Annotated in this window: 72 protein-coding genes (1 of these 72 running past the window's edge); 17 read left to right on the forward strand and 55 right to left on the reverse strand. The window is 36.8% G+C overall.

The window, feature by feature from the left end:
- Together BMW36_RS10520 and BMW36_RS10525 are read right to left on the reverse strand one after the other, a co-directional pair.
- Positions 1–212 (reverse strand): transposase family protein (locus BMW36_RS10520; protein WP_139180310.1); only part of this gene is annotated, 212 nt, incomplete at its 3' end.
- 145 nt (positions 213–357) lie between these two features.
- Complete coding sequence (locus tag BMW36_RS10525; RefSeq protein ID WP_089740849.1) at positions 358–1,704, reverse strand: glucose-6-phosphate isomerase; 1,347 nt, start codon at positions 1,702–1,704, stop codon at positions 358–360.
- A gap of 195 nt (positions 1,705–1,899) precedes the next feature.
- Between BMW36_RS10525 and BMW36_RS10530 the strand changes: the two genes are divergently transcribed.
- On the forward strand, positions 1,900–2,097 hold the full coding sequence (locus BMW36_RS10530; RefSeq protein WP_089740850.1) for a DUF378 domain-containing protein: 198 nt from the start codon (positions 1,900–1,902) through the stop codon (positions 2,095–2,097).
- A gap of 15 nt (positions 2,098–2,112) precedes the next feature.
- Here the strand turns inward: BMW36_RS10530 and yugI are convergent, their stop codons facing one another.
- Positions 2,113–2,469 (reverse strand): S1 domain-containing post-transcriptional regulator GSP13, encoded by a 357-nt coding sequence (gene yugI / locus BMW36_RS10535; protein ID WP_089740852.1) that lies wholly within the window; start codon positions 2,467–2,469, stop codon positions 2,113–2,115.
- A 298-nt stretch (positions 2,470–2,767) separates the two neighbouring features.
- On the opposite strand from yugI, the gene BMW36_RS10540 reads away from it, so the two are divergent.
- Together BMW36_RS10540 and BMW36_RS10545 are read left to right on the forward strand one after the other, a co-directional pair.
- Positions 2,768–3,586 (forward strand): alpha/beta fold hydrolase, encoded by an 819-nt coding sequence (locus BMW36_RS10540; RefSeq protein WP_089740854.1) that lies wholly within the window; start codon positions 2,768–2,770, stop codon positions 3,584–3,586.
- A gap of 71 nt (positions 3,587–3,657) precedes the next feature.
- Positions 3,658–4,842 carry a MalY/PatB family protein gene (locus BMW36_RS10545; RefSeq protein WP_089740856.1) on the forward strand — a complete coding sequence of 395 codons (1,185 nt, stop codon included), beginning with the start codon at positions 3,658–3,660 and terminating at the stop codon, positions 4,840–4,842.
- 1 nt (position 4,843) lies between these two features.
- Here BMW36_RS10545 and BMW36_RS10550 read toward each other — a convergent pair whose 3' ends face one another.
- The 3 genes from BMW36_RS10550 to BMW36_RS10555 all read right to left on the reverse strand — a co-directional run bounded on the left by BMW36_RS10550 (position 4,844) and on the right by BMW36_RS10555 (position 6,077).
- Positions 4,844–5,431, reverse strand: coding sequence for a superoxide dismutase family protein (locus BMW36_RS10550; RefSeq protein WP_089740858.1), 588 nt, complete (start codon positions 5,429–5,431; stop codon positions 4,844–4,846).
- A gap of 79 nt (positions 5,432–5,510) precedes the next feature.
- Positions 5,511–5,666 carry a hypothetical protein gene (locus tag BMW36_RS20375; RefSeq protein WP_175480423.1) on the reverse strand — a complete coding sequence of 52 codons (156 nt, stop codon included), beginning with the start codon at positions 5,664–5,666 and terminating at the stop codon, positions 5,511–5,513.
- Between the two features lie 147 nt (positions 5,667–5,813).
- Positions 5,814–6,077: a phosphocarrier protein HPr gene (locus BMW36_RS10555; RefSeq protein ID WP_089740860.1), complete on the reverse strand. Its 264-nt coding sequence runs from the start codon at positions 6,075–6,077 to the stop codon at positions 5,814–5,816.
- Positions 6,078–6,296: 219 nt separating this feature from the next.
- Between BMW36_RS10555 and deoD the strand changes: the two genes are divergently transcribed.
- A complete protein-coding gene (gene deoD, locus BMW36_RS10560) occupies positions 6,297–7,007 on the forward strand; it encodes a purine-nucleoside phosphorylase (RefSeq protein ID WP_089740862.1) in 711 nt (236 codons plus the stop codon).
- Positions 7,008–7,206: 199 nt separating this feature from the next.
- On the forward strand, positions 7,207–7,680 hold the full coding sequence (locus BMW36_RS10565; protein ID WP_089740864.1) for a divergent PAP2 family protein: 474 nt from the start codon (positions 7,207–7,209) through the stop codon (positions 7,678–7,680).
- Positions 7,681–7,761: 81 nt separating this feature from the next.
- Here BMW36_RS10565 and BMW36_RS10570 read toward each other — a convergent pair whose 3' ends face one another.
- From BMW36_RS10570 to BMW36_RS10580, 3 genes are all read right to left on the reverse strand, one after another.
- A complete protein-coding gene (locus BMW36_RS10570; protein WP_089740866.1) occupies positions 7,762–8,445 on the reverse strand; it encodes a 3D domain-containing protein in 684 nt (227 codons plus the stop codon).
- Between the two features lie 59 nt (positions 8,446–8,504).
- Positions 8,505–8,816, reverse strand: a complete 312-nt coding sequence (locus BMW36_RS10575; RefSeq protein ID WP_089740868.1) for a YuiB family protein — start codon at positions 8,814–8,816, stop codon at positions 8,505–8,507.
- Positions 8,817–8,953: 137 nt separating this feature from the next.
- Positions 8,954–10,171, reverse strand: a complete 1,218-nt coding sequence (locus BMW36_RS10580) for an NAD(P)/FAD-dependent oxidoreductase (protein WP_175480424.1) — start codon at positions 10,169–10,171, stop codon at positions 8,954–8,956.
- Between the two features lie 265 nt (positions 10,172–10,436).
- Between BMW36_RS10580 and BMW36_RS10585 the strand changes: the two genes are divergently transcribed.
- Entirely contained in the window at positions 10,437–11,420 is a 984-nt protein-coding gene (locus BMW36_RS10585) for an NAD(P)/FAD-dependent oxidoreductase (protein ID WP_089740872.1), read from the forward strand.
- 31 nt (positions 11,421–11,451) lie between these two features.
- Here the strand turns inward: BMW36_RS10585 and BMW36_RS10590 are convergent, their stop codons facing one another.
- The 5 genes from BMW36_RS10590 to BMW36_RS10610 form a co-directional block, all read right to left on the reverse strand.
- On the reverse strand, positions 11,452–12,618 hold the full coding sequence (locus BMW36_RS10590; RefSeq protein WP_089740875.1) for an MFS transporter: 1,167 nt from the start codon (positions 12,616–12,618) through the stop codon (positions 11,452–11,454).
- Positions 12,619–12,620: 2 nt separating this feature from the next.
- The gene (locus tag BMW36_RS10595) at positions 12,621–13,037 is read right to left on the reverse strand and encodes a MarR family winged helix-turn-helix transcriptional regulator (protein ID WP_089740877.1); all 417 of its coding nucleotides are present in this window, start codon (positions 13,035–13,037) and stop codon (positions 12,621–12,623) included.
- 131 nt (positions 13,038–13,168) lie between these two features.
- Complete coding sequence (locus BMW36_RS10600; protein ID WP_089740879.1) at positions 13,169–13,528, reverse strand: HesB/IscA family protein; 360 nt, start codon at positions 13,526–13,528, stop codon at positions 13,169–13,171.
- Positions 13,529–13,599: 71 nt separating this feature from the next.
- On the reverse strand, positions 13,600–14,463 hold the full coding sequence (gene dapF / locus BMW36_RS10605) for a diaminopimelate epimerase (RefSeq protein ID WP_089740881.1): 864 nt from the start codon (positions 14,461–14,463) through the stop codon (positions 13,600–13,602).
- Between the two features lie 12 nt (positions 14,464–14,475).
- A complete protein-coding gene (locus BMW36_RS10610) occupies positions 14,476–14,721 on the reverse strand; it encodes a YuzB family protein (protein ID WP_089740882.1) in 246 nt (81 codons plus the stop codon).
- A 236-nt stretch (positions 14,722–14,957) separates the two neighbouring features.
- On the opposite strand from BMW36_RS10610, the gene BMW36_RS10615 reads away from it, so the two are divergent.
- Positions 14,958–15,188, forward strand: a complete 231-nt coding sequence (locus BMW36_RS10615) for a NifU family protein (RefSeq protein ID WP_089740884.1) — start codon at positions 14,958–14,960, stop codon at positions 15,186–15,188.
- 58 nt (positions 15,189–15,246) lie between these two features.
- Here the strand turns inward: BMW36_RS10615 and thrB are convergent, their stop codons facing one another.
- The 4 genes from thrB to BMW36_RS10635 form a co-directional block, all read right to left on the reverse strand.
- Positions 15,247–16,158: a homoserine kinase gene (thrB, locus tag BMW36_RS10620; RefSeq protein WP_089740886.1), complete on the reverse strand. Its 912-nt coding sequence runs from the start codon at positions 16,156–16,158 to the stop codon at positions 15,247–15,249.
- Complete coding sequence (thrC, locus tag BMW36_RS10625) at positions 16,155–17,216, reverse strand: threonine synthase (RefSeq protein ID WP_089740887.1); 1,062 nt, start codon at positions 17,214–17,216, stop codon at positions 16,155–16,157. The genes thrB and thrC overlap by 4 nt, the downstream gene beginning before the upstream one ends.
- A gap of 3 nt (positions 17,217–17,219) precedes the next feature.
- Positions 17,220–18,512, reverse strand: a complete 1,293-nt coding sequence (locus tag BMW36_RS10630; RefSeq protein ID WP_089740889.1) for a homoserine dehydrogenase — start codon at positions 18,510–18,512, stop codon at positions 17,220–17,222.
- 199 nt (positions 18,513–18,711) lie between these two features.
- Positions 18,712–19,683, reverse strand: coding sequence for a protein kinase family protein (locus tag BMW36_RS10635; protein ID WP_089740892.1), 972 nt, complete (start codon positions 19,681–19,683; stop codon positions 18,712–18,714).
- A gap of 98 nt (positions 19,684–19,781) precedes the next feature.
- On the opposite strand from BMW36_RS10635, the gene BMW36_RS10640 reads away from it, so the two are divergent.
- Positions 19,782–20,285 (forward strand): phosphatidylglycerophosphatase A family protein, encoded by a 504-nt coding sequence (locus tag BMW36_RS10640; protein ID WP_217640956.1) that lies wholly within the window; start codon positions 19,782–19,784, stop codon positions 20,283–20,285.
- Between the two features lie 19 nt (positions 20,286–20,304).
- Here the strand turns inward: BMW36_RS10640 and BMW36_RS10645 are convergent, their stop codons facing one another.
- Together BMW36_RS10645 and BMW36_RS10650 are read right to left on the reverse strand one after the other, a co-directional pair.
- The gene (locus BMW36_RS10645) at positions 20,305–20,631 is read right to left on the reverse strand and encodes a YbaN family protein (RefSeq protein ID WP_245711658.1); all 327 of its coding nucleotides are present in this window, start codon (positions 20,629–20,631) and stop codon (positions 20,305–20,307) included.
- 61 nt (positions 20,632–20,692) lie between these two features.
- Positions 20,693–21,268, reverse strand: a complete 576-nt coding sequence (locus BMW36_RS10650; protein ID WP_089740898.1) for a molybdenum cofactor guanylyltransferase — start codon at positions 21,266–21,268, stop codon at positions 20,693–20,695.
- Positions 21,269–21,427: 159 nt separating this feature from the next.
- Here BMW36_RS10650 and BMW36_RS10655 point away from each other — a divergent pair, with 159 nt between their 5' ends.
- Positions 21,428–22,153 (forward strand): Crp/Fnr family transcriptional regulator, encoded by a 726-nt coding sequence (locus BMW36_RS10655; RefSeq protein WP_089740901.1) that lies wholly within the window; start codon positions 21,428–21,430, stop codon positions 22,151–22,153.
- Here BMW36_RS10655 and mobB read toward each other — a convergent pair.
- The 7 genes from mobB to BMW36_RS10690 form a co-directional block, all read right to left on the reverse strand.
- Entirely contained in the window at positions 22,150–22,653 is a 504-nt protein-coding gene (gene mobB, locus BMW36_RS10660; RefSeq protein ID WP_175480425.1) for a molybdopterin-guanine dinucleotide biosynthesis protein B, read from the reverse strand. The genes BMW36_RS10655 and mobB overlap by 4 nt on opposite strands.
- Positions 22,654–22,699: 46 nt before the next feature.
- Entirely contained in the window at positions 22,700–22,933 is a 234-nt protein-coding gene (gene moaD / locus BMW36_RS10665) for a molybdopterin converting factor subunit 1 (protein WP_089740906.1), read from the reverse strand.
- Between the two features lie 5 nt (positions 22,934–22,938).
- Positions 22,939–23,391 (reverse strand): molybdenum cofactor biosynthesis protein MoaE, encoded by a 453-nt coding sequence (locus BMW36_RS10670; protein WP_425431945.1) that lies wholly within the window; start codon positions 23,389–23,391, stop codon positions 22,939–22,941.
- Positions 23,392–23,420: 29 nt separating this feature from the next.
- Positions 23,421–24,656 carry a molybdopterin molybdotransferase MoeA gene (locus BMW36_RS10675; RefSeq protein ID WP_089740910.1) on the reverse strand — a complete coding sequence of 412 codons (1,236 nt, stop codon included), beginning with the start codon at positions 24,654–24,656 and terminating at the stop codon, positions 23,421–23,423.
- Positions 24,657–24,668: 12 nt separating this feature from the next.
- Positions 24,669–25,682: a ThiF family adenylyltransferase gene (locus BMW36_RS10680; RefSeq protein WP_089740912.1), complete on the reverse strand. Its 1,014-nt coding sequence runs from the start codon at positions 25,680–25,682 to the stop codon at positions 24,669–24,671.
- Positions 25,683–25,710: 28 nt separating this feature from the next.
- On the reverse strand, positions 25,711–26,727 hold the full coding sequence (gene moaA, locus BMW36_RS10685) for a GTP 3',8-cyclase MoaA (RefSeq protein ID WP_217640957.1): 1,017 nt from the start codon (positions 26,725–26,727) through the stop codon (positions 25,711–25,713).
- Positions 26,728–26,818: 91 nt separating this feature from the next.
- A complete protein-coding gene (locus tag BMW36_RS10690; protein ID WP_089740916.1) occupies positions 26,819–27,256 on the reverse strand; it encodes a DUF86 domain-containing protein in 438 nt (145 codons plus the stop codon).
- A gap of 98 nt (positions 27,257–27,354) precedes the next feature.
- Between BMW36_RS10690 and BMW36_RS10695 the strand changes: the two genes are divergently transcribed.
- The gene (locus BMW36_RS10695) at positions 27,355–27,642 is read left to right on the forward strand and encodes an SAV0927 family protein (RefSeq protein ID WP_089740918.1); all 288 of its coding nucleotides are present in this window, start codon (positions 27,355–27,357) and stop codon (positions 27,640–27,642) included.
- 71 nt (positions 27,643–27,713) lie between these two features.
- On the opposite strand, the gene BMW36_RS10700 is transcribed toward BMW36_RS10695, so the two are convergent.
- Positions 27,714–27,989 carry a YutD family protein gene (locus tag BMW36_RS10700; RefSeq protein WP_089740920.1) on the reverse strand — a complete coding sequence of 92 codons (276 nt, stop codon included), beginning with the start codon at positions 27,987–27,989 and terminating at the stop codon, positions 27,714–27,716.
- A gap of 128 nt (positions 27,990–28,117) precedes the next feature.
- Between BMW36_RS10700 and BMW36_RS10705 the strand changes: the two genes are divergently transcribed.
- Positions 28,118–29,068 (forward strand): M23 family metallopeptidase, encoded by a 951-nt coding sequence (locus BMW36_RS10705; RefSeq protein ID WP_089740922.1) that lies wholly within the window; start codon positions 28,118–28,120, stop codon positions 29,066–29,068.
- A 26-nt stretch (positions 29,069–29,094) separates the two neighbouring features.
- On the opposite strand, the gene BMW36_RS10710 is transcribed toward BMW36_RS10705, so the two are convergent.
- The 18 genes from BMW36_RS10710 to BMW36_RS10790 form a co-directional block, all read right to left on the reverse strand.
- Positions 29,095–29,193 (reverse strand): methionine/alanine import family NSS transporter small subunit, encoded by a 99-nt coding sequence (locus BMW36_RS10710; protein WP_089740925.1) that lies wholly within the window; start codon positions 29,191–29,193, stop codon positions 29,095–29,097.
- Between the two features lie 20 nt (positions 29,194–29,213).
- Positions 29,214–30,695 (reverse strand): sodium-dependent transporter, encoded by a 1,482-nt coding sequence (locus tag BMW36_RS10715; RefSeq protein ID WP_089740927.1) that lies wholly within the window; start codon positions 30,693–30,695, stop codon positions 29,214–29,216.
- A gap of 282 nt (positions 30,696–30,977) precedes the next feature.
- Positions 30,978–31,757 carry a sporulation protein YunB gene (yunB, locus tag BMW36_RS10720; protein ID WP_089740929.1) on the reverse strand — a complete coding sequence of 260 codons (780 nt, stop codon included), beginning with the start codon at positions 31,755–31,757 and terminating at the stop codon, positions 30,978–30,980.
- A 103-nt stretch (positions 31,758–31,860) separates the two neighbouring features.
- Positions 31,861–32,946 carry an HD-GYP domain-containing protein gene (locus BMW36_RS10725; protein ID WP_089740931.1) on the reverse strand — a complete coding sequence of 362 codons (1,086 nt, stop codon included), beginning with the start codon at positions 32,944–32,946 and terminating at the stop codon, positions 31,861–31,863.
- A gap of 112 nt (positions 32,947–33,058) precedes the next feature.
- Positions 33,059–33,364, reverse strand: coding sequence for a YunC family protein (locus BMW36_RS10730; RefSeq protein WP_089740933.1), 306 nt, complete (start codon positions 33,362–33,364; stop codon positions 33,059–33,061).
- A gap of 62 nt (positions 33,365–33,426) precedes the next feature.
- Entirely contained in the window at positions 33,427–34,815 is a 1,389-nt protein-coding gene (locus BMW36_RS10735; RefSeq protein WP_089740935.1) for a bifunctional metallophosphatase/5'-nucleotidase, read from the reverse strand.
- A 54-nt stretch (positions 34,816–34,869) separates the two neighbouring features.
- Positions 34,870–35,703, reverse strand: a complete 834-nt coding sequence (locus BMW36_RS10740; RefSeq protein WP_089740937.1) for a sulfite exporter TauE/SafE family protein — start codon at positions 35,701–35,703, stop codon at positions 34,870–34,872.
- A 319-nt stretch (positions 35,704–36,022) separates the two neighbouring features.
- Positions 36,023–37,411, reverse strand: a complete 1,389-nt coding sequence (locus tag BMW36_RS10745) for a VWA domain-containing protein (protein WP_089740939.1) — start codon at positions 37,409–37,411, stop codon at positions 36,023–36,025.
- Positions 37,412–37,615: 204 nt separating this feature from the next.
- Positions 37,616–39,013, reverse strand: coding sequence for a Fe-S cluster assembly protein SufB (gene sufB, locus BMW36_RS10750; RefSeq protein ID WP_089740941.1), 1,398 nt, complete (start codon positions 39,011–39,013; stop codon positions 37,616–37,618).
- 33 nt (positions 39,014–39,046) lie between these two features.
- Positions 39,047–39,490, reverse strand: coding sequence for a Fe-S cluster assembly sulfur transfer protein SufU (gene sufU / locus BMW36_RS10755; RefSeq protein ID WP_089740943.1), 444 nt, complete (start codon positions 39,488–39,490; stop codon positions 39,047–39,049).
- Entirely contained in the window at positions 39,480–40,700 is a 1,221-nt protein-coding gene (locus BMW36_RS10760; RefSeq protein ID WP_089740945.1) for a cysteine desulfurase, read from the reverse strand. Before BMW36_RS10760 ends, sufU begins: the two co-directional genes overlap by 11 nt.
- On the reverse strand, positions 40,700–42,007 hold the full coding sequence (sufD, locus tag BMW36_RS10765) for a Fe-S cluster assembly protein SufD (protein ID WP_089740947.1): 1,308 nt from the start codon (positions 42,005–42,007) through the stop codon (positions 40,700–40,702). The genes BMW36_RS10760 and sufD overlap by 1 nt, the downstream gene beginning before the upstream one ends.
- A 17-nt stretch (positions 42,008–42,024) precedes the next feature.
- Entirely contained in the window at positions 42,025–42,810 is a 786-nt protein-coding gene (sufC, locus tag BMW36_RS10770; RefSeq protein ID WP_089740949.1) for a Fe-S cluster assembly ATPase SufC, read from the reverse strand.
- 285 nt (positions 42,811–43,095) lie between these two features.
- Complete coding sequence (locus tag BMW36_RS20885; protein ID WP_483866643.1) at positions 43,096–43,248, reverse strand: YuzK family famiily protein; 153 nt, start codon at positions 43,246–43,248, stop codon at positions 43,096–43,098.
- Positions 43,249–43,446: 198 nt separating this feature from the next.
- A complete protein-coding gene (locus tag BMW36_RS10775) occupies positions 43,447–43,770 on the reverse strand; it encodes a thioredoxin family protein (RefSeq protein WP_089740951.1) in 324 nt (107 codons plus the stop codon).
- Positions 43,771–43,781: 11 nt separating this feature from the next.
- Positions 43,782–44,132 (reverse strand): ribonuclease M5, encoded by a 351-nt coding sequence (locus BMW36_RS10780; protein ID WP_089740953.1) that lies wholly within the window; start codon positions 44,130–44,132, stop codon positions 43,782–43,784.
- 140 nt (positions 44,133–44,272) lie between these two features.
- Positions 44,273–44,656 carry a glycine cleavage system protein GcvH gene (gcvH, locus tag BMW36_RS10785; protein ID WP_175480426.1) on the reverse strand — a complete coding sequence of 128 codons (384 nt, stop codon included), beginning with the start codon at positions 44,654–44,656 and terminating at the stop codon, positions 44,273–44,275.
- 42 nt (positions 44,657–44,698) lie between these two features.
- Entirely contained in the window at positions 44,699–45,055 is a 357-nt protein-coding gene (locus tag BMW36_RS10790) for an arsenate reductase family protein (RefSeq protein WP_089740956.1), read from the reverse strand.
- A gap of 143 nt (positions 45,056–45,198) precedes the next feature.
- On the opposite strand from BMW36_RS10790, the gene BMW36_RS10795 reads away from it, so the two are divergent.
- The 6 genes from BMW36_RS10795 to BMW36_RS10820 all read left to right on the forward strand — a co-directional run bounded on the left by BMW36_RS10795 (position 45,199) and on the right by BMW36_RS10820 (position 49,258).
- On the forward strand, positions 45,199–45,450 hold the full coding sequence (locus BMW36_RS10795; protein ID WP_089740958.1) for a hypothetical protein: 252 nt from the start codon (positions 45,199–45,201) through the stop codon (positions 45,448–45,450).
- A gap of 12 nt (positions 45,451–45,462) precedes the next feature.
- Positions 45,463–45,786: a spore coat protein gene (locus BMW36_RS10800; RefSeq protein ID WP_089740960.1), complete on the forward strand. Its 324-nt coding sequence runs from the start codon at positions 45,463–45,465 to the stop codon at positions 45,784–45,786.
- A 118-nt stretch (positions 45,787–45,904) separates the two neighbouring features.
- Entirely contained in the window at positions 45,905–46,657 is a 753-nt protein-coding gene (locus BMW36_RS10805; protein ID WP_089740962.1) for a metal ABC transporter ATP-binding protein, read from the forward strand.
- A gap of 15 nt (positions 46,658–46,672) precedes the next feature.
- The gene (locus BMW36_RS10810) at positions 46,673–47,542 is read left to right on the forward strand and encodes a metal ABC transporter permease (RefSeq protein WP_089740963.1); all 870 of its coding nucleotides are present in this window, start codon (positions 46,673–46,675) and stop codon (positions 47,540–47,542) included.
- Positions 47,542–47,949 (forward strand): Fur family transcriptional regulator, encoded by a 408-nt coding sequence (locus tag BMW36_RS10815; RefSeq protein ID WP_089740965.1) that lies wholly within the window; start codon positions 47,542–47,544, stop codon positions 47,947–47,949. Before BMW36_RS10810 ends, BMW36_RS10815 begins: the two co-directional genes overlap by 1 nt.
- 163 nt (positions 47,950–48,112) lie before the next feature.
- Positions 48,113–49,258 (forward strand): glycosyltransferase family 4 protein, encoded by a 1,146-nt coding sequence (locus tag BMW36_RS10820; RefSeq protein WP_089740967.1) that lies wholly within the window; start codon positions 48,113–48,115, stop codon positions 49,256–49,258.
- Here BMW36_RS10820 and BMW36_RS10825 read toward each other — a convergent pair.
- The 9 genes from BMW36_RS10825 to BMW36_RS10865 all read right to left on the reverse strand — a co-directional run.
- The gene (locus BMW36_RS10825; protein ID WP_089740969.1) at positions 49,255–50,157 is read right to left on the reverse strand and encodes a M14 family metallopeptidase; all 903 of its coding nucleotides are present in this window, start codon (positions 50,155–50,157) and stop codon (positions 49,255–49,257) included. The genes BMW36_RS10820 and BMW36_RS10825 overlap by 4 nt on opposite strands.
- 66 nt (positions 50,158–50,223) lie before the next feature.
- Complete coding sequence (locus tag BMW36_RS10830; protein ID WP_089740971.1) at positions 50,224–51,384, reverse strand: acyl-CoA dehydrogenase family protein; 1,161 nt, start codon at positions 51,382–51,384, stop codon at positions 50,224–50,226.
- 184 nt (positions 51,385–51,568) lie between these two features.
- The gene (locus BMW36_RS10835) at positions 51,569–51,925 is read right to left on the reverse strand and encodes a response regulator (RefSeq protein WP_089740972.1); all 357 of its coding nucleotides are present in this window, start codon (positions 51,923–51,925) and stop codon (positions 51,569–51,571) included.
- Positions 51,926–51,940: 15 nt separating this feature from the next.
- Complete coding sequence (locus BMW36_RS10840) at positions 51,941–52,408, reverse strand: chemotaxis protein CheW (protein ID WP_089740974.1); 468 nt, start codon at positions 52,406–52,408, stop codon at positions 51,941–51,943.
- Positions 52,409–52,435: 27 nt separating this feature from the next.
- A complete protein-coding gene (locus BMW36_RS10845; RefSeq protein ID WP_089740976.1) occupies positions 52,436–52,903 on the reverse strand; it encodes a chemotaxis protein CheX in 468 nt (155 codons plus the stop codon).
- 353 nt (positions 52,904–53,256) lie between these two features.
- The gene (locus tag BMW36_RS10850; protein WP_089740979.1) at positions 53,257–54,333 is read right to left on the reverse strand and encodes a siderophore ABC transporter substrate-binding protein; all 1,077 of its coding nucleotides are present in this window, start codon (positions 54,331–54,333) and stop codon (positions 53,257–53,259) included.
- Between the two features lie 352 nt (positions 54,334–54,685).
- Complete coding sequence (locus BMW36_RS10855) at positions 54,686–55,453, reverse strand: iron ABC transporter ATP-binding protein (RefSeq protein WP_089740982.1); 768 nt, start codon at positions 55,451–55,453, stop codon at positions 54,686–54,688.
- Positions 55,450–56,403 (reverse strand): iron chelate uptake ABC transporter family permease subunit, encoded by a 954-nt coding sequence (locus tag BMW36_RS10860; protein WP_089740984.1) that lies wholly within the window; start codon positions 56,401–56,403, stop codon positions 55,450–55,452. Before BMW36_RS10860 ends, BMW36_RS10855 begins: the two co-directional genes overlap by 4 nt.
- Positions 56,393–56,444, reverse strand: partial view of an ABC transporter permease gene (locus BMW36_RS10865; RefSeq protein ID WP_089740987.1) — the end only. Its footprint extends 902 nt past the window's final position; only the last 52 of its 954 coding nucleotides appear in the window; its start codon lies beyond the right edge, outside the window — the gene reads right to left on this strand; the stop codon is at positions 56,393–56,395. Before BMW36_RS10865 ends, BMW36_RS10860 begins: the two co-directional genes overlap by 11 nt.

The following is a 56,444-nucleotide window of genomic DNA, read 5'->3' on the forward strand; positions in this document are numbered from 1 at the left end:
CGATAAAATAACGTGGTTTGTCTACCGAAAATATGGTGATGTTGCACTTTTTGTATTCGATAATCATGCACTTTTTCTGTTACTTGGTTACAACTAGGACAATGATGAGGGACACGCTCCAATTCCACATGAAGTTGGTAATTGCCATCTTGTTCGAATGACTTTGTAACGATAACCCCTTCTAATCCTGGTAAAGAAATGTTAGAATTCAATTACACGCATCTCCTTTTTGTGATTTGTTTATTGGTCTAAACAAAGTGTAACAAAATTAGGAGATTGCGTGTTTTAATTTGTTTGAATTTTCTCTTTACCCCAACATATATTTTAGAGCCCTAATTAAAGTGACACGGGATTTTCTTACAATCTTTTTTCCAATTTTGCTTTTTCTTCTTCGAAACCAGGTTTTCCTAGTAATGCAAACATATTTTTCTTATATGCTTCGACACCAGGCTGGTCAAATGGATTAACTCCTAATAAGTATCCACTGATCGCACATGCTTTTTCAAAGAAATAAACAACATAACCGAAAGTATATGCATCTAGCTTAGGTAAATGAACCAGCAAGTTAGGAACTTGGCCGTCTGTATGTGCTAGAAGTGTTCCCTGGTATGCTTTTTCATTTACAAAATCTAAAGTTTTGCCTGCAAGGTAGTTTAATCCATCTAAATCCTGCGCTTCTTCTTCAATCGTAATATTTGATTTAGGCTCTTCTACATGAAGAACGGTTTCAAAAATATCGCGGCGTCCTTCCTGTACGTATTGACCTAATGAGTGAAGATCTGTCGAGAAATTTGCGGAAGATGGATAAATTCCTTTAAAGTCTTTTCCTTCACTTTCCCCGTACAATTGCTTCCACCACTCAGAGAAATATTGAAGTGCCGGTTCATAGTTGATCAGCATTTCAATGGTTTTACCTTTGTTATACAAGATATTTCTTACTGCTGCATATTGATATGCCGGGTTTTTTGACAAATCTGCTTCTGCAAGTTCCTCTTGTGCTTTTTGTGCACCTTGCATCATTTCATCAATATCAACACCACTTACAGCAATCGGAAGCAAACCTACTGCTGTTAGTACAGAATAACGGCCGCCAACATCATCCGGAATAACAAAACTCTCATAGCCTTCTTCATTTGCTAATGTTTTCAATGCGCCTCTGGCTTTATCTGTTGTAGCATAAATACGGCCTTTCGCTTCTTCTGCTCCGTATTTTTCTTCAAGAAACTTTTTGAAAATCCGGAAAGCAATCGCAGGTTCTGTAGTAGTACCACTTTTGGATATTACATTTACAGACACATCTTTATCTTTTAATACATCGAACAAATCATTAATATAAGGTGCACTAATACTGTTACCAACGAAGAACACTTGTGGAGTATTTCGCTGTCCCTTAGCTAATTCGTTATAGAAAGAGTGATTTAACATTTCTATTGCTGCCCGAGCTCCTAAATAAGAACCACCGATCCCTACCACTAAAAGGACGTCTGAATCTGATTTAATCTTGTCTGCAGCTTTTTTGATACGGGCAAATTCTTCTTTATCATAGTCAGTTGGAAGGTCCACCCATCCTAAAAAGTCATTACCTGCACCTGTTTTGTTATGTACCATTTCATGCGCTAGTTTCACTGGTTCTTTTAAATAATCTAACTCATGCTGACCAAAGAAATCTAGTGCTTTTTCATAATCAAAGCGAACATGTGTCATTTTTTACCCTCCATAAAATTATAATTACTCTATAAATGTACCGGATAATCAGCTTTAAATCAAGCTTCGGCATATGAGTTTTGAAATTTCCTGTCAAAATTTCAAAAAAATTCTGAATATTGTTAGAATACTCTATCCCAATACACGGAATGATATAAAAAGGAGAGAAGTTGTAAAAAGAAAGGAGAGATTACAATGAAAAAATTAGCATTACTCCTCATTATTATAGGCGCTTTAAACTGGGGTTTAATTGGTCTTTTTCAATTTGACCTTGTCGCAACATTATTTGGCGGCGGCAGCCAGGAAGGACTATTTGCAAGAATCATTTATACAATTGTAGGTATAGCAGGCTTAATTAGTATCGCCTTTCTCTTTGATTCAAATAAAGAATAAACCGGAAATTCCGGTTTATTCTGATTGTTTAATCCATTCCTTTAATTTATCTTTCAATGTGTTGAAGCCGTGTTCTCCTTCTTTTTCACTGATATTCCCTTCATCCGTGTGCTTATTTATGCTTTCATTTTCATTCAGTGCTCTGATGGATAATGCGTATTTATTATTATCCTGGTCAATTTCAAGAATTTTAACTTTAACCTTATCCCCTTCTTTAATATGTTCATGAATATCCTTTACATAACCGTTTGTGATTTCCGATATGTGAACCAATCCCTGGATCTCATCCGTAAGTGCAATAAACGCTCCATATGGCTGTACTCCTGTTACTACACCATCAACCGTATCTCCTACATGAAATTCATTTGACATTACTTCATCTCCTTGTACTGTTTTTATACTTATATAAAACGTTTCATAGACAATAAGTAATGTTAGCATAATTCCTTTTATAATAGCAAAAATTTTATAGAAAAACAGGAAAGTAATCATTTTGCTATAGCAGTAATTAACTATTTTAAAAATTTTTAATATTTTTTTGTTTTAGATGTTTATAAAAAATGCAGGTGGGTATAATTAAAACATGTAAGACTTTCTCGTATTCCCCCTGGATAGCAAAGCGATTAAATCGCTTTGCTTATTTTTTTCCTATAGACAAAGGAGTTCCAAAATGACTAATTACATTTGGTACAAAGAACATTCCATTTGTTATGAGATTCATCCCGCAACGAATATCAGTCAGCCAAATTACCTTGTCCTGCTACATGGATTTCTTGCATCAAAGTATTGTTTTCGACACCTGATACCTTCATTGACTGAGAATAACCATATCATATCAATTGATATCCCGCCATTTGGAAAAAGCTCCAAAAACAAAAATAATTTATATACATATGATCATATCGTTAAAGCCATTTTTTTTCTTTTAGATCAATTAAAAATTAATAAGGTTTCCATTATAGGTCATTCTATGGGTGGGCAAATAGCTCTTAGGTGCAGTTATTATTATACAGAGAGAATAAAGAAACTGTTTTTGCTTGCACCGTGCTCTTTTATGCACCCGTCACCTCTGTTTGCCCGATTGATTAGCAGTAACCCTCTTATACCGGTAATTGCTAAAAAGTTTCTGAAAACGAAAGGCGTATTTGAGATATTGCGTCAATGCATGTATAATGATGCGCTCATTACTGAAGAAATGCTTGAGCAATATAAAGAACCTTTTAAGGATGAGGCCATTTACCGTTCAATAATGACATGGCTGAAAGATCATAAAGGAGATTTAGTGGAAGAACAGTTGATCACCATCAAGACCCCATGCAGTATTTTTTGGGGAACAGATGATTTAATCCTTCCGTATGAGTTAGGTTATGATTTACTGAAATGCATACAGAACGCAAAACTTTATTTATTTAGCGAAGTTGGTCACTTTCTTCCTGAAGAAATACCAGCAAGAATTGTTCACATAATTCAAGGAGAGTTGAAGACATGAAACTTTTCAATCAGGTAAGATCATGTTTAAATATAATTACACATGTATAAAAAATCGAGGAGAGTCTGTTTATGAATCAACAATTTGAACAAATTATTGACAGAAAAAATACCCGTGCCGCAAAGTGGGATTTAGTAAAGCAATTATACGGCTCCGAAGACGTCCTGCCAATGTGGGTTGCTGATATGGACTTTCAAGCTCCGGAAGCAGTTACCAGTGCTCTAAGCAAAAGGGCAGAACATGGAATCTTCGGTTATACAATGACGGATAAGGAAATAAATAAGGCAGTAACAGATTGGTTAAGTTATAAACATGAATGGGAGATTCATAATAGCTGGCTTTTATACAGCCCGGGAGTGATCACAACATTACATATGGCAATTCAGACCCTGACAGAAAAAGGGGATAAAGTGATGATACAAACTCCTGTATACCCCCCTTTTTATCAGATAGTTAACATCCATGAACGGCAGTTAGTAAAAAATCAACTGCAACTTGTTGACGGAAAGTATGAAATTGATTTTGAAGATATGGAGAATCAATTTAAAAAAGGAGTAAAAGCTTTTATTTTATGTAATCCTCATAATCCTGTCGGCAGAGTGTGGACCAGAACAGAACTGGAAAAAATGATTTCGTTATGCTTGAAATACAATGTATACATTCTTGCAGATGAGATTCATGCAGACCTTGTCTATGAGCCAAATAAACATATACCCATTGCTTCTCTTAATGATGCCGTTTTGCAGCAATCAGTTACTTGCATGTCGCCAACAAAGACTTTTAATTTAGCCGGTTTACAGGTTTCCTATGCGGTTATTCCCAATAAAGAGATTCGCAAATCAATGGAAGAAAGATTTCATATGCAAGGAATTCATGGATTGAATACAATGGGAATAGTTGCTCTGGAAGCAGCTTATAATGAAGGAAAACAATGGCTGACAAATTTATCAGAGCAATTAAAAGTAAATTTAGATTATGTGACAAGTTCATTAGAACAAAGAGATGATATAAGTGTGATTAAGCCTGAAGGAACCTATCTTGTATGGTTAGATTTCCGTGCACTAAACCTTTCTCAGGATGAATTACGAAAATTTCTTCAGGAGAAAGCAAAAATTGGATTAAATGATGGTATTACTTTTGGTGATGAAGGAACAGGGTTTATGCGGATCAATATAGCAACCCCACTGGAATTGGTTAAGGAAGGAATACAAAGACTTATTGCAGCTTTAGACGAACGTAAAAAGGAAGAAGAGTAATCTACTCTTCTTCCTTCTTCGTTTTTGTGTCCGTTTCTGTAGGATCTGTTGGTTCCTGCACATTCTCAGCTTCATCAAGAGAAATAATACCGCAAACCACCCTTGCTCCTGAATTGCCTCCAGGCTGGCTGATCCCGTCATCCTGACTCTGGTGGATAACTATAGACGTTCCATCTTCTTTAAGAAGCGAATTCTTTCCATCCATTAAGGTAGCTCCTGGCAATTCGAATTCTACATCAGCCGTACCATCCGCTTCTACCTCCAGATTAGGCATATCACCTAAATGGGAACCATCAGGGTGCATTAAACCATGTTCATTTCCCTCAGGATTTAAATGATTTCCGGCAGTTTGAAAATCCGGCCCCTCACACTTAGGGTATTCGTGAATATGAACACCGTGAAAACCCTGATCTAATCCTTCCACTTTAATCTGTACGGTCACCATGTCCTGCTGTTCCTTAAAAGTCGCTGTTCCGACTGCATCTTTGTCTGCATTATACAAGCGGACTTCAAGCGGGGATCTCGTGTCCTCCTGGCATGCCGCTAACAATCCTGCTGTTAAAATAAGAATAATAATTACCCTGTTCATCCCATCACCTCTCCGTATTTATCCATCTACTAGTATGGACAAATTTAAGAGAATTAATCACCATGATGGGCTGTACAGACTATTTGTACTTATCCTCCCATTTCTTTTCTTCTTTTTTTGAATGCTTTACTAGAAAATACATGGCAGTTACAGCTGCGGTAACAAAGAAAAACAGACTAATAATTGCAGGTATATAAGCTGATTTATCATCAGGGAAATACAGAAATTCCATCATATTTATCACTTCCTTACTAAATCTCTTGCTAAATAACAAGTACAGAAGATAAAAGAAAAAAAGCTAGTAAGAGCAACTAGCTTTCATTCATAGATAATAGTGCATAGTAGTAAACATAATTCTCTTTTAGTGTAAACACTGTTTTTATTATTTACCTAAATGTTCCTGAATAGTTTCAGCAATTCCTTCTAATGCTTGATCTTCATCATTTCCATCAACTGAAATACGGATTTCCGCGCCTTTTGGTACACCTAATGACATAACACCCATTATTGATTTTAAGTTTACTGTTTTTCCATTATAATGTAATTCGACATGTGATTCATACTGACCAGCTTTATTTACGAGTAAAGTCGCCGGGCGTGCATGAATACCAGTATCGCTCTGGATTGTAAATGTTTGTTCCTTCATTCTAATTCCTCCCCTTTAATCAGTGCTATTTTTTCATAATGTATCCATTTTCATTGTAGTGAATTTACTAATTCTTATTATATACGATATCGGAAAATTTAGAAACTAAAATCATAAGAAATTTTTCGATTGTTTTCTACAGGTATAATTTGTATTAGTAAAATGAATATGATATTTTCATACTAGTAATGAAGTTTACAGAACATAGGAGGATGTATAATGAGTGTACATATAGGGGCAAAAAAAGGTGACATTGCTGAAACAATTCTATTGCCAGGTGACCCACTGCGCGCTAAATATATCGCTGATAATTTTTTAGAGGATATTGTTTGTTACAATGAAGTACGGGGAATGTATGGCTTCACAGGGACTTATAAAGGAAACCGTATTTCAGTACAAGGTACCGGTATGGGCGTCCCATCTATTTCTATCTATGTTAATGAGTTGATTCAAAGCTATGATGTGCAAAATTTGATTAGAGTAGGAACATGCGGGGCAATCCAGAAAGACGTAAAAGTACGTGATGTCATTCTTGCAAGCACATCCTCTACAGATTCACAAATGAATCGGATGATTTTCGGCGGAATTGACTATGCCCCTACTGCAGACTTTTCTCTGCTAAAAAATGCATATGATACCGGAGTAAACAAAGGATTATCACTAAGAGTTGGAAATGTCTTTACAAGTGACAGTTTCTATAGGGATAATATGAAGGAATTACTGGCATTGCTTGATCAATACAATGTATTAGCAATTGAAATGGAAACGACCGCACTGTATACTCTAGCAGCTAAATTTAACCGTAAAGCCCTCTCAGTCTTGACTGTTTCTGACCATATCATAACAGGGGAAGAAACGACTGCCGAGGAACGCCAGACAACATTTAATGAAATGATTGAAGTAGCACTGGATGCCGCTGTAACGAATTGATTTCCATCTTTTTAAAAGGGGATTGGTAAGCTGCCTTCTCCTTTTTTCAAATTAATTTAAATTCCTTTGCTAATTTTAAATTGTTGTAAAATCTCTTAATTTGTTATCACGTCAAAAACAGCTATGCTATAATAGTGAATAATCATCACACAGAACACTGCTTACTTCACTTCAAAGAATAAGAAAGGATGTCAGCAATTTGGAGCTTTTTGCAAATTTTCCGTTATGGGCTGCTTTAATTGCAATCTTCACAGCACAAGCAATTAAAGTACCTTTGCATTTAATTGCAACAAAAGAATTTAAACTTGGACTAGCTTTTAGTACAGGAGGAATGCCAAGCAGCCATTCTGCTGCTGTTACAGCGGTTTCTACAGGCATCGGTATTGAGCATGGTGTATCTTCAGGACTATTTGCAGTATCCTGTGTCTTTGCCATTATTATTATGTTTGATGCAACTGGAATCAGGAGGCAAGCTGGAGAACAGGCAATCCTTTTGAATATGCTGGTGAAAGACTTTCATCGGTTTGTTTCAGAAGCAAAGGACTGGTCTCAAAAAGGTGAATATGAGAAACAGAAAGAACTAAAAGAGCTCTTAGGCCATCAGCCGATTGAAGTTTTCTTCGGGGGACTTTCAGGTATTATTATCGCTTTTCTATTACACCCGCTTTTTTAAACTGACTTTCTAAAATTCTAATTTTATGTATAGCAAAAACAGTTCCATGTATTTCTACCGGAACTGTTTTTATATAGTTTATCATTCTGACTGGTATTGGGACCTGAAAACTTGGAGTGCTTCCGTATTATTTAATGCAGTAAGAACATCTTCAGATAAATCTCCGTTACCTCGTTCAACCACATACACATCAACTTCTCTTTTCCCCCACTTTTCAAATACTTCTTTAACTGTAGGATAATATAAGTCAATTTTGTTGCCTTTGATTGCACTTCCTGTATCTGCTACTACCCCATAACCATAGCCTGGGATGAACAGTATAGTACCGATAGGAAAAACAGAGATGTCAGCAGCAATCGTTGAATAGAGATCTCGCTTTACTTTCACCCCAGAGTACGTTATCCCGTATGCAGGATGGTCAGGAGATTTCCCTGTTGATTCTACTCCTGCCGTATAACCTGTTGCAACTACCTTCTTTTTCTCAAACTGGGTTAAATCAATTGTTTCTTCTAATGTCGCCGGTGCAGTTACCTGCTCACTGGAAATATACTTAGTTACATTAGACTGTTTCCTGACATATTTCTTTTTACCAATCATCTCTTTTGCGGGCGCTCTATTAAATTCTATCTTTCTAATATCATTTGCATCCAGACTTGCAAAAACATCGACTGATGAAACATTGGCAATAAGTGAATAACTCGACAGCAGAGCTAAGATGAATAACAGAACGAATAGACTTTTCCTTAAAATTTTGTAAATTACCATAAAAAAAGATCACACCTTTCCTAGGTGTCATCTTTTCCAATTTTATTCGTTTTATACATCTAAAACATTTGATAACCATTTTTTCTAAGGAACCTAATTACAAAACCAGCTGCCAATGTGCCGATAAAGCCTGATGATAGTATAATTACATCCTGTATGCCAAGTGAAGTGAATTCATGGGCTAACGATGAAAAGGCAGCCTCAGGTTCAGTAAAATAGGCAGAAAAGGAGACTGTGTCTACAATAAATATGACAATGACCGGAAATACAACAGCCATTAGCCAGGTTTGTTTTAAGATCATATTTAAAATAAAACTAATCCCGAAAAATAAAACAAAAAACAGTAATACTGAAATAAACAATTGAATCATTGTGTTTCTCCCTTACTATGTATCTATCCTAATATTTTATTATTTGTCATGATGAAACGCAAGTACAAGCAGATAAAGGCTTATAAGACTGACTGTTATATGGAAAAAGCAGAGGGAAATTCCTCTGCTTTTAATAATTATCCAAAAATGTTAAACTTACCTTTTTTCAACACTAAACCTACACCGCCGATTTTGAATAATGCGCGGTTATCTATCACTTTTTTCATCACTGATGCAGACCAGCCAAATAATTTCTTCCCACCAAAGATAGATCCCATTGCATCTTTTTCACCTAATGAACAAACTGTTCCACGGTTAATAAATTCAAATTCCTCTAATTCTCCACCTTTAATAAGAGCAATTAAGTTATGCGCACAGATCTCTGCTTCCTGCATCGCAATTTGCGCTGTTGGCGGGTATGGACGGTCAATTTCTTTGTTCCAGATCAATGCACAATCCCCTACAACAAACACATCCTTATGTGATGGTGCACGCAGATTTGCATCTACCTCTACTTTACCCCTGTTATCTTCTAAGCTTGACTCTTCTACTAAATGGTTGGCACGCACACCCGCAGCCCATACAGTAGTTAGTGTAGGAATATCTTCTCTCACACCATTCTGTTCAATCGTAATACCATCTGGACGACATTCTTTCAAAAATGCACCTAGTTTAAATTCAACACCACGTGCTTCCAAAGAGTTCATGGCATATTCAATCAACTCCGGATCGAATCCAGGCATAATGGTATCCATTGCTTCCACATTGATTAATCGTACTTTGCTTCGATCAATATCATACTCTTCACAAAGCTCAGGTACACGGTTCGCAAGTTCCCCAAGGAATTCAATACCTGTAAAACCGCCGCCCCCTACAACGATGTTCAGTCTTTCCTGCTTCTGAACTGACTCATTGTTATACTTTGCAAATTGGTATTCAATATGCTGACGGATCAGTCTTGACTGGTTAATACTTCCGATTGTAAATGCATTTTCAAGCAATCCCGGAATTCCGAATGTAGCTGCTTCAAATCCTAATGCAACAACTAAGTAATCATACTCCAATACTCCGTTTGTCAATTCTACTTTTTTCTCATCAGGTTTTATAGCTGTCACGGTATCCTGAACAAAATTAACTTTCGCCGAATTAATTAAATCAGTGATTTTCATTCGGCCGCGGTCATGGTGAAGAGTTCCTGCAGCAACTTCATGTAACCATGTAGATTCATAATGATAGTCATGCTTATTCACTAAAGTAATATGTGCATCGTTCACACCCAGTTTCTTTTGAAGCTTAGCTACAGTAGTTAAACCACCATAACCTGCCCCCAATACAACAATTTTAGGTTGGCTCATCTTTCTCACATCCATTTAAGATTTTTGTTTTTCGAATACGTGATATTTTTCACGTACTACCACATACTCGTACAAATATATTAATTAGTCCATAATATATGTTAGTCCTTTTTACGACATTTTTCAACCCTTGATTTTATTTTTCCCAATAATTATTTAAGTATCACTGCTCAATGGGAGGAAGGAAGTAGCTTTCTTCTGTTCATTTATATTAAAATTATGTTAAAATAATAGCCATTGATGTATCTTATAGGGGGAATCTATTGTGTCTGAACAAGTTTATGATATAACAATAGTGGGTGCCGGTCCTGTTGGATTATTCACGGCATTTTACGGAGGTTTAAGACAATCGTCGGTTAAAATTATCGAAAGCCTGCCGCAAATCGGCGGACAGCTTAGCGCATTATACCCAGAGAAATATATATATGATGTTGCCGGTTTTCCGAAAGTGCGTGCTCAGGAACTTGTTGATAATTTAAAAGAGCAGACAGATTTATTTAAACCTGAGATCGTATTAAATCAGTCGGTTGAGACGGTTGAAAAACTTGAAGACGAAACGTTTAAAATTACAACAAATGAAGAAGTCCATTATTCCAAAGTGATTATTATTACAGGGGGAAATGGCGCATTTCAGCCACGAAAATTAGCACTGCCGAATGCAGAGCAGTTTGAAACAAGTAATTTGCATTACTTTGTTGATAACATGGAGAAATTCCGTGACCAGAAAGTCGTCCTGTTTGGTGGAGGGGATTCTGCTGTTGACTGGGCATTAATGTTAGAGCCAATCGCAAAGGAAGTAAGCCTTGTCCACCGTCGTGCTGAGTTTAGAGCACATGAAAGCAGTGTTGAGGCACTTATGAATTCTAATGTAAATATTCTTACACCATATGTACCAGAAGAATTAAAAGGCGATGAGAAAATCGACCAGGTTCTTTTAAAAGAAGTTAAAGGAGAAAAAGAAATCAGATTAGACATTGATCATGTTCTCGTTAATTATGGATTTATTTCTTCATTGGGCCCTATTAAAAACTGGGGTCTGGAAATTGATAAGAACAGCATTGTAGTTAACTCGAGGATGGAGACAAATATACCTGGCATATACGCTGCTGGCGATATTTGCACATACCCTGGAAAAGTTAATCTGATTGCAGCAGGTTTCGGTGAAGGACCTACCGCTGTCAATAATGCGAAAGCGTATATGGATCCAAAAGCCAGAATTCAACCAAAACACTCAACAAGTATGTTTTAAGAATAGTGAAGAAGTGAATGCTGATCAGCATTCACTTCTTTTTTGCAAGCAGCAAAACAAATAATATGAGGATAATTACCACAAAGCCTGCTAAGCTGAAAAATAGGTTGGCAAACCCTGTATACACTACAATAATACCTAGCAGAAAAGACCCTAAGGCGATGCCAGTATCGTACATTGTGTAAAAGGTAGCATTTGCATGGCCACTTCTAGAAATAGATGATCGTTCAATAACTAAAGACAATAAAAATGGCAACAGGGAACCATATCCGATCCCGATAATTGCTGAAGCAAGTAAAAATGTAACAACTGAACTGCTGAAACCGAGAACAATGAATCCGGTCGAAAACAGTAACATACATGGGATGATTACAATTCTGGGTCCATGTAAATCAAATTGACGGCCTAAGTATGGTCGGGACAGAAGCATTGCAATCGCAAATACTAAAAAGAAATAACTGGACACATGACTTAAACCTCTACCATCTGCATAAACGGAAATAAATGAAATAATACTCGAGTAGGCAAAAGCAACGAATAAACCAATCAATGAAACAGAAACAGCTTTTTGTTCAAATAAGTTTCGAATCGACCAGTTAATTGTGCTTTTTTCATCTGCTTTTTCATTAATAGTTCCACTGTGACGGGCTATGAAGGCCATGAACACACTAACTATAGTAAATATATTTAATACAACCAGGAGAATATGATAAGTAAATGACTGGGAAATAGTAAGTCCTATAAATGGACCAATTACGATAGCAACATTCATGGACATGGTAAAATAGCCAAGTCCTTCTCCTCTTCTTTCTTTCGGCACAATATCTGTAGCGATAGAAGACGTGGCAGTTGTTAATATTCCAAAAGATACACCATGAACAAAACGGAGAATCAGTAAGCTGCTGTAGTTATTGATAAATAGATAGCCTACTGTAGTAATAGCAAAAATAATCACACTAATTACGAGCATATTATTCTTTCCATATTGAAGTAAAATATTCCCTGAAAATGGACGAACGAGTATCGCAGCTAATAACATTACTGTGACGACTAAACCTGCCTGTCCTTCTGAAACACTCCACTCATCCATTACAAACAAAGGTAATGTAGTTAGTAATGAATAGAATGTGATAAATACAAATAGGTTAACTAAACCTATACTGATAAAACTTTTCGTCCATATTTTTTGCCTTGACACTGTTAACCATCTCTTTCTATTGTTAATTTATCTAGTAATTCCTTAAAAAGGGAAAGTTCCTCCTCCGAAAGATTTTCCAAAAATTTCGATTCACCTTTTTTTATTTGCCTGAAAATTTCCGGGAATTTGTCGATCGCCATTTCTGTTAACTGTACGACTCTCTCCCGCTTATCTGTTCCAACTTGGCGGGTAACCCAGCCACTTTTCTCCATCCTTACCAATGTCCTCGTGATGGTCGGTGCTTCTACTTTTAAATTTTGCCATATCTCTGTCTGAGTCATTCTCCCATTTTGATGCAGTGTGTATAATATCGTCCATTGGGATGAATAAAGATCAAATGGCTTTAACCATTCATTTATTTCTCTCATTAGAATCCTTTGTTTCTGATTAAACAAATGTAGCAGATTACTTGTATCCAAAAGGAACACCTCCAAAGTTTATTTACCCAGGTAAATAAATAACTTTACAAGTTTACCGTACAAATTATTAAATGTAAAGAAGTTTTTTAATCAAAAAAACTAGCGGCAATAATTAGCCACTAGTTTAAAATTTAGCAATTTTCAGGTGTTCCTTCTCTTTCTTTCGCTTTGAAAGAGGATCCACAACCACAAGAAACGATTGCATTCGGATTATCAATGGTGAAGCCTCCACCCATCATGTTTTGTTTGAAGTCAATCGTAGTTCCTTTTATTACATCAATATCGAACTTCTTAATTGTTAGCGGAATGCCATTAGTTACTTCAGTATGGTCAAGTTCTTCATTGACATCATAATCGAATCCCAATGAATAAGATAAACCACTGCAGCCCCCGCCTTTTACACCAAACCGCAATCGGACGGTTTCCTCATCTTCTTCCTTCATCATTTCCATTATTTGATATTTCGCATTATCTGTTATATTTAATATCATTAGAAAAAACTCCTTTTTCTAAGCAGATTTATAATTAGTACTATTAAGTATACAAAGGATTCTCTATTTGTTCAATCATTACGCTCCCAGTAAAATGTGCCAGAGACAGTGGTTTCAGCCTTACCTCTCATCCAGACTATATCATCAGTATCCCAAATGATATATAAGTCTCCACCAGCTAAATGGACGGTAATCTCTTTGTTTTTTTCCAGTTTTCCGTTGAGTATTGACGCAACAACTGAAGCACAAGCACCCGTTCCACACGCCTGTGTAATTCCAGAGCCTCTTTCCCAAACTCTAAAATGTATTTCTTGATCATTTACTTTTTCGATAAATTCTACATTTACCCCTTCCGGGAAGCGGGAGTCTTTTTCAATTACCGGTCCTAATGTCGTTAGTGGGGCTTCTTCAATATGATCCACAAAAAATACTGCATGAGGGTTACCCATTGAAACGGCAGTTAGGTCTAAATGGTAATTCTCCACCTGAAACGGCTCTGCGACCACTTGTAATGCTGACTCACCTGTCATAGGTATTTGTTCCCGCTCCAGTATCGGTTTCCCCATGTTTACCGTAACCTCTTCTATACGAGAACGATTGCCATGGACTTCTGCAATGACATTTCCCGCTTTCGTCGCAATGGTAAATTGCTTGTCATGAACAAGCTCATTTTCATAGGCAAACTTCGCCACACATCTAAGGCCATTTCCACAGTTTTTGCCTTCCGATCCGTCATTATTAAAGATTCGCATGCCAACATCTGCGTCACCGGTTGGGTGGATTAGTATCAAGCCATCAGATCCGATTCCTGTATCTTTATTGGCAACTGCTATCGCTAATTCACTAAGATAATCTTCTTCCACTGGAAAATCAAACACATTAATAAATATATAACTGTTTCCTAGCCCATGCATTTTTGTAAAAGGTACGTTCATTGTTCATTCTCCTTATATTCCATCAAATAATTCTTCATCAACATAATTATATATATTATCTAGCAATTCATCCGGTGAGTCTGCCTTGACTGGCTTACCATTTACTATTGCTACGTAATAATTTCTGCACAGCCCGCAAAAACTTGTACATCCATATTCCGCTACATTAAAATCCGGGTCTGTAATTAACTTTTTTCTTACCTTTTCACTGCCTTTTGCTAAATTTTTGACGCAAAAAGCGATATTTACAGTTATCAATATTTTATCACACCTTTTAAAAAGAAACTTTCCCATCATCATAAGTTTAACATAATTCTGTTATTATATCTGATAATTTCTTGGATTTACTAAAGCAAAAACTCTTTTATTTACAAATTCTTTTATTCAAGCTAAAATATAAATGAGATCGTTTATCAAACTTGTGATATAACGCATAGTAAATTTAACGTTATGCTTTTATAATAGAAGGAAGATTGGAAAGGAGAATACGAGTCATGGAACAACAAACAGAACAAGTGCAGGAAGTGCTGAATAAATTACGTCCGTTCTTATTACGTGATGGCGGAGATGTGGAACTAGTTGAAGTAGATGAAGGAATTGTAAGATTACGGTTAATGGGGGCTTGTGGTAATTGCCCTAGTTCAACTATTACATTAAAAGCAGGGATCGAACGTGCTTTAATGGCTGAAGTTCCCGGTGTAAGAGAAATTGAACAAGTATTTTAAAATATAGTGATATGAAAAAAGAGAAACGATTTCTTCAATCGCTTCTCTTTTTTTCTTCTTATTCCTGTGGCTGTATTTCCTGCTGCTCTTCGATATATACACCTGTATTTTCTACCTGCAGTGAAAGCCACTGATAATCCGGATATTCATATTTCCATTGTTTCACAATATTGAACACATTTTTATCATCAACAACAGCAATCATTGTTGGACCGGCGCCACTTAAAAACACCCCATAAGAGTTCCTAGTCAAATATTCATGTAACTCATCATAATGTGAGATTAATGATTTGCGATATGGCTGATGGAAATAATCTTTATTCATCATTTCCCCTAGGAGTTTCCAGTTCCCCTGGCATATCGCAGCAACACTAACATTGGCTACACTGCTTGCCTGGACACTTTCTTTATAGCTAAACTCCTTCGGCAAAACAGCCCGGGCATCTTTTGTCTTTAATTCAAAATTAGGAATTACTGCAACAAAAGTTACTCCTTTTACCGGAATTTGTGTATAACTTACTTTTCCATCATAATGCCCGATAACACATCCTCCCAGTAATGACGGTGCCACATTATCAGGGTGTCCTTCAATTTCTGTAGCTATTTGCAGTTTTTCGTCCTCACTTAAGTCGAGATCCAACAAAGCGTCTGCAAGTTCAATTCCGGCAATTATTGCTGTAGCACTGCTTCCCAGTCCTCTTGCCAGTGGGATATCACTTTTCATTACTACCTGGCATGGGGGAAGTTCACGTTCTCCCCCATACTGATTTGCTACTTTTTCAGCGATTTCATATACTAAGTTGTCTTTCCCTTTTGGGATACTTTCCAAACAATCAGAAGCTGGAATGAATTCCCACTCATCTGCCCTTGTTACTTGTAATTCTAAATAAAGATTTAAAGCTAAACCAATCGAATCAAATCCTGCACCTAAATTAGAAGTACTTGAAGGTACTTTGATCAACCAGCTCATGCCTTGACACTACCTAAGATTTCGCTCATTACTACTTCTTCCTCATTTGGAAGAACTGTTGGTTTTACTTCACTATAGTCAATCGCTGTATTAGGATCCTTTAATCCGTTGCCAGTAAGTACAGTGACAACAGTAGAACCTTTTTCAACCTTGCCTTCTTCCAGTTTCTTTATCAAACCGGCAATGGATGCACAAGAAGCTGGTTCTGCAAATACCCCTTCATTTTGAGCTACCCATTTGTATGCAGCAATCATTTCTTCATCTGTAATCTCATCGATCTCTCCGTTAGATTCATCGCGGGCATTTACTGCACCTTGCCAGCTTGCAGGGTTACCAATTCTTATCGCAGTTCCAACAGTTTCAGGATTTTCAAAAACGCGATCATGAACAATGGCTGCAGCACCGCTCGCTTCAAATCCCATCATCTTTGGTAAACCAGATTGCTTGCTGTCATTATATTCTTTGAAACCTTTCCAGTATGCCGTAATATTTCCTGCATTTCCAACCGGAATAAATAAGTATTCCGGAGCTTTTCCAAGTGCATCAACCACTTCAAATGCAGCTGTTTTTTGGCCTTCAATTCTGTAAGGATTTACAGAGTTAACCAATGCAACTTTTCCTGTTTCCCCGAGTTTACGAACAATTTTTAAAGCATCGTCAAAATTTCCCTGAATGGAATAAATTTCTGCACCATACATAACTGCCTGAGCCAGTTTCCCCTGGGCAATTTTACCTTCCGGAATAACTACTATACAGCGCAATCCAGCACGTGCTGCAAATGCTGCCGCTGAAGCAGAAGTATTACCCGTTGATGCACAAATAACTGCTTTGGCACCGTCTTCTACAGCTTTTGCCATTGCCATAACCATTCCACGGTCTTTAAATGAACCAGTTGGATTCAGCCCTTCGTATTTTGCATATGCATTAATGCCATACTTTTCAGATAATTTCTCCAGTTTAATTAAAGGTGTATTACCTTCATGTAAACTGATCATTGGTGTGTTTTCTTCAATTGGTAAGTACTGTTTGTATTCTTGTAATAATCCTTGCCAAGCCATTAATTAATCCTCCCCATCGACACGATAGTAACTGATAATACGATTTACTACGTCTAATCCTTTTAAATTTTCCCGACTATTTAATAATTGCTGTTTACTGATTTTATGGGTTACCATAACGATTTCTGCCATTTTCTCTTTTTCTGATGGTAATTGTAAGATTTTCGCAAAACTTACATTTTCATTTGTAAATACATTCGTGATTTTCTGGAATGTTCCGGCAGTATCATCCACTTCCATCCGGATGAAATATTGCATATACTTCTCGTCATCCTGTTTTAATTGTTTTTCATACTGTGGTGTAATATATTCGTTTCCCGTAATTCCAAGTCTCACATTTTTGACAACTTCCATCAGATCGGAGACTACTGCAGTTGCAGTTGGCAAACTTCCTGCCCCGGGTCCATAGAACATTGTTTCTCCTACAGCTTCACCATATACATACACTGCATTGAATTCATTTTTTACTAATGCGAGCGGATGGTCTTTAGGCAGCAATGTCGGTTCAACACTTACTTCTACTTTTCCCTTATGGATAGAGGCAATCCCTATCAACTTAATAGTATACCCTAAACTTGTAGCAAAAGTAATATCTTCTTGCGAAATTGTTCGAATTCCGGCAATTTCTACATCCTCTAATCCGATTTCCATTTTAAATGCTAAATTCGCCAGCAATGTCATTTTTCTCGCTGCATCTAAACCATCTACATCTGAAGTTGGATCAGCTTCTGCAAAGCCCAATGCCTGTGCTTCCTTTAGAACAGGGTCAAAAGCTAAATCTTCATCTGTCATTTTTGTGAGAATATAGTTAGTAGTACCATTAACAATCCCCATAATTTTCTGAATTTTATCAGATGCCAATCCTTCTGTTAACGAACGGATAATCGGTATACCGCCAGCTACACTTGCATCATAGAAAATATCACATTTATTTTCTTTCGCTAAACGTAAAAGTTTTTGTCCATGAACGGCCATTAAATCCTTATTGGCTGTTACAATATGTTTCTTATTGCGAATAGCCTGCTCTAACAGAATATTCGTATCTTCAATTCCGCCCATTACTTCAATAATTATATCAATTTCCGGGTTATTAACTAATTCATCTGGATTAGTTGTCAGCCATTCCTGCTTAATTGAAACATCACGTTTTTTATGAATATCATTAACAAGAATTTTCTTTATATCAATTTCACTTCCAACTTTATACTTTATTTCTTCTGCATGGTCTTTAAGAATCTTTACAACACCAGTTCCTACTGTGCCTAGACCGCACAAACCAACATTCACCTGACTCATGAAATTGCCCTCCCTGATTGTATGTTTTACGGATACATTTGTATGTGTATAGTGGACATTATACATGTCTCTAACTAGTTAATCAAGATACAATTGCCCTCAATTTGAGAAAACAATACTTCTTTATGGAAACGACTTTATCTTTCATTTCTAAAGAAAAAATGCATCTCCTCTTAACAGGATGATGCATCCCAGACTTTTACCTCATTAACCAATCTAATTGTATACTAAACTCTTCTCTCTGTTCAATCCCTATATCAAAAAAAAAGTTCCGTAAGTTTTTTTCGTAATTGCTTTGCTGCTCAACAACATCCAACAGTATTTGTTCCCCTCCATCCTCCCGGATACATTGATCAATTTTATCATAGATGTGAATCGGAAAAATGAGTCTTGCATAACATAATTTCCAGCCAAAAGGTGATAGTGAAGATGAGGATAAATAATCAGTGAGGAACCCCTGGACAGCCGGTTCCTTTAAACCACCCTCTTTCAGCATGTATGGTCTTAAGAATTCTGCTAAATCCCTCGCTGCATGGTCATATATTAAATCATGTATCCAAATAAATTTATTCTCTAATTGGTTATGTAACCTGCCAAAAGCAAATACCGCCTGATCATATTGATTAAAATACTGATCTTTCTCCACAATATTTAAATATTGGACAGCATTTTCTGATAATCCAATAATATATGGGAATATATCAGCAAGTGTACGCATAAATGGTGGCACAGGACGTTGCTGATAATAAGACTGGAACAACCCCTCATACTGCTCTATTTTACTTATCCATAACTCTTTCCACCTCCCGTAATTATTTGTCATTTGAGGCTGATAAGGAAATTGATAACCGAAATGATGAAAAAATGCTAAATACTGTCCCTTAGACATTCTTTCAACAGATTGAATTTTTGCATAACATACCATGTACTTTTCTTTCCCCAGGGAAGTGATAAATTGATTATGTACATTTAATAGCGGACATACGACGTGTCGCATTCCTTGTTCATGAAAATAACTTGCTATTACATATTTCTCCCACGCATCTTCTTCACTCAATGTGACCGGTACGACAAAGTAATAAAATTGATCATCAGTGTATGTGGAAAAGGGCTTTTCATCCACTTGTTTACCAGGGGTGTTTATAGGGTAATGCAAAAATATCGGATGCATACTTATTTCCTCCCTTAAGGTATGATTCATATCTTTCTGGTATAATAATATATGTAAATATGTTGATAAAAATGAAGTGTATAGGATGTGATGGAAGAATGGAAAAATCAGAACTGGAATTGAAAGCACGTCAATTGCTAAAAGAGCGTGGCGTTGAAATTGAAGACATCGCAGAGTTAGTGTATTACCTTCAAAACAAATATCAAGAGAATCTAACTATGGAAGATTGTTATGAGAATGTTGATCGCGTGTTAATGAAGCGGGAAGTGCAGAACGCTATCTTAACAGGGATTGAATTAGATCTGTTGGCAGAACAAAAAAAGTTAGCTTCACCATTACAGGAAATTATCGCAACAGATGAAAGCCTATATGGGATTGATGAAGTTATTGCCTTATCAATCGTAAATGTTTATGGTTCGATCGGATTCACAAACTACGGCTATATCGATAAAGTTAAACCTGGAATACTGGAAAAACTTAATGACAAATCTGATGGTGACTGCCATACTTTTTTAGATGACATAGTCGGAGCAATAGCAGCGGCTGCCTCATCAAGATTGGCCCATGGTGCTGCTAACAATAAAAGTGTTGATGACGAATAAAAATCATTCGCCCCTATTATTAGGGGTTTTTTGATTTTAATAGTGGGGATGTTAAGATAAAAACCGTAACAGATGCAGCGACAATCAGCATGAAAACTTTAACGAACAAGAGCGGAATGATAAGTAGTGTGAAAATTACACTAACCCACACAACTAATATGGCAAAGAGTTTTATTCTTAAAGGGACACCAAGACCTTTCTGGTAATCTGTAATATAATGACCAAAATACCGGTTTGTTACTAGCCAGTTGTGTAAGGTTGGGGAAGATTTTCCAAAGCAGAAAGCTGCAAGGATTATCAAAGGGGTTGTTGGCAGTATTGGGACAATAATACCTATTAAACCCACAATCAAGCTTGTCAATCCTCCTGTAAGCCACAAAATTCTCCTTATATTGAACATATATCAGTCACTCCAAATTAATTTTGCTGAATTCCTCTTTTGTATTTATATTACTAAAGCATTTCACATAATGGTCACCAAAGGGTACATATTTTGCATGTATCTGTTCCAGAAATCCATGCATCGACCTTTTATCTTTGGATAACAAGTCATATATTGTCTGTTTTACAGAATTATGATAGGAAGCAATCATTGGCTGTTTTCTATCCTTTACAACCGGTATATATGCCTGAATACCTGAATCAGGCGACGGAAGCAATTTTTTTAAAATTTCACCTGTCATACATGGTGTATCTACCGGAAGCACCGTATACCATTCAGACTCAACTTGTTTCATTCCGGAATATAATCCTGCCAGAGGGCCCATTCCGCGAAAAGAATCATCATCCACTATTACAGTGAGCTGATGATCGAATCGTTCGATATACTCCTCTTTCGTTACAATGATGATATTATCAGTTACACTGTTCAATGCCTCCACACTATGCAGATAAAAATCTTTATTCTTATATTTAGCAAATGCTTTAGGTTCATGAAAGCGGCTTGATTCTCCTCCCGCTATTATTAAACCGGTAATATCCATTAATTGATCCCTCTCTTCACAAAATATTCACGATTATGTAACAAAACTGTATATTTCCTGTACGCTTTCGTTCCAGTTTATATGCTATGATGAAGACAACAGTAAACAGGTATCTAAAATACCGGTTTTTACTTCCTTATAATATTGGAGGGTTCCATCATGCAACCTGTTAAAAATAAATACTCACACCATAAACACGTGGATACTATTTCATTTGAATTAAGAAAATTACTGGAATCAATCAGCCAGACAAAGAAGACAGAAAAGAATACTTTTTTATTTCAGGAAGGTATGGATGCAGAAGAAATATACATTTTGAAATCGGGACGTATTCAAATAGAAAAATTGACCGCTGATGGCAAAGAATTAACTTTAAGAATCTGCAAAACAAATGATTTAATCGGTGAACTGACATTATTTAGCGATGATCCGAAATATTTATTAAGTGCCCGTGTTTTAACAGAAGGTGAAATCCTCGTTATAAAACGTGATTTACTGGAAAAGGAATTAATTAAAGATGGTGAGCTAACTTTTGAATTCATGCGATGGGTTAGTAACCATATGCGCATATTCCAGTCTAAAATTCGTGATCTGCTGCTAAATGGAAAAAAAGGCGCTCTGTACAGTACACTGATTCGACTTACAAACAGTTATGGAATAGAAACTAATGACGGCATATTAATTGAAATGGCTTTGACGAATCAACAACTGGCAAATTTCTGTGCTGCTACACGCGAGAGTGTCAATCGTATGCTTAGTGAATTACGAAAATCTGATATTATCAATATAAGTAAAAACGGGCATATTGTCGTAAAAGATGTAGAGTTTTTACGGCAGGAAATAGGTTGTGAAAACTGCCCTGTAGAAATTTGTAATATTAACTAAGTAACTGAACGGAATTCAGATAGTTGTTGCTGAATTGCCTGAATTAATATTTCTTTGTTATGATATAATGGTTTACTCGCATGGCTGATGGAAGGGTCTTGCGAATAAACCATTTTTATATTAGTTAATTCATCAAGTAAGCGGCAATCTTCCCTATTGCGAATTAAGACAATTTTAGGATAATCTTTATATTTAAACCCTTCGATCACTGTGATGCTAATACCGCCATCATTATATAACTTTAAAATTTTTTCAACAGAAACTGATTCATTTTTCATTCGAATCTCTGTTGTTTTCTCACCTATTACTGCCGTATGTGCAGCACCCGCTATCCAGTGTTTGTCTGTATCTGTATTTGTTACAATGTCTGGTTCTCCACCATGTCCATGATGCTTGATAGTGGCCACCTTGCAGTTTTTTTGCTGCAAACACTTTATTAGTTCGACAGCCAATGATGTTTTCCCGCTGTTTTTATATCCAACTATTTGAATGACAAACAATAACCTCACACTCTCGTATCATTTTGGTGATAAATATAATGGCGGCTCATCCTCCACTTACTGGTGGTATAATTGCTACAGTGTCTCCCGCTCTTACTATATCTGTATCAAGTGCGTATGCTTCATTTACAGCAACCATTGATTCACTAACCTGGTTAATCTTTAATTGATTAATCAAATATTCTCTTAATTCTTTTACTGTTATTTCTTCGGTATCCAATTCTATTCTTTCTTTACCTGTTTCCTGTTGTATCTGGGCAAAAAATAAAATGTTTATCATATGAATCATTCCTTTATCTCAGGGTAACCTGATGGATAGGCGGTATCTTCTAACTGATTACCAATCCACTCATCTCCATCTTCCCATTTTTCTTTCTTCCAAATCGGTACTATTTGCTTGATCCGCTCAATTGCATATTCATTAGCCTGATAAGCTGCTTTTCGATGAGGAGAAGAAACTGCAATGACAACTGCTGCTTCTGATATTTCTAACCTTCCAATTCGATGTGTAATTGCAACAGCCGTGTTTTCCCACTTTTCCTCGATTTCTTTACCAATTTGTGCAAGCATCTTTTCGGCCATTGGCACATATGCTTGGTATTGTAAAAATATTGTACGTTTCCCTTTAGTAAATTCCCTGACTGTCCCAATAAATGTGGTGACTGCCCCTGCTTCCCTGCGTTCCACTTTCTTTATTAAATCATTGATTACTATCGGCTCTTCCACAATTTCATACATTTTTTCAGACATGATCAGAATCTCCTTAGCTATACATTTTCCAATAAACAGATTTCCACCGTTTCTCCTTTATTGTATCCGTTAGTGCCTCCAGGTAGATGGATGAAACAATTCGCTTCAGCAAGTGAATGAACCATATTCGATTTATCTTTCCCAGATGGAGAAACCTCTACCTTTCCTCCTGTTAATTCATAATGACCGCGAATAAACCGGTCAAACGGGTTAGCCTTAGTAAAGGGTACAGAAAGGGTCGCCTTTGCCTTCTTCATACCCACTTGATTTCTGCCGACAAAAGTATCTATCACTGGTTTCACAAACAGTTCAAAACCAACATAACATGCAGATGGATTGCCAGATAACCCAAATAATAGTTGACCGTCTAATTCAGCTACAGTTGTTACGCTGCCTGGTCTCATCCTGATTTTATTAAATAAAACATTTGCCTGAAAATGTTTGTATATATCTGGAAGCAGATCAAAATCACCGACAGACACTCCGCCTGTTGTAATTAAGAAATCTACTTCGGTCATTGCACTCTTCATTTGTTCAATGCATGTATCGAGCTGATCACTAAACTGACCAAAATACTTAGCAATAGCACCTGCGCGTTCAATTTGTGCAATCATCATATATGAATTACTATTGCGAATCTTTCCATCTTGTAATTCTTCATCCACTTCCAGTAATTCACTGCCTGTAGCAATCACTCCAATAACAGGCTTTTTACTTACAGGCACATTTTTGTATCCGAAAGTAGCTAGAAGAGCTACAATACCCGGGTTAATAATTTTCCCTTTCGGCACAATTACCGTGTTCTTCTTTACGTCTTCCCCTGCCAGTGATATGTTCTGAAGGTTCTCCATTTGTTTTTTAACGGCAACTTGGTCATTATCTAACGTTTCTGTATCCTCCAGCATAATAACTGTATCAGCACCATCCGGGATGGCTGCACCTGTCATTATTCTTACTGCTTCTTTTTCTTTTACTGTATCCTGAAATACACTTCCAGCTCCGATATGACCGACAACTCGGAAAACGACTGGATTGTCGGTACTTGCATTACTTGTATCAGAAGATTTTATTGCATATCCGTCGTACGGAGAGCGGTTAAAAGCGGGGACATCGTGATCTGCAATTATGTCGCTGGCTAAAATCCTGCCATTCGCTTGCTTGATATCAATATACTCGATCTCTCCTGTTTTACGGTATTTCATCACTCTCTTTATTGCATCCTCTACTGTAATTGGATTTCGTTTTTCGACCATACCATTCATCCTTTATCCGACCATTTGATAATAAATTTTTTTTGCTTCTTTAATAGAATTTGTGCCATGAATAAAAGTCCTGCCATCTTTAAAGAAAACCAGCCTGACATCCTTTGTTTCAACGGAAACTAGGAATGGGTTTTCTGTTACTGTCCCAAAATACTGTAATTTTTTTGCCAGCATTGCAAAATCATATGTCTTTCCTCTGATCTGCACTGTATCTCTTCCGCACAGCACTTCTGTTTTCGCTTGATTTTCATACTGCAGCGATGGATAAGTAGCATTTTCACCACAGCTTTTGCATGATAGATCTTTCGCCTTGGATACATCAATCATCTGAAACTGGTTATGCCAAAGATCAAATAATACCAGTTTAGACCGCAGCTGGTCATGGGCATTGATTAATATTTTCATCGCCTCAGTTACCTGATGTGATACTACCATTTGAACAGCAGGGCCTATAACACCAACAGAGTCACACGTTGCACCAAACATTGGAGTGATTTTTAACAGGCAATCCAGGCATGGTGTATGTTTCGGTATAATAGTAAATGACATTCCCGAGCTGCCTACACATGCACCAAATATCCAAGGGGTCTTATACTTATGGCTAATGTCATTCAGGATAAACCGGATATCAAAATTATCGGTTGCATCCATGATAAGATCTGCCTTTTCAACGAGTTGAGGTAAAGTATTGGCAGTAGCATCCATTACAAGTGCATCTACCTTTACATGCCGATTAATTTTCTTTAAGGCTTCTTTCACTGCAATGGCTTTAGGTGTTTGATCAGCAACATCTTCTTCTGTAAAGAGATGTTGTCTTTGTAAATTCGTTAAATCGACATAATCCCGGTCTATTAACGTCAGCTTACCTATACCAGCTCTTGCCAGCATTTCCGCTATCGATGATCCTAAAGCACCGCAGCCAACAATGAGTACATGCTTTTTCATTAATTGATCCTGACCATTTGGACCAATAGGTTGAAATAAAGTTTGTCGATGGTAGCGATCCATTACACTCATTACTTGTACCTCGCTTTACTAGATTTCATTATCCTCCAATATAGGACATTTCTATTTTCTTCCGCTTTTTGGCTGTTTCTTCTGTTCTTTCATCAGAGTATCGATCTTCTCTCTTTTGCCAACGGTTAATAATGGTATTTTTCAGTTCTTCATTGCTAATACCTTCACGCAAAATATCTTTCAGATTGAATCCGGTACCTGCGAACAGACATGTATAAAAATGGCCGTCTGCAGCTATTCTTGCTCTTGTACAGGAAGAACAGAAAGATTCTGAGACTGAAGTGATAAATCCGACTTCTGTTTCAGTTCCTTTATACCTGTACCGTTTTGCTACTTCACCAATATAATCAGGTTCTACCGGTTCGAGATCATGCTCTTTAGCAATCATCTCATAAAGTTCTTTCTTAGTTACGACATGTTGAAAATCCCATCCGTTCGTCTGTCCTACATCCATAAATTCAATAAATCTTAACGTAATACCTCTCTCTTTAAAAAAGTTTGCCATCGATAAGACTTCGTGATCATTCATTCCTTTTTTTACTACCATATTTATTTTAACAACAAGACCTGCATCTTTTGCTTGCTGAATACTCTTAATAACAGGATGTGAAGGGAAATTGCTGTCATTTATCGCCATAAAAGTCTTATCATCTAATGCATCCAGACTGACATTTACCCGTTTTAACCCCGCTGCTTTTAATTTATCCGCCATTTTCCCAAGCAGGACACCATTTGTCGTTAAACCAATGTCCTCCAATCCTTCCAAACTCGCTAACCTTTCAATTAATTCGTCAATATTTTTCCTTAAAAGTGGTTCACCGCCCGTTAGCCGGATTTTCTTTACTCCCAGCTGAAGAAAAGTGCTCGCTAGTCTTTCGATCTCTTCAAATGTTAACAGATGCTCTTTCGGCAAAAAAGCGAAATCTTTACCGAATATTTCCCTTGGCATGCAATAACGGCAACGAAAATTACACCGGTCTGTTACCGAAATACGCAAATCCTGTAGTACTCGACCAAATTTATCTGTAATGACTGCTTGCTGCATTTTATCCGCTCCCATTTGATTAATCGTTGTATTTGTATTAAACCATACTATTCGAAAACTATTTGTGAAGAATGTCACAACATCATTTCAATTAACTATCTGTAAAGGTATTGGCAACTCCCGTCTCCTCAGCAAGGTAATGTCTGACTTTCCTGCTGAATTGCTCGTAAATACGGTAATTTTTGTCCAATATCTCCTGTATGGACATATGGTTGACTGTTTCATAATCAGAGATCAGATTCCTTCTAATGTGTATAATGGATTGATAAGCCTCTTCTTCTTCCTCTTTAAGTACCTTCTCGTCAACTAAAATAGAAATAATGTCTGCATAACTTCCAGGGTCTCTCATAACAAAGCCGTCTATCATCATATTCCCGATATCCAGAATCGATTCAATCAACACATGTGCCAGCCGTTCCAACGCTAATTTATCGTATTCCGTCTTACACTCAAACTCCCTGTATAAACTCAATTTCTGATCATAAAAGTTTAATTTACTGTTTAAACGGTTCATATCCACAAAATACATACCTTAACCTCCTTTATGTTTGCGTTTCAATATCCAATTTCCTACTTTACTCTCATTCCACAATTTGCTAGGATATAATGAAAAAGGAGTGAAGTGAAATGGAGCTGTCTTACATAAAAAACGAAATCGACACAAGTCAAACTCGCCTGGTCAGTTTTAAAGGTAATACGATTCGATTTGATCTTGCCATCATATCCTCACCTTTATTTCATCCAAATCATCTCGTAATCGATTTAAATACAAATAAATACTCTAAAATCCAAAAAGATACCTTACAGAAGGAAAATTTTGTCGAACATGCCTTCCAATATAATGAAATGGAGGCAGAAGATTTCAGAACTTATATTAAACCTTTGTTAAGTGATGTGAAAAATACTGGAACATAAACATATTTGAATAATAGGTGAGATAATCATTGATTTATCTCACCTATTTTTATTCTGTATACTCTGACACATCATTTCACAATTTGTTTTACAACAAAGTAACGGCAGCCAAAATTACAATATTCATATAAGTAATCTTCACATGTACTTATTTTTGTATCAAAGGATGCTTTTGGATTTTGGTCATCATAAAACCCTTTTAATCGTAATTGCTCATATCCCCAATCACCGACAATAAAATCATACTTACCGAGCACATCGCTGTACCTTTCTTTAAAAGCTCTCTCATCAAATCCTTCACGGTGATCTTCTATCAGCTGATAAGTCTTACCTTGCACTTCGAACATATCTTTATGCCACTCCCCTGTTCTATTCCGAACTACTACCTTATATAGAAAATGTTACTAGAATGAAATACTGATTACTACTTAAACTAAAAACATGAAAAAATCAATTCCATAAGGAGGAACTCTTTTTGATAATACGTAGTCTGTTGACCGTTTTCTTTAGTTTTTTTCTTCTTACTACTATAGCATATGCTGAAGAAAATGTGGACGAGGAAGAACAAAAAGTTAACCTGTTTAAGCAAATGGAAGCAATCACACAAATTCCGTGGTACTATTATGCAGCAATTAATCAATATGAAGCAAATATTCGGGAATCTTCTGAAGAAGACAAACTAATCAAAATAATGATACCTGACGAGAAATGGTATGGACTTGCTCCTCATTCCTCGAATAATCCGAACATGATGATACTTTTTCAGGGAATGGGTAATGATGGGGATGGTGACGGTCTAGCTGATAACAAGAATGATCTGGATATTCTCTATACTTTCGGCAGGTATTTACAAAGGTATGGTCACTCGGAGCAGGATATTAAGGCAGCTTTATGGAATTATTACCGAAGAGATTTAACCGTATTATCCATTATGAACTTCGCCCGACTTATACAGAAGTATGACCAGATAACGTTTGATAAAACATCCTTCCCCATACCAAAAGGTTACAATTACAGTTATCGGAATACTTGGGGAGATGCCCGTGGATTCGGCGGCCGGAGAATACATGAAGGTACTGACATATTCGCCAATTACGGAACACCGGTAAGAGCAACAACATATGGGACTGTTGAGTTAAAAGGCTGGAATAAATTCGGTGGATGGCGGATAGGCATACGTGATATTTATAACAGGTATCATTATTATGCACATTTAAATGGATTTGCAGATGGTATTGAAGTCGGTGATATAGTGGAAGCTGGCCAGACAATTGGATCCGTGGGTTCAAGTGGTTATGGACCGCCTGGAACTTCCGGAAAGTTCCCGCCACACCTTCATTATGGGATGTATAAAGATGACGGCAAGAATGAGTGGTCATTCGATCCTTATCCATACTTAAAGAAATGGGAAAGAAATACTCCGTAAAGCCTGTTGGCACTACGGAGTATCCATTATTTTGATGCATTTTTTGCTTTTAGTATACTAACCAAAAGTCCGCCCCAGATTATAACTACACCTATCACTGCCATAACAATTGCACTTGTAGACATCGTATAACCTCCTTTTGCAATTAAGCTTCCTTATCTGTCGTTGGCCATTTTTTAAATGAAATAATTATACCAAATAAGATGGCACATGCTGCAACTACCCAGCCATAACTGATTAGGAAATTAATCGGATAATCTTCATACGGATTGTTGATATCATTTAAGAAATTTTTGACCATCATATACCCTAAAACTATTGGGGTAAGGAAACCGAGACAAAATCTCCACCATACACCCAATTTTATATCTGATATAGAATCCGCATGATGTTGCAGATCTTTCAGCGCTCTTGCAAACCAGGCAATTGCTACTACTTCTACTAAGCCTGCCAGCGCAACACCGTAGTTATTAATGAAATAATCTACAGTATCCAGTAAATTTAATCCACCCTGTGTGGCATATAATAATGAAACTAAAGCAGCTAATCCTCCACCTAACATTAATGCCTTTCCACGGGAAACCGAGAATTTCTCCTGGACTGCGGCAATATAGGTTTCTGAAATAGATATCATTGATGATAATCCAGCTAGAACCAATGACCCAAAAAATAAGAAGCCAAAGAAACTCGATGCCGGCATTTGACTAATAATTTCCGGGAATACCATAAATGCCAATCCTACTCCATCTGCAACTACCTCAGAGACTGGCTGTGAAGTTTGATATGCCATAAACCCTAATACAGCAAAAACTCCAATCCCTGCTAACAATTCAAATGATGAATTGGCAAACCCTGTAATAAATGCATTATTTGTTATATCCGACTTTTTCGGTAAGTAAGATGAATAAGTAATCATAATAGCAAAAGCAATGGATAAACTAAAGAAGATTTGTCCATATGCAGCGATCCAGACAGATCCATCTGCAATTCTGCTCCAATCCGGTTTAAAGAATGCATCTAAACCATCTATTGCTCCTGGCAGTGTTAATGCTCTGACTACAATAATAATAAAAACTACTAATAATGCCGGTATAAATATTCGATTTGCAAACTCAATTCCTTTCTTCACCCCACGGCCGAGAAAGAAAAATACAAAAATCCAGACAAGAATTACAGGAAACAATACGGATGGTACAATAGATCCAAAAACACCTGCATCGGCTACTTCAAGGAAATCTGCAACAAAGAAATTTGTTGGGTCATCCCCCCACTTTGTACCTATAGAAAAGTATGCGTACATAATAGACCATGCGATAATAATTGGATAATAGGTGGAAATAACAAAAGAAATTAATACTTGCCACCAGCCAACCCATTCCATTTTTTTATTAATTTTTGAAAAGCTTCTTGGTGACGAACTGCGATATTTATGTCCAATTGTATATTCCATAATTAACAGCGGAATCCCTGCAGTCAGTAGTGCAAATAAATACGGGACAAAAAACGCACCTCCCCCATTGTCAAATGCTGTCGCCGGAAAACGCCATATATTTCCAAGACCAACTGCTGAACCGATGGCTGCAAGCAAAAAGCCTATTCGTGATCCCCACTGTGAACGCTGTTCCATCTTCACTCTTCCCCTTTCTTTTTTTATAATAACTACTATAAAGTGAAAATTAATATCATTTGTTTCCCTGATAACCTTTCAAATTATAACGAATTTTCAAACAATTTGTCAAAGGTAATATTAGTATAATTCACTCTTATCAGACAATTCGCTAAATTGTGCAAAGTCTTTTACTGTGAATTTCTCCTTTAAAGATTGTAACAACACTAAACAGCTGTCTTAAAACGAACTGTAAGAAAGTGCCTCTTTATAAATAAAGATAATCTCTTAAGCCTTTCCCCATTATTCAAATGGTTGTTCGATCGGTACAGAAAGGTTGGAACCGCCATCTCCATTTTGATAATAGTCGGGTACATCACCTGGATGAAACACTTTTGTTACAGGAATATCCTGTACTACCCGCACAGGTTCTGATGCAAAAGGGATAACAACCCTCATTTCAACTTCTATATGAACGTTCACATGTATATAAGCACCGTTCACGCCAGTTTCCACTAAGTTGCTGCTGATTTCCGTTTCCACATGACCGATTACCTCCATATTCACAGGGATTTTCGGCCCCAAGTTTGCTAATAAAGGTATTCCCAGCGTCTGGCCCAATGGCACCTCCACCAGCAATCCCCGTTCCCGTATATCATTTAGCAGTTCCTGTTCAGAGGGCTCCAACTCCATCTCCACTTCCAGAGGCACGCCAATTTCCGGTCTTTCTCCCTCTTCCAATAATTTCAGGAAATTCTCTACACGGTATTGAACATTACGCTGTACCCGATTTTCTACAATTGCATTAAATATATAATTGACTACTCTTCCTTGTTCATCGACTTCAAACTTTACTAATTGCTCTGTTTCCAAATCTTCTGATATTTTTTTATTCACAGCTATTCCCAAAGCCTGGTTGGCAATTTGACTTACACGTACTTTTGCATAATCCAGTAACACTGGTTTGATTCCTTCATTTACAATTAGTAGACTGCTAATCATACAAATAATAAATAACAGTAATGATATATAGATAACTTGCCTAGCCGGAGGAACTCCTGCCCTTCTTGTCCTTTTTCTCATTGTTAAAAACCCCCCTTCTCTCTATCTATATGAAAAGGGGGGAATAATAATTAGATATTTAAGACTTGAAAAAATAAATTTATCAGAGCGAATAACTCACACTTTACTGGGCATTATCAGCCCCAATGATCAGTGCATCAGGATCAATCGATAAATCCAGATCATACGGCTGAACAGGGTGATTATCTTCCTGTAACACGCGAACTATTGGACGGTCATGGGAATGTACGTTTTGCTTTGTAACAACTCCTGTTCGCCCATCATTTAAGTGTACAGTTATCCCATTAGGATAAATCGAAACCGTCTTCTTAAATAGATTAACTAAATTGGCGTCAAATTGACGGCCTGCACCGCTTGATAGTATTTCAAGCCCTTTATGTGGCAACATTGCTGCACGGTAAACACGATTACTGGTGACAGCATCAAACACATCAGCAATACCGAGGATTTTAGCATACGGATGAATATTATCTGAAACAAGCCCGCGAGGATAACCTGATCCATCCAGCCTCTCATGGTGCTGAAAGGCACAATGAGCCGCTAATAATGGCAGGGTAAGACTCTTTCTTAATAACTCAAATCCATACTCTGTATGTGCCTTAATTATTTTGAATTCAGTATCGTTAAGTTTTGAATCTTTATTCAGTATTTCAGGTGGAATATAAATCTTGCCAATGTCATGTAATAAGGCACCTAATCCAATCACTTGCATCTCTTTTCGATTAAACTTCAGCTGGCGCGCAAGTGCTAATGTATAGATAGTCACATTGACAGAATGATGAAACACATAATTATCCACGATTAGCAAATCAGATAAATAATGCATTACTTCGTCCTGATCCAGTAAATTCTCTACAAGCCCTTTTACTACATCGTTTAACTGCTCGGAAGATTTGTCAAGTAAGTGGCTGCCTTTCTTTATATCCTCTTTCTTAATTGACTGAAAAGATTTTTTGATTTTATTTACAGCTTCCATTCTTTCTTCATCAGGAATTGCAGGTGTAACCAGAATATCCTCCGTGTATTTATCCCTAATATATACATAGGTAATTCCGCTTGTTTTCAATCTTCTTACCATAGTGCTGGTTAATTTAACATTTCTTTGTACAAGAATGCGGCCGCTGTTATCATAAATCGGTTTTGCCAGTTCGACCCCATCTTGCAGTAACATCGTGGATACTAGCCTCATAAGCACTCCTATATATAACTATTTACTTATTTTCTTATTTAAAGATTAGCAGATTATTCAACAATATTCTAGTGTTTTAGACAAATTTTGAAGAAAACATATGCTAATTATACTAATCTGCTATTAGTAGTAGTGCTTTTTTAACATCCATACCCTTTTCCCAACCATGTTTCTGAGCTGTATTTGTTATTTTTTCCAGCTTAGCATGAAGTAAATCATCAATTGTTCTCACACCGATTGCACGTCCAGCAACAACAGGTCGATTGCTTAGTTTCTCATTCAGTAAATCTACATCTAATGCACCGCACATTACATAACCGACATCATTTGTTATGACGAGCAGTGTCGTATAAGGCAATTCAACCGTTATTGCCACAAATGTATGGCCATCTATTGTTAATGGTTTTACGTCCATCATCTGAACACACACCCCTTTCACTAAAGTGTATGTTCAGCCTAAAAAGATGTGCTAAATGCCCTTTATTTTTTTATTAATAAGTCTACAAGTAAATCGCGCATAAACTCAGGCAGGAAAAATTTTTTCATTTCTGATCGGGCTATTTCCGGAAACATTTTTCCGAAAGTAAACATGTCTGCTGTTGCTAAATAATATGTCTTTTCATAGTCTATCTCTTTCCCATTGCAGTAAACGGTTCTTACATGTTCAGCACCCTGGTTATCAACATGAACATCATAGTCTATACCACTAAATATAATTTTACCAATAATTTTTCCGCGAAAGCCGAATCCCTTTAACGCCAAATGTATAAGTTCATCTTTAAAAGCTCCTCTTACCACCTCTACAAGTTCAATGCCTCTAAGTTCAACTACACAAGGATTAATTGGATGCGGACAAATCCTGTGAATATCCCCATATGTGACAGTTCCAGCATGTAAACCATCCAGCAATATTCCTGCGTTTAACATTGCAGCATCTGCTTTCGTCCATTTCAGCAGATGGTCCGTAAGCTCTTCTATTAGTGGTGTGGATTTATACCAGTCTACATCAAGAACACTTTCCAAGTTTATAACTGGTTTTTCAAGCAGCTTTTGCGCATTTATTGAGATCAGACGTAATGTTTCTTCTGTCAGCTTGTCAGCTTGGTATGATTTCATATTTACAGCAATGGCTTGTTTTCTTTGGATTTTTTTCTGATCGTGGTCCCAGTCTAAGTGGACTTCCCCAACATAGTTACCATACTTTCCTGCTGCAGTAATTAATGTATTATTGATATATTCACCTTTTTCTAACAGATGATGGGTATGACCCCCTATAATTACATCAATTTGTGGAAATTGCCTGGCAATATACTGATCCTCCGACAATCCAAGATGGGATAATAAGATGAGAATATCTACCCCATCTTTTATCTCAGATAGTCTGTTTTCAAGGAAATTATATGGCGAATCTACATTCCATCCTAAAGGTTCATAGAATGGCTGAAATGGTGCCGTTAAACCAACAAGGCCGATTCTTATACCAGACTCTGTCTCTGTTGTTATGAACTCTTGCAGCCATAATGGATCTTTATCATTTACAGAAGACAAATTAGCACAAGTTACTTGAAATTTTGCCTTATCATATAAATGGTAAAGATCATTATATTCCAATGTAATTCCTTCGTTATTCCCTATCGTGGCAAAGTCATATCCGGCCTGATTTAATAATTCCACATTTGCTATTCCTCGGTATGCTTCTGAAATTGGGTGGAATCGATCCACATGATCACCTATATCCACTATCCAATAGGGGTTTTTATCCAAATGATGTTCCGCTTTTTTTTCATTTAAGTATTGGACAATATTACCCCAATTTTCAAAATGGCTATGTAAATCATTTGAATAATAAAAATGCAAATGTTCAATCATGATAAAGCCCCCTAAATAACACTTCCAATAACAAGTTGTATAATCACTCGAGTATTACGTGAATATACCCTGCCAAATCAATCGTAAACCTATTAATAACAGGACAATTCTTAATAAATATTCAACAGCCTTACTTGACATACGCTGGCTAATTTTCGCTCCAAGCACCCCACCAAACCATGCTCCAGGAATGAATGCCCATACGTAGGCCCATTCAATATGACCTAAAGCTATATGAGTAATAGAACTGACAGTGCTTAATGATAAAATCATAAACATGGATGTTGCTGTCGCAATATGCGGGGGAAAGTGAAATAACAAAATCATGGCAGGCACCATTAAAGAACCACCGCCAATACCAAAAAATCCTGAAAGCATCCCTACAACAAATGCAATTCCAATGGCTGTTAACGGGCTAAAAGCATAAAAGTACTTCTCATTATTAAGCGTGGTTTCCCGGTAAATTTTGTATTTACTTTTCTTTATGGGCTGAGAATTTTTATTAAGTTTCTCTTTTTGAAAAAGGAACGTTGTAAAGATAAGTAACATAAATATTCCTAAGAATATCGAAAAAGTGTCTGTTTCGACGAATTGATTCAGCCATGCACCAAGTATTCCGCCAGGCAGGCTCCCGGCAATAAAGAACATCCCGCTTTTATAATCAATTCTTTTTAACTTGGCATAGGATATTGTCGACGACATTGCCGTAAAGACCATGATAACTAAAGAAATACCGACAATTGTACTGGCAGTCGCCCAATTAAATAAATCAGTTGCAGCATGCAGTATCAGCAGCGATGGGACCAGTATTACTCCACCTCCAAGACCGACTATACTGCCAAGCATTGCTGAAAATAATCCAATCAGCAGACAAATAATAAAAACCAAAATATCACTTCCATTTTTATGTAATAAGATAAAAAGAAAAGAAGAGTTCCTTCGAAAAACTCTCCCTTTATTATATAGCTTATTAGTTTATTTATCCAATAACGTTAATTATTATGGATAAATATAAGTTTTAATTTTTTATTTGACTTTTTGTCTTTCCTGATCGAATGTAACATCTTATTTTTCTTATTCCACATTATCCTTCGCTATTTTTTTGCTTTAAATAGTCGTTATACTCGTAATTTTTCTAATTTGTTAGGTTCTTTATGTAAGTATAAAACCTGTTGATCTTGCGGGCAATAGCTTTAAACCACATCAGTTATTCATTATCCCGCAATTCCTCACGTTCCTTATCTGCTTTATCTCTGACATTGTCTCTATTTTGATCAGCTTTACTCCTGATCTCTTCTCTAAATGTATCGGCAGTAGACCTAACATATCCTCTCAATTCATCAGCAGTATCCTCGGCCATTTCCCTGACTTTTGCCCAATCCGTATCAATTGACTGATCAAGATTATAAGTTAAATTTTTGATTCTCGCTTCCTCATCGTATGTTAAGTTAATCATTTCTGTTTCCATATCATATAGTTCGTTTATACGATCTGCTTCTGATGCGTAATATTTGTTTACATTTTCAGCTTCCCAGCCATACCATTGATTGATTAATTTAGTTTTTTCACTATTAAAGTATTTGGTTAATTCCTGTTCAGTTCTAACAGTTGAATACTCTCCTTCCCCGGCTTTTGCAACTTCTTTTAATTGCTGCTGACCTTCATCGTCTACATCAAACCCTATAATATTTACGATTGCTTTTGTATTAGATTGATTTAGTTCTTTCGCTGCATTAACTGGATCACCATTACATGTTTCAACACCGTCACTAACGATATACACAATATTTTCTGTATCTTCCGGATCCTTTATTAATTTTTGGTATATAGATTCCATTCCACCCGCAAGTGGTGTCCAGCCTGCAGACGAAAAGGAGTCTAACACTGACTGAAATTCGTTTTCCTTATATGTACTAAGCGGGTATACTTCTTCAATACTTTTGCAAGAAAGTTCTTTATTGCTATCTGACCCGGTTCCCTTATGGCCATATACAGTTAGTGAAATGTTTACAACTTCAGGTAAACTACCTACAAAAGAATCTACTGCTTCTTTTGCTAAATCCATTTTTGTTTTCCCATCTATCATCTCACTCATACTTCCACTTGCATCAAAGAGAATCAATACATTAACTTTAGAGTTACTTTTTCCACTTTCACTGTCACCAGATAAATTACCAGGTTGGACACTGGCAGTTTCAAAAGATGTATCAACATTTTTAAAAAACTCATCATATTTCCTGTAATCTTCTCCAATTAATGAAAGAATCTGGTAATAGTAATCCTCAGCCATAAGATCATCTGGAAGCTGCTCAATTATTGACTGTACTTCATCCTCATTAAATTTATCCCCACTAAATTCCGCATCCTCCAGGTTTAATTGCATTCGCTCCTCCAAATTGGAATACTGCAAATGGTCGGTACTTGCTATTTCTGAAGAAAGTTCTTCCTCTTCCTCACCAGCACCAGATATTTCAGTCTGATTATTCGTCACCTCTTGGTCTATTTCCAGGGCTTCTTCATCATTTTTATCAGAACAGCCAACGATTAAGAAAATAATTGCCAACACACTAAAAATATAAGCATGCTTTTTAAACATATGTAATCATCCTTTATCTTCGTTAAATAATTTTTTAGATACATATAAACTCTACTAAAATATACCAGTCTAACACAATAATTAATAGGTCCTATTTTTTAAGGACTTCGCATCCTTCAGTCAACATTACCTATCATCTATGCACCTTTTTCAAACAAATAAAAAAACCCGCCACCATAATAATATGATAGCAGGTTTTTCCTGTTAACCTATAGATCCTTCCATTTCGAATTTGATTAAACGGTTCATTTCAACCGCGTATTCCATTGGAAGTTCTTTTGTGAATGGTTCGATAAAGCCCATTACGATCATTTCTGTTGCTTCCTCTTCTGAAAGACCGCGGCTCATTAAATAGAATAATTGTTCTTCTGATACTTTGGAAACTTTCGCTTCGTGTTCCAATGAAATGTTCTCATTAAGAATTTCATTGTACGGAATTGTATCAGATGTTGACTTATTATCCATAATTAATGTATCACACTCGATATTAGAACGAGCACCATCTGCTTTTCGGCCAAAATGTACCATACCTAGATAAGAAACTTTCCCGCCTTGTTTTGAGATAGATTTTGATACAATCGTTGAAGAAGTATTTGGTGCTAAATGGTGCATTTTGGCACCTGCATGCTGGTGTTGTCCTTTACCCGCTAATGCGATAGAAAGGGTATTACCACGAGCACCTTCTCCTTTTAGAATAATTGCCGGATATTTCATTGTTAATTTAGAACCAATATTACCATCGATCCATTCCATAGTAGCATTCGCATCACATGTCGCACGTTTTGTAACAAGGTTGTATACATTGTTTGCCCAGTTTTGAATCGTTGTATAACGGCAATATGCATCCTTTTTAACAAAGATTTCAACAACCGCACTGTGCAATGAATTTGTTGTATAAGTCGGCGCTGTACAACCTTCTACATAGTGTACAGATGCTCCTTCATCTACAATAATCAATGTACGTTCGAATTGCCCCATATTCTCTGAGTTAATTCGGAAGTATGCTTGTAACGGTGTATCTGTTTTCACGCCTTTTGGCACATAAATGAATGATCCACCTGACCATACTGCAGAATTAAGTGCAGCAAACTTGTTATCTGAAGATGGAATAACTTTACCGAAATACTCTTTAAATAAATCTTCATTCTCTTTTAGAGCAGTATCCGTATCTTTGAAAACAATGCCCAGTTTTTCCAGGTCCTCTTTTAAGTTGTGATAAACAACCTCTGACTCATACTGTGCTGATACACCTGCAAGATATTTCTGTTCTGCTTCCGGTATACCTAATTTATCAAATGTTTGTTTGATTTCATCTGGTACTTCATCCCAGGAACGTTCCGAACGCTCAGATGGTTTTACGTAATACGTAATTTCATCAAAATCAAGTTCCGCCAGGTCGCCGCCCCACTGTGGCATTGGTTTTTTGTAAAACTGTTCGAGTGCTTTTAAGCGGTACTCTAACATCCATTCTGGTTCTTCTTTCATGCGTGAAATTTCTTCCACTATATTACGAGTCAATCCCTTTTCAGTACGGAAAATGGAAATGTCTCTATCATGGAAACCATATTTATATTCGCCTATTTCAGGTGCTTTTTTAGCCATAATATTTACCTCCTGTTTTGGATTTCTTCTCTGCTACTCTTTCTCATCTGCCGCAACTGCTTTTTCCATCGCCTTCCAAGCTAACGTCGCACATTTAATCCGTGCTGGAAATTTGGAGACACCTTGCAGTGCTTCAATGTCACCAAGGTCGAAATCCACTTCTTCTACATCTTCACCTAACATCATGTTAGAAAAGATAGCAGACATTTTTAGTGCATCCTCAAGCTTCTTCCCTTTAATCGCTTGCGTCATCATAGATGCAGATGACATACTGATTGAACAACCTTCTCCTTCAAACTTAGCATCATTTACAATACCATCTTCAATTTGCAGATGTAACTCTATCCGGTCACCACAAGTAGGGTTGTTCATATCTATTGTAACAGAATCGTTGTCTAAAGTTCCACGGTTTCTTGGGTTTTTATAATGATCCATTATTACTTGTCTGTACAATGTATCCAGATTATTAAAAGACATCGCCGAAATACCCCTTCGCTCGTTCTATTCCCTCAACCAACCGGTCAACATCACTTTTTGAATTGTATAAATAGAAACTAGCACGGGCGGTTGCAGTGACATTCAACCATTTCATTAAGGGTTGCGCACAGTGATGTCCTGCCCTCACTGCAATTCCTTCTGCATCAAGTACTGTCGCTGTGTCATGCGGATGTACACCTTCTATATTAAATGTAACTAATCCACTGCGCTGTTCAGGCCCGTAAATAGTAAGACCTTCCAGCTCTTGAAGTTTGCTTTGTGCATATTGTACAACTTCCTTTTCATGTGCTTCAATTTGATCCATGCCGACTTCCTCAAGAAAGTCAATTGCAGCACCTAAACCAATAGCACCAGCAATAATAGGAGTTCCACCTTCAAATTTCCAAGGAAGCTCTTTCCATGTTGATTCATACAAACCAACAAAGTCAATCATTTCCCCGCCAAATTCAACAGGTTCCGTTTTTTCCAGCAAGTGTTTCTTTCCATACAACACTCCAATACCTGTAGGACCACACATTTTGTGTCCGGAAAAAGCGTAAAAGTCACAATCCAGTTCCTGAACATCCACCTTCATGTGCGGAATAGCCTGCGCTCCATCAACAACGAGTATTGCACCATTTTCATGAACGATACTGGCAACTTCCTTAATTGGATTGATTGTTCCGAGTACGTTGGAAACATGAGTCATTGCGACAATTTTCGTTTTATTAGTAATCGCAGACCGTACAGAATCAAGAGAAAATGTTCCGTCTTCCTCCATTGGAATATATTTCAAAGTGGCCCCGGTATGTTTTGCCGCTTGCTGCCATGGAATAATATTACTATGGTGTTCCATTTCTGTAAGAACAATTTCGTCACCTTCTTTAAGAAAATGACGGGCATACCCATACGCGACCGTATTAATAGCAGTCGTAGTACCTCTTGTGAAAATTACTTCCTCAGTGGAAGAGGCGTTGATAAAATGTTTCACTTTATCTCTTGCCCCTTCATACTGATCCGTTGCACGAGTACCTAAAGTATGAACACCTCTGTGTACATTCGAATTGTTTTCCCGGTAATAGTTACTAAGTGCTTCGATCACAGGGAGCGGCTTCTGTGAAGTTGCCGCAGAGTCCAAATAAACTAACGGGAAGCCATTAACTTCTTGGTCCAATATTGGAAATTGTTCACGAATAGCACGAATATCCATTAGTAAACTTTCCTTTCAATAACCTCAGTCAACTGGTCACGTACAGCCTTAATCGGAATCTCTCTAACAACTGGTGCAAGGAAACCATGGATGATTAATCTTTCAGCTTCCTGTCTGGAAATACCTCTGCTCATTAAGTAATACAATTGAATCGGATCCACACGTCCAACAGATGCTGCGTGCCCTGCTGTCACATCATCTTCATCAATTAATAAAATTGGATTGGCATCACCACGTGCATCCTTACTTAACATAAGAACACGGGATTCCTGTTCAGCATTTGACTTAGAGGCACCATGTTCGATTTTCCCAATCCCGTTAAAGATCGCTGAAGCAGCCTCTTTCATTACACCATGCTGTAAAATTAATCCTTCTGATTGTTTTCCATAATTCACAATCTTTGCTGTGAAGTTTTGCGTTTGATTACCACGGCCAACAGAAACCGTCTTTGCATAAGAATAGGAATTGTCACCAATTAAATGAGTAACATTTTCTGATACAGTGTTACCATCATTCATTTGTCCTAAATTCCACTCAATTTTCGCATCACGGTAAGCTACACCACGGCGGTTCACATAAACAGTTGTTCCTTTAGAAAAATTGTCTACTGAACCGAAATTGATATTCGCATTATCATGTGCAATAACCTCTGTTACGATATTTGCAACAGCATTTTGTTCCTGATTATTTGAGATATAGTTTTCAACATATGTTAAAGAACTGTTTGCTTCCGCAACAACAATGACATGGTTGAATGTTGCTGCTTCTGGGTCTTCCTGCCAGAAAATTGCCTGAAGCGGCTCTTCTACTTGTACATTTTTCGGTACATAAACAAATAATCCGCCATTCATTAATGCAGTGTGTAATGCAGTTAATTTGTGTTCGTCAATTTGTACTGCATCTTTCATAAAGTAGCGCTGCACTAATTCACTATGCTCTTTAAGGGCTGTTTCAATATCGCTTAGAATAACCCCCTGATCTTCCAGGTTAGATGAAAGCGATCTGTATGCAACACTTTGATTACGCTGAATGATAAGATTTTCATTTAAGTTTTCCATATCAAGAAATACTTGTATATCACTTGGCAAGTCTTTTAAGGATCCAAGAGTTTCTGCACTAACATCATGTTTAAAATCATTAAAGTTCCATCGTTTAATACTTGTTTTATCCGGTTTTGGCATTTCCAGCCCTTCTGCCAGTTCCAATGCCTGAATACGCAATTCCTGCATCCATTCTGGTTCATTTCTGTTTGAAGAAAATGACCGGATATAATCCTGATCATACGGTAATTTAGTTTCCACAGTCATACGATACCTCCTAACCTTTACGCATTTTGTCCTACAGTTTCGTCTTCAATTCCTAATTCCTGTTTAATCCATTCATAACCTTCTGCTTCCAGACGTTCTGCTAATTCCGGACCGCCTGATTTCACTACACGTCCTTGCATCATAATGTGAACATGATCTGGTGTAATATAGTCTAATAAACGTTGATAGTGGGTAATGATCAGACAGCCAAATTCTTCACTGCGCATTTTATTAATCCCTTTAGAAACGACTTTTAATGCATCAATATCAAGCCCTGAATCAATTTCATCAAGAATTGCGATAGCCGGCTGAATCATCATTAATTGTAAAATTTCGTTACGCTTTTTCTCACCGCCTGAGAAACCTTCATTTAAGTACCGCTGTGCCATGTTTTTATCCATTTCCAGATAATCCATCGCCGCGTCCATTTCTTTAATGAATTTCATTAGAGGAATTTCGTCACCTTCCTCACGGTGTGCATTAATAGATGAGCGCAAGAAATCTGAAGTTGTTACACCACTGATCTCACTTGGATATTGCATTGCCAGAAATAAACCTGCCTGTGCACGTTCATCAACTTCCATTTCAAGTACATCTTCCCCATCCAGCAGAATCTGTCCTTTTGTTACTTCATATTTAGGGTGGCCCATGATTGCTGATGCTAAAGTTGATTTACCTGTACCGTTCGGCCCCATCACTGCGTGGAATTCTCCACCTTTAATCGTTAAATTAACACCTTTTAATATTTCCTGACCTTCAATTTCAACATGAAGATCTTTAATTTCTAGAGTTGAACTTGCCATAAATACATACCTCCAAAACATTTTAATTTATCTTGATATCAAGCGGAATTAAATTCATTCTCACTTTATTCTCATTATAATCTTATACTATTTCGAATCTATAATCAACCATTATTCGACTTATGTCCACGAAACATATTATACCACAACCCAAGCTATATTATCGATTAAGACCCCTTGCTAATAATCCATTTTCCACACTTTCTTAAAGAATAAAAAGAAATTCACATAAAAAGCAACAGCTTCACTTATCGTGTAACTGTTGCTTTTTGTCCTTTTTATCACTTATCTATGCACTAATCTTTCAACATCCTGAATAACTCTTTGACTTTTCACGTAGCTTTCTTCTCTTTCCTTTTCAACACTCAATCTTTTCTTCAAGTTCCGGCTGTATTCTGCATAACCGACTCCGTGGTTCTGGTGCATCGCCTTTTCCATCTCCGTTGTGTAATTAAGATCAAGCTTATGGTCATTAATAGTAAATCAATCCTTTCATTGTTTGACAAAATAATTGTAACACCATCACACAGAAGACCCAAATCCGCTGTGGCACTGTTTAAATAAATTATTAATAATATGAAAGAAAAGAAATAACTCAACTGTTTTATAGTTAAAATTACGGCAGGATACTTCTTTTTATTTGAGGATGTTCCATTTTTGCTCCCAATCTTCGATCAGACCATAAAGTTTTGTTACAGATTCCATTGCATATAACTTATCACGTACATTATCACCATCCCATATTACCACAGCCGGAACACTTTCTATTTTGTTTTCTATCATAAAGTCAGGATAAAATGATGCATTCATACGGTAAATAACTCTTGATGGGTCTGCTTCTTCTATCACACGCAGCATTTTCTCCGCTAATTGGCATGTTGCACAAAATGGAGTGTGGATGAAAATGATGGCTTTGTCATTTTTTATTGTATCCCATGTTTCCTTGCTTACTTCTTTCATCATCATCACCTTTATAAAAAGTCAGGATTTATCATTATATGAGAAGAGACTAAAGCAACAGCCAATTCCGATTCAGGTGTTGCAGCTACTTCCCTAAAAGCTTTATCAATATAAATATGAGTTGCATGAGGAAGTTCTTTGGACAATTGCTTCCTCAGTTTTTTTCCGGCGTTATCTTCATCTACTAAGATATAAACATCACGGTGATCCATCTGGTATGTTTCAATCAAATATTCCAGCCGCTCTACACCCAATGTCCCATTCGTACAAACAATTTCCACCTGGTCGTTCACAAGCTTTTTTACCTTTTCTTTATCTGACCGGCCCTCTACAATAATCAGTTTCGACTCTAAATTAAGCATTTGGCTCACCTACTTCATCAGACTGCATGCTAACACATAGAATTGCTTATTTTATTGTATGGAACAAATTAGTGATGTTATGACTGTTTAGCAACACTATATAAATTTAGCATTCGCATAAATTGCGAATGCTACATACCTTATTCTTCGTTAATCATTTTTTCATAATCTTCTGCAGACATTAAATCTTCCAATTCTGCTTCGTCACTAGGTTCAACAACGATCATCCATGCATTTTCATATGGTGATTCATTGACAAGTTCCGGGCTGTCTTCTAACTCTTCATTCACTTCGACTACTTTACCACTTACAGGAGCATAAAGTTCTGAAACAGTTTTAACTGACTCTGCGCTTCCAAATGGTTCGTCTGCCTCAACAGTATCCCCCACTTCTGGCAGTTCAATAAAAACAATATCTCCTAGTTCAGATTGGGCATGGTCAGTAATTCCGATCCGTACCTTATTATCTTCCTTTTTCACCCATTCATGTTCTTCAGAATATAATAGATCTTTTGGTAAATTCACAATTCATACCTCCAATATTTGCTTTCCATTTTAATATAAAGGTTACTTCCAAGTCTGGTCAAATATTTCTTCCTTAAATCCCACCGTTACCTTGTTATCACCAACAGTTAGTGGACGTTTTATCAGCATACCGTCAGAAGCCAGATATTCAAGTTTTTCGTCATTTGGCATGTCACTGAGTTTATCTTTGAGTCCTAATTCCCGGTATTTTTTCCCACTTGTATTAAAAAACTTCTTAAGTGGCAGGTCACTCTTTTGAACGATTCTTTCCAACTGCTCTTTTGTTGGCGGATTTTCTACAATATGTATAGCTTCATAGGAGATCTCATTTTCATCCAGCCATTTTTTCGCATTTCTGCACGTACCACATTTCGGATACCAGTAAAATTGTAATGCCATTACTATTTCCTCCATCATAATTGTTGCCATTATTTTACCGAATCAAAGCTTCAATTAGCAAGTGATATGAAATCAGCTCCTGTATAGATTTAATGGAATAGTACAAAATACAGACGAACTTTACAGGAAGGGAGGATATAAATATGCAGCAAGAACAGCATACAGGTTCACAAACAATGCCCCAACCACCAGCGATGATAAGTACAAAAGACCATCTATATTTGACTGATATGCTTTCATGGAATTTAAACGCAGCTAAAAAAGCCCACTTTTTTGCTCAGTTTTGCACAATTCCAGAAGTTAACCAGGCCATTGAAAAAGTATGTCAAATGCACGAAAAACACTATCAACTGATTCTGGAACAATTAAATAGTCAGAATAAACAAACGATGTAAGGTGGTGGAATAATGGAGTCAAATAATAAAATTCAGAATCCAGAAACAACTGTTCAAAAAACTCAGGCAATGAATGACAGAGATTTTCTGACCGATATTTTAGCAACAGAGAAATATTTGACACAGGCATATAGCACTGCATTGAATGAAGCAAGTAATCAACATCTTTATCAATATATACTTAATATTTTTGAAGAAACACAAAATTGCCATCGAGAGCTTTATAACCTTATGTTTCAAAACGGCTGGTACAGTTTGGAGCAAGCAGATATGCAAAAATGTCAGCAAAGTTATCAGCAATTCCAGCAAGATAAACAGCAACTTCCCCTCCATTAAAACTTGGCATATTTGCCAGGTTTTCTTTTTTTCGGTGAGCCTGACTCATTTTATTTACAAAACGTAATCATTACGATACAATAGGTTAAACTTCCTAATTAAAAAAGGAGAATAAATTATGGTCAAAACCATTGTAAATATGGAAAATGTGAGTTTTCACTACGGAAATCGACAAGCACTTTCAAAGATTAACTTCCAGATAAATGAAGGAGACTTCATCGGATTAGTCGGACCAAATGGCGGCGGAAAAACCACATTAATAAAATTAATATTAGGGTTGGAAAAGCCTTCAGCAGGAAATTTAACATTATTCGGAGTTCCAGCTCAAAAATACAAACAGAAGAGCAATATTGGATATGTTTCTCAAAAAGCAAATACGTTTAACCGCGGTTTTCCAGCAACAGTAACTGAAGTTGTAGCAATGGGTTTAACAGCGAAACTGGGATATTTTAAACGAGTTTCCAAACAAGTTAAAGTAAAGGTTGAAGAAGCAATTGAACAAGTTGGAATGTCTGCATATAAGAATGAAAACATCGGAAACCTGTCCGGCGGGCAGCAACAGAGGATTTTTATTGCCCGGGCACTCGTCAGTAAACCGAAATTATTGATACTAGATGAACCGACTGTTGGGGTCGACGCAGAAAATGTGGAAAAGTTTTTTGATTTGTTACATGATCTGAATAAGCAGAATATTACCCTGTTACTTGTGACACATGATATTGGTACAATGACTCACCATGCCTCACAAGTAGTGTGTTTAAATAAAACATTGCACTTTCATGGGAATCCGAGTACATTTGAATCCTTATCGAAAGAACAACTTTCGGATTTTTACGGACATCCGTTAAACCTTGTTACACATCACCATTAAAGCGGAGGAAGCATCATGTTAGCTAATTTTTTTGAATACGAGTTTTTAAGAAATACTTTTTTTACAGGAATAATCATCGGGATCATCGCGCCGCTGCTCGGAACATTTGTTGTAGTAAGGCGCTTATCACTGATTGCCGATGCCCTATCCCATGTTACACTTGCAGGAATAGCATTCGGATTACTGTTGGAAAAAAAAACAGGTACACCGTTAATAACCCCCTTCTACTCAGGGTTGGGGTTCTCCGTTATTGGTTCCATATTTATTGAGCGGTTAAGAAGTGTGTATTCTGCTTTCCAGGAATTAGCGATTCCTATTATAATGTCTGCAGGGGTAGGGTTAAGTGTGATTTTTATCTCTATTGCAAATGGATTTAATACAGATTTATATAATTATTTATTCGGTTCAGTTTCTGCTGTTAGCAGACAGGATTTATACAGCATTTTCATTATTGCCATCATAGTATGTGCGGTAATCTATCTCTTTTACAAGGAATTGTTTTTACTCTCATTTGATGAAGAACATGCGAACGTTACAGGGATTCATGCGAAAATGATTCATTTTATATTTATTTTACTGACAGCACTGGTTATTGCAGCATCAATCCGTATTGTTGGTGTATTGCTAGTTTCTTCACTAATGACATTACCTGTTGCCGCAAGTATCCGAATTGCAAAAGGATTTAAACAAACCGTTATTTATGCGATAATATATGGAGAGGCATCTGTTATTTTAGGATTAATTAGTGGTTACTATCTTGAAATTCCCCCTGGAGGAACGATTGTCATGTTACTAATTATCTTATTAATCGCAACAATTCTCAGTAAAAAGGTTATCAGTTATTTAACCGGAAGAAAACATCGAGTTCGTGATGAGGTGATATAATGAATACCCAGGAAGCCCTGGATTTATTAAAACAAAAAGGATATAAATATACAGAGAAAAGAGAGCATATGATCCATTTCTTTGTCCATGAAAACAGATACCGTACTGCAAAGGATCTTTTGGAGAATATGGAAGCTGATTATGATGGGATTAGTTTTGATACAATTTACCGTAACCTTCACCTATTTGATCAGTTAGGGATACTGGAATCAACAGAATTAAACGGTGAGAAACACTTTCGATTAAAGTGTGACCACCATCATCATCACCATTTTATTTGTAAAAATTGCGGGGTAACCAAAGAAATCCATCATTGTCCTATGGAACAGATTAATGAAGAGCTGAAGCAATTTATGATTGAAGACCATAAATTTGAAGTTTACGGTTTCTGCCCTTCATGCAGATAACCCATCCATACACTTACTTTACTAAACAGCAAAGTGAGTGTATTTATTTTGTTTTAAGCCCGGTTAATTTCTTTTTACATTTATTTTACATAAACCGGTTGTTCTTAACATGTTTTCGACATATCCTTTGAGTGAACGGACTTACTAGAAGGGATGTGACGAAATGAAGATCGCAATTTTTACGGATACATTTCTCCCGGATGTAAATGGTGTTGCTAAAACTTTAGGAAAACTTACGAAGTATCTTGATCATACGAATCACTCATATATCGTTATTTCACCTAAACAGACAGGAAGTGAGCCAGAAACAGAGCAAATATATCCCCAATCAAGCTTCCCTTTTCCTCTTTATAAAGAGTGCAGAATATCTGTCCCAAAAAAAGCAGAAATTCGCGACTTATTATTATCATTCGCACCAGATATCATCCATGTTGCTACACCTTTTTCGATTGGATTATGCGGTTTGCAATTAGCAAAAAAATTAAATATACCACTCGTTGGATCCTATCATACAGATTTTGATCATTATTTGCACTATTATCATCTCTCTTTATTATCAAAACCACTATGGCGCTATATGGAATGGTTCCATCAGCATATGGCACGAATTTTTGTTCCATCTGCACACACGTATAATCAGTTAATGCAACGCAATTTCCGAAATATTCAAATCTGGAAACGTGGTGTAGACACATCGGTTTTTCACCCACATTATGATCAAAACAGCATTCGTATTAAATACAATATTCAACAGAAATATATACTCAGCTATGCCGGGCGACTAGCACCAGAGAAGAATATTGAAGTAATGGCATATTTATTCAAAAATATACCCGAACACTTACAGAATCAAATTCATTGGATAATTGTCGGTGACGGACCTTCCAGACAGTACTTAGAGGAGAATAAATCTGAAAACGTCAGTTTCACTGGATTTCTACCTCAAAGTGAAATTGCCCCAATTGTATCTGCAAGTGATTTATTCGTTTTTCCTTCTGAAAGCGAAACATTTGGCAATGTAGTGCTCGAAGCTCTAGCATGTGGGACACCAGTCGTCGGAGCAAATGCGGGAGGGGTAAAAACTATTATACAGGAAGGCTTTACAGGTTTACTTTGTTCCCCCCAAAAACAACATGAATATTCGAAAGCAATTGCATCCATCTTAGAAAACGAGGAATGGCGCCAACAGTTAGGCGAAAATGCGATCCGGTATGCCCAGAAACAAAGATGGGAAGACCGCTTCGAGGAATTGCTTTCAGGTTATCAGGCAGTCATTCTTAATGAAAAGGAAACAACAAAGCACGCTTAATTGTAAAGGCATGCTCTGGCTAATATCATCCCGACTTCTTTGTTTTCAGTCCAGATTTTATTATAATGTTTCAATGGTACAGGTACCGGCCCCACATATGGTGCAATTTCTATTGTGAAAGCAGGCCGTTTCTGTACCATGATAAACCAGTCAGTAAAACCGCCACCGCTAGGATCAGGGCCCGGGTCGACTAACCGGTAACCTGTTATTGTAGAAAGCTGATCTGCAAACCCTTTTGCATAAACATATTCTTTACCTGATAGTTTGTATTGCCAGAATATCTCTTCCCCCGATGAATGATAACAGGCAACAAATGAAAATTTATGCTTTAACGCGAAATCATATAATGACTTTGCCTCAGGTTCACTTAACGGTTTCGGTCCTTTAAACATAGCAGGGGCGGGTTTTTGGATTTGATCATCGATATTTTCCCAATCTATCGGGTATTGACGGTTTAGATCAACACCGCGGATATTTGCTTTCCATCCATCAAACACTTCTGACCCATTGTTCATCTGAATTAGTAAGTCTGATTCTTCAAATTGTTCTACTCCGTCCTGTACCAATGTTACTCCATCAGGATTTACCATTGGTACAAACCAGATGGAAACATCTTGGAGCAATATTTTTACATTTTTTTCATTTTCGTATCTCTCGCAATAATCTTCTACCATGTTCATTAATAGTGCGGTGGTTAACCACTCTCTTGCATGATGAGCACCATTTAACATTATTTTTCTCTTACCAGACCCCAGTTTTAATGCAATTAACTCTCTGCCCTGAACAGAGTAACCAATAACTGCTTTCTTTAAGCATTCATATCTTCTTGTTAATAATTCGGAATCTTTCACTAATTGTTTGTAACGATATACTTGTTTTGGATTCACAATATCACCCATGTGTAACCTCCCTGCAAGTAATCTTCTCTTATCAGTTTATGCAGTTTTCAGATGAAAGTGCCTAGATTATTTTCCGAATGCCTGCTTAGCAAGGATTTGAACAACCATATCGTCCATTGGGGGATTGTGTAAACCTGCTCTAACATCCCGGTAGTATTGTTCAAAAGGCAAATTTTTAGCAAGTCCTCTCCCGCCAACAATACGCATGACTAAATCAACTATTTCATTAGCATAATTTGTTGCAGCCACTTTTACTGCTCCAAGCTCACCAGATAACTCTGAGCGATTTTCCGGATATTTATCCCACTTTTCCGCAACTCCGTACATAAAGTGCCTTGCCTGCATTAATTTTAAATCAATCTCTCCTACCTTTTGACGAATGTGCTCCACCTCAGAAATAGGTGTATTCAAACTGTTCGGCTGAAAATTTTTCGCAAATTCGATTACATCATTTCTAGCAGCCATTGCAATCCCTAAATAACATGCAGGAATATGCAGCAGCCAGCCTTTTGGTCCTGGTCTCTTCGGTTTGTCATTAATTTCAACAAGGTAATCCATTGGGACTTTTGCATTTTCAAGAATCAGATCATCACTTCCAGTACCTCTCATTCCCAGTGTGTCCCATGTCTTGTTAACTTTTACTCCATCTGTATCGTTGGGTATTAAGAAAGAGCCAACAGCCTGTTTTTCTTCTACAAATGCTGTCACAATATAATAATCCAGCACTTCTGCCATTGTTGTAAATGTCTTTCTTCCATTGAGAACGTATTTGTCTCCAGAAAGTACAGCTCTCGTTTCCGGAATACCTCCACGTGTCGGGCTTCCAGTAGCCGGTTCCGTTGCAGCACGATTAACTAATTTCTGCTTTTCCCCGACTTCCTTTGCAATGAAATCATACATTTGATTACTCCATAATTCGTCTTCACTTAATTCCTTTATTACTCCAAGATGCCACCCAACAGAAAGGGCTGTCGCTCCATCCCCCTCCGCCAGTTTTTCCTGAACCAGAAGAAATTCATATAAGCTTAATTGCTCACCACCATATTGTTCAGGCAATGTTATTGACAAATAATTTCCGCTACGTAAATCATTCAGGTTTTCAATTGGGAATGATGCCTCTTTATCTGCCTGTTTTCTTCTTTGTTTTAATTTATCAGCTAAGCTGCTGGCACGATCCACTAAATTTCTTTGTCTTTCATTTTGTATAAAATGTTTTTGAAAAACCATTTATATTAACCTCCTTCCAATAACTAATTAAAATGATAGCGAAGCACTGAACAATTTACCAATAATCTACTCATGGATATGCTTAAATTTATTTTTTTAAGTGGGAATGATTGAGATTAGCCTGTGAGAAATATGACGCAATTAAAAAGAGCGCCCTCTCACTATGTAGAGTCGCTCTTTGTTTTTATAATAGCTTATCTAAAGTTTCTTTTACACGTTCTTCTGTAAATGGCTTAACAATAAAGTCTTTCGCTCCAGCTTTAATTGCATCTAATACCATTTGCTGCTGCCCCATTGCAGAACACATAATAATTGTAGCATTTCCATCTTTACTTTTAATCTCTTTCGTTGCTTCCACTCCATTCATTTCGGGCATTGTAATATCCATTGAAACGATATCTGGTTTTAACTGTTCATATAACTCTGTTGCCTGAACGCCGTTTTCTGCTTCTCCAACTACTTCATGACCTAGTTTTGTAAAAATATTTTTCAACTGCATTCGCATAAAAGCAGCATCATCTACAATTAATACTTGTGCCATTCTCCTGAACCTCCATTAATCTTGTGTAACTTGTTGTACTTCACTTAATTCCTCTGTGCTAAGCACATAATCTAAATCTAACAGCAAAAGCATTCCCCGATCTTCTAACTTGGCCACACCCTTTAAGTAACGGTGATCCACATCCTTAACCAACCCTGGTGTATCTTCAATAATTTCCGGGGAAATGTCAATAACATCTGTCGCTTCATCAACAATTAAACCAACTTGAACATCTTTCACTTTCGCAATTAATATTCTTGTCTGTTCTGTTTCTTCTATTTGATTTAAACCTAGTCTTGTACGCAGATCAATAATCGGCGTGACAATTCCTCGTAAGTTAATAATTCCTTTAATGAAGTCGGACGTTTGCGGCAATGCTACGATTTCCTGTAATTTCTCAATTGACAATATTTGAGCAATATTTGTCCCATATTCCTGATTATTCAGTTTAAAAATTATTGTTTTTGTTAATGTTTCCTGCATTCTAATCACCTGCCTAATTTAATAGATTTATTGATTTAATAATAGTGACATAGTCATGCCACCGATCTCTTCATAATTTATCTGTACTTCCAGAACTCTTTTAAAACCTGTCAATTTAGCATCACCGCTAATAATTGTAGGGTGGGTAATATCTGTTTCAATACCAGCATTAGCTAAATGAGTCGATAGTCCTCCAGCGACCATATTCCCTAACTCTCCCGAAAATGAATCAAGCATTTCCTCTGACAATTGCATACCGTATAATGCTTCGCCTATTGCACTAAAGACATTATGTTTTGCTTGAATTAACAAATCTCCTTTAAATGTGCCACTATAACCGATTAGTACCCCATACTGAACCTGCAGCGGTTCTGTCGTTAGCTTAGGGGCATCAAATTGATGATCAACTGGTACAACATTTTTAATAGACTGTACTGAACCGTTATAAAGTTCTTTAATAATTTCATTCATGTTTACTTCTGAAGATGATGTCATCAGTGCATGTCTCCTTACCTCATAAAATGTTAGCAGTAGATAAAATTACTCCTTATAATCCATAGTACCTAATTTTCAGCTATTACACAACAAAAATTTGTGGAAAAATAGTCATAATATCTATAACGGTTCATTTTTTCAGAAATATTTGGGAAATGTATCCTATTGGCAAAGTAAAGATTCACCACACGTGAAAATACAATGCTGCATAAGACCTAATCAACAAAGCTATGAGAAGTTATTTCAATAGAAAAAAGGAGACCGTCTAATTCAGACAGTCCCCTAATACTTTATTGTTAATCACAGCCCTACACGTCTGTAATTATCCACCTGAGCAAAAAGTCTAATTTTATTTATTTGCTCAATGCATCTATAATTTCTTCGATTTTAGCCAGTTCGGATTGTAAACCTCCGCCACTTAAGTACCACAATGCACCATCTAAATAAACGATTTGTTCGTTTTTATATGCGGCAGTTTGTTTGATGATATCATTTTCCATATCGGCATCAATGTTTGATTCTCCATTAATTGCCGCCGTACGGTCAATAACAAATAATACTTGTGGATCAAATTCAAGGATTGCTTCAAAGCCGAAGTTTGATCCATGGGAAGATGATTCAATATCTTCTGTCACTGGTTTAAATCCATAAATGTCATAAATGTATCCAAAACGGGAATTTGTTGCAAATCCTGATAAGCTTCCTTCATTATACATTGTAACCAAACTAGATTCATAGTTTCCAGCCAATGCTTTAACTTCTTCTAAAGCAGAATCAAACTTTGCAGTGTATTCTTCAGCTTCTGCTTCTTTACCAAACATTTTAGCAGCAATATCTACGGAAGCAAGGAATGTATTCCAGTAGTCGTCTTGCTGTGTTCCTACAAATACTACATTCGGAGTAATTTCTTTTAACTGATCATAAAATGCGGATTGACGTCCAGAGATAAAAATAACATCTGGCTCAAGTGCAGCAATATCTTCCAATAATGGTTCTTTTAATGTTCCGATATTTGTATATTCATCAGACTCATATTTTTCTAAATGTGATGGTAAAGTAGAGCCATTTGCTACCCCGACAATCCCTTCTACACCTAATGCATCTAACGTATCAAGGAATCCGTAATCAAATACCACAATTTTCTCTGGCATTGATTCAAATTCAACTTCACTGAAAGCAGTTGAGCTGCCGTCTCTGCCTTCTGATTCAGCAACTGTTGGAGCAATAGTCATTGGATAAGCAGCAGATATTTCTTCTCCTGTATTTGCTTCTGCCTTGTCATCAGATTCTTCAGATCCATTTTCTGATTCCTGGCCTTCAGATGCTGACACTTCATCAGATCCCTCAGTTGTACTCTCTTCATTCGATCCACATGCTGCCAGCATTACTGCAAAAACTAAAAATAATATTGCTAATTGCCACTTCTTCATTTTTTTCTCTCCTTTTTATGTATAAATATTTAATAATGATAATCATTATCACTGATAACAATTATCATTATACATACATTCGATAAACTCGTCAACAGCAATTTTACCAAATTTTATTATTTTTTGAGAATGATAATCATTTTGCCGTTATAATAAGCCTATATTCAAACAATTCGATCTTCGTATAGTATTCCGCAGAAAGAGCTTCCTTTGAAATGAGCAATATAAAATCATTTTCGTACTGTGTATGCATAAAAATTCTCATGAACAATCAACGCAGCTTGTGTTCATGAGAATTTTTGTTTGTTACAGAACATCATTCAATTATCACGTTTATGTTCGTTCCCGTTCTTTAGGTGTGTGAGTTAAAATAGACGCAGATTCTGCAACCATTCTGTTCCTGAATAGGTATGTCCATATCATAAATATCACGCAATGCCTCTGAATTAATAATTTCATTCGTTGGACCATTTTTAACTAGTTTGCCATTTTTCAATGCAACAATGCGGTCAGAGTATACGGAGGCAAAATTGATATCATGTAATACAATAACTACGGTCCGGCCAAGTTCATCAACCAGTTTTCGCAGAATCTTCATAATCTGGACAGAATGCTTCATATCGAGGTTATTTAAAGGCTCATCAAGTAAAATATAATCGGTATCCTGTGCAATAACCATTGCAATAAACGCCCGCTGTTTCTGACCACCTGACAATTCGTCAAGGAACTTATCCTGCATATCGGCTAAATTCATATACTCAATAGCCTGATCGACAAATTTCTCGTCTTCTGAAGTCAATCTGCCTTTTGAGTATGGATAGCGGCCAAATGCCACAAGTTCACGAACTGTTAATCTGACGTTTATAAAATTAGCCTGTCTTAGTATAGATACCCGTTTTGCAAACTCTGTTGACTTCCACCTTTTTACATTGTTCTTATCAAGTAATACTTCCCCGGTATCTGCATCTAATAGTCTGCTGACCATTGATAGAAGCGTGGATTTACCTGCCCCATTTGGTCCAATAAAAGAAGTAATTGTACCTTGTTCAATTGTGACGGATACATCTTCTACGACAGGTTTCTTACCAAATTGTTTCGTTATCCCTTTAATTTCTATCATCCCGATGCCCTACTTTCCTTTAGTAATAAGTAAATAAAGTAAATACCGCCGACAAAATTAATAATTACACTAATTGTTGTTCGTAATTCAAAAATATGTTCAGCAAGAAATTGTCCTCCGACTAATGCAATAATACTGAATAGACTTGCCCCTAGTATTAAGACAGAGTGCCTGTATGTAACTAAGAACTGGTAAGAGAGATTTGCCACAATTAATCCGAAAAATGTTATTGGTCCTACCAACGCTGTGGATGTTGCAATTAATACAGAGGATAAAATTAATACATTCATCACCATACGGTCATAATTAATACCCAGATTAATTGAATTCTCACGACCGAGTGACATAACATCCAGTTTTTTCATTATAAAGTAGCCATAGACAAAGGCAATGAGCAGAATTCCTGCTGCAATATATAATAACTCAGCTTTTACCTTTGAGAAGGATGCGAATAGCATCGTTTGCAACCCTAAATATTCAACAGGGTCAATCAGAACTTGAAGAAAAGTGACTAAACTCCCTAAAAGGGTACCTATAATCATCCCGATTAACAACAGTAAATAAATAGGATGTTTATCTGCCCGGAACAGAAAACGATATAATAGAAGAGCAAATAGTATCATCGCCGTTATCGCTGCACCGAAATTCAGATACTTATTAACAATCCAGATCGACATCGATCCTGCAAAAAAGTAGATTAATGTTTGAACGACTTCATACATCGAACCTAGTCCCATTACAGAAGGTGTTAATATCCGGTTATGGGTAATTGTCTGGAAGACGACTGTCGAATAAGATATGGCAATACCTGTTATTACCATTGCCGCCACACGTGTCATTCGTCTGGGAAAGGCATAATCAAACCCGCCTTTAATATCATAAAAACCGTAAAGTAATATAGAGATAATTACTAATACAAACAAAATAATTAGTTTCGTACTATTTCGCATATGCTCTCCCCCTAAATAACATAATTAAGAAGATCGCACTT

This window comes from Gracilibacillus ureilyticus, assembly GCF_900111195.1.
Lineage (GTDB): Bacteria > Bacillota > Bacilli > Bacillales > Amphibacillaceae > Gracilibacillus > Gracilibacillus ureilyticus.

Bases quoted from the DNA above. Each gene is read 5' to 3' on its own strand.
- BMW36_RS10525 (WP_089740849.1), bottom strand. From the start codon at position 1,704: ATGACACATGTTCGCTTTGATTATGAAAAAGCACTAGATTTCTTTGGT.
- BMW36_RS10530 (WP_089740850.1), top strand. From the start codon at position 1,900: ATGAAAAAATTAGCATTACTCCTCATTATTATAGGCGCTTTAAACTGG.
- yugI (WP_089740852.1), bottom strand. From the start codon at position 2,469: ATGTCAAATGAATTTCATGTAGGAGATACGGTTGATGGTGTAGTAACA.
- BMW36_RS10540 (WP_089740854.1), top strand. From the start codon at position 2,768: ATGACTAATTACATTTGGTACAAAGAACATTCCATTTGTTATGAGATT.
- BMW36_RS10545 (WP_089740856.1), top strand. From the start codon at position 3,658: ATGAATCAACAATTTGAACAAATTATTGACAGAAAAAATACCCGTGCC.
- BMW36_RS10550 (WP_089740858.1), bottom strand. From the start codon at position 5,431: ATGAACAGGGTAATTATTATTCTTATTTTAACAGCAGGATTGTTAGCG.
- BMW36_RS20375 (WP_175480423.1), bottom strand. From the start codon at position 5,666: ATGATGGAATTTCTGTATTTCCCTGATGATAAATCAGCTTATATACCT.
- BMW36_RS10555 (WP_089740860.1), bottom strand. From the start codon at position 6,077: ATGAAGGAACAAACATTTACAATCCAGAGCGATACTGGTATTCATGCA.
- deoD (WP_089740862.1), top strand. From the start codon at position 6,297: ATGAGTGTACATATAGGGGCAAAAAAAGGTGACATTGCTGAAACAATT.
- BMW36_RS10570 (WP_089740866.1), bottom strand. From the start codon at position 8,445: ATGGTAATTTACAAAATTTTAAGGAAAAGTCTATTCGTTCTGTTATTC.
- BMW36_RS10575 (WP_089740868.1), bottom strand. From the start codon at position 8,816: ATGATTCAATTGTTTATTTCAGTATTACTGTTTTTTGTTTTATTTTTC.
- BMW36_RS10580 (WP_175480424.1), bottom strand. From the start codon at position 10,171: ATGAGCCAACCTAAAATTGTTGTATTGGGGGCAGGTTATGGTGGTTTA.
- BMW36_RS10600 (WP_089740879.1), bottom strand. From the start codon at position 13,528: ATGATATTAAATATAACAGATAATGCGAAATATCAAATAATGGAAATG.
- dapF (WP_089740881.1), bottom strand. From the start codon at position 14,463: ATGAACGTACCTTTTACAAAAATGCATGGGCTAGGAAACAGTTATATA.
- BMW36_RS10615 (WP_089740884.1), top strand. From the start codon at position 14,958: ATGGAACAACAAACAGAACAAGTGCAGGAAGTGCTGAATAAATTACGT.
- thrB (WP_089740886.1), bottom strand. From the start codon at position 16,158: ATGAGCTGGTTGATCAAAGTACCTTCAAGTACTTCTAATTTAGGTGCA.
- thrC (WP_089740887.1), bottom strand. From the start codon at position 17,216: ATGGCTTGGCAAGGATTATTACAAGAATACAAACAGTACTTACCAATT.
- BMW36_RS10630 (WP_089740889.1), bottom strand. From the start codon at position 18,512: ATGAGTCAGGTGAATGTTGGTTTGTGCGGTCTAGGCACAGTAGGAACT.
- BMW36_RS10635 (WP_089740892.1), bottom strand. From the start codon at position 19,683: ATGCATCCGATATTTTTGCATTACCCTATAAACACCCCTGGTAAACAA.
- BMW36_RS10640 (WP_217640956.1), top strand. From the start codon at position 19,782: ATGGAAAAATCAGAACTGGAATTGAAAGCACGTCAATTGCTAAAAGAG.
- BMW36_RS10650 (WP_089740898.1), bottom strand. From the start codon at position 21,268: ATGGATATTACCGGTTTAATAATAGCGGGAGGAGAATCAAGCCGCTTT.
- BMW36_RS10655 (WP_089740901.1), top strand. From the start codon at position 21,428: ATGCAACCTGTTAAAAATAAATACTCACACCATAAACACGTGGATACT.
- moaD (WP_089740906.1), bottom strand. From the start codon at position 22,933: ATGATAAACATTTTATTTTTTGCCCAGATACAACAGGAAACAGGTAAA.
- BMW36_RS10670 (WP_425431945.1), bottom strand. From the start codon at position 23,391: ATGTATGAAATTGTGGAAGAGCCGATAGTAATCAATGATTTAATAAAG.
- BMW36_RS10675 (WP_089740910.1), bottom strand. From the start codon at position 24,656: ATGGTCGAAAAACGAAATCCAATTACAGTAGAGGATGCAATAAAGAGA.
- BMW36_RS10680 (WP_089740912.1), bottom strand. From the start codon at position 25,682: ATGAGTGTAATGGATCGCTACCATCGACAAACTTTATTTCAACCTATT.
- moaA (WP_217640957.1), bottom strand. From the start codon at position 26,727: ATGCAGCAAGCAGTCATTACAGATAAATTTGGTCGAGTACTACAGGAT.
- BMW36_RS10690 (WP_089740916.1), bottom strand. From the start codon at position 27,256: ATGTATTTTGTGGATATGAACCGTTTAAACAGTAAATTAAACTTTTAT.
- BMW36_RS10695 (WP_089740918.1), top strand. From the start codon at position 27,355: ATGGAGCTGTCTTACATAAAAAACGAAATCGACACAAGTCAAACTCGC.
- BMW36_RS10700 (WP_089740920.1), bottom strand. From the start codon at position 27,989: ATGTTCGAAGTGCAAGGTAAGACTTATCAGCTGATAGAAGATCACCGT.
- BMW36_RS10710 (WP_089740925.1), bottom strand. From the start codon at position 29,193: ATGTCTACAAGTGCAATTGTTATGGCAGTGATAGGTGTAGTTATAATC.
- BMW36_RS10715 (WP_089740927.1), bottom strand. From the start codon at position 30,695: ATGGAACAGCGTTCACAGTGGGGATCACGAATAGGCTTTTTGCTTGCA.
- yunB (WP_089740929.1), bottom strand. From the start codon at position 31,757: ATGAGAAAAAGGACAAGAAGGGCAGGAGTTCCTCCGGCTAGGCAAGTT.
- BMW36_RS10725 (WP_089740931.1), bottom strand. From the start codon at position 32,946: ATGAGGCTAGTATCCACGATGTTACTGCAAGATGGGGTCGAACTGGCA.
- BMW36_RS10730 (WP_089740933.1), bottom strand. From the start codon at position 33,364: ATGATGGACGTAAAACCATTAACAATAGATGGCCATACATTTGTGGCA.
- BMW36_RS10735 (WP_089740935.1), bottom strand. From the start codon at position 34,815: ATGATTGAACATTTGCATTTTTATTATTCAAATGATTTACATAGCCAT.
- BMW36_RS10745 (WP_089740939.1), bottom strand. From the start codon at position 37,411: ATGTTTAAAAAGCATGCTTATATTTTTAGTGTGTTGGCAATTATTTTC.
- sufB (WP_089740941.1), bottom strand. From the start codon at position 39,013: ATGGCTAAAAAAGCACCTGAAATAGGCGAATATAAATATGGTTTCCAT.
- sufU (WP_089740943.1), bottom strand. From the start codon at position 39,490: ATGTCTTTTAATAATCTGGATACATTGTACAGACAAGTAATAATGGAT.
- BMW36_RS10760 (WP_089740945.1), bottom strand. From the start codon at position 40,700: ATGGATATTCGTGCTATTCGTGAACAATTTCCAATATTGGACCAAGAA.
- sufD (WP_089740947.1), bottom strand. From the start codon at position 42,007: ATGACTGTGGAAACTAAATTACCGTATGATCAGGATTATATCCGGTCA.
- sufC (WP_089740949.1), bottom strand. From the start codon at position 42,810: ATGGCAAGTTCAACTCTAGAAATTAAAGATCTTCATGTTGAAATTGAA.
- BMW36_RS20885 (WP_483866643.1), bottom strand. From the start codon at position 43,248: ATGGAAAAGGCGATGCACCAGAACCACGGAGTCGGTTATGCAGAATAC.
- BMW36_RS10775 (WP_089740951.1), bottom strand. From the start codon at position 43,770: ATGAAAGAAGTAAGCAAGGAAACATGGGATACAATAAAAAATGACAAA.
- BMW36_RS10780 (WP_089740953.1), bottom strand. From the start codon at position 44,132: ATGCTTAATTTAGAGTCGAAACTGATTATTGTAGAGGGCCGGTCAGAT.
- BMW36_RS10790 (WP_089740956.1), bottom strand. From the start codon at position 45,055: ATGGCATTACAATTTTACTGGTATCCGAAATGTGGTACGTGCAGAAAT.
- BMW36_RS10795 (WP_089740958.1), top strand. From the start codon at position 45,199: ATGCAGCAAGAACAGCATACAGGTTCACAAACAATGCCCCAACCACCA.
- BMW36_RS10800 (WP_089740960.1), top strand. From the start codon at position 45,463: ATGGAGTCAAATAATAAAATTCAGAATCCAGAAACAACTGTTCAAAAA.
- BMW36_RS10805 (WP_089740962.1), top strand. From the start codon at position 45,905: ATGGTCAAAACCATTGTAAATATGGAAAATGTGAGTTTTCACTACGGA.
- BMW36_RS10810 (WP_089740963.1), top strand. From the start codon at position 46,673: ATGTTAGCTAATTTTTTTGAATACGAGTTTTTAAGAAATACTTTTTTT.
- BMW36_RS10815 (WP_089740965.1), top strand. From the start codon at position 47,542: ATGAATACCCAGGAAGCCCTGGATTTATTAAAACAAAAAGGATATAAA.
- BMW36_RS10820 (WP_089740967.1), top strand. From the start codon at position 48,113: ATGAAGATCGCAATTTTTACGGATACATTTCTCCCGGATGTAAATGGT.
- BMW36_RS10825 (WP_089740969.1), bottom strand. From the start codon at position 50,157: ATGGGTGATATTGTGAATCCAAAACAAGTATATCGTTACAAACAATTA.
- BMW36_RS10830 (WP_089740971.1), bottom strand. From the start codon at position 51,384: ATGGTTTTTCAAAAACATTTTATACAAAATGAAAGACAAAGAAATTTA.
- BMW36_RS10835 (WP_089740972.1), bottom strand. From the start codon at position 51,925: ATGGCACAAGTATTAATTGTAGATGATGCTGCTTTTATGCGAATGCAG.
- BMW36_RS10840 (WP_089740974.1), bottom strand. From the start codon at position 52,408: ATGCAGGAAACATTAACAAAAACAATAATTTTTAAACTGAATAATCAG.
- BMW36_RS10845 (WP_089740976.1), bottom strand. From the start codon at position 52,903: ATGACATCATCTTCAGAAGTAAACATGAATGAAATTATTAAAGAACTT.
- BMW36_RS10850 (WP_089740979.1), bottom strand. From the start codon at position 54,333: ATGAAGAAGTGGCAATTAGCAATATTATTTTTAGTTTTTGCAGTAATG.
- BMW36_RS10855 (WP_089740982.1), bottom strand. From the start codon at position 55,453: ATGATAGAAATTAAAGGGATAACGAAACAATTTGGTAAGAAACCTGTC.
- BMW36_RS10860 (WP_089740984.1), bottom strand. From the start codon at position 56,403: ATGCGAAATAGTACGAAACTAATTATTTTGTTTGTATTAGTAATTATC.